At 63.6% G+C, this 50,243-nt stretch carries 49 protein-coding genes; 37 read left to right on the forward strand and 12 right to left on the reverse strand.

Annotated elements, in window-relative coordinates:
• The 5 genes from B3H47_RS15040 to B3H47_RS15060 form a co-directional block, all read right to left on the reverse strand.
• A partial coding sequence (locus B3H47_RS15040; protein WP_286987867.1) for an ABC transporter substrate-binding protein occupies positions 1-1,187 on the reverse strand: 1,187 nt, incomplete at its 3' end.
• Positions 1,188-1,251: 64 nt separating this feature from the next.
• On the reverse strand, positions 1,252-2,316 hold the full coding sequence (locus tag B3H47_RS15045; RefSeq protein ID WP_286987869.1) for a branched-chain amino acid ABC transporter permease: 1,065 nt from the start codon (positions 2,314-2,316) through the stop codon (positions 1,252-1,254).
• Positions 2,317-2,330: 14 nt separating this feature from the next.
• Positions 2,331-3,227, reverse strand: a complete 897-nt coding sequence (locus B3H47_RS15050; RefSeq protein WP_013105139.1) for a branched-chain amino acid ABC transporter permease — start codon at positions 3,225-3,227, stop codon at positions 2,331-2,333.
• Between the two features lie 6 nt (positions 3,228-3,233).
• The gene (locus B3H47_RS15055) at positions 3,234-4,007 is read right to left on the reverse strand and encodes an ABC transporter ATP-binding protein (RefSeq protein WP_286987904.1); all 774 of its coding nucleotides are present in this window, start codon (positions 4,005-4,007) and stop codon (positions 3,234-3,236) included.
• 88 nt (positions 4,008-4,095) lie between these two features.
• Positions 4,096-6,051, reverse strand: coding sequence for an AMP-dependent synthetase/ligase (locus B3H47_RS15060; protein WP_286987870.1), 1,956 nt, complete (start codon positions 6,049-6,051; stop codon positions 4,096-4,098).
• Between the two features lie 473 nt (positions 6,052-6,524).
• On the opposite strand from B3H47_RS15060, the gene B3H47_RS15065 reads away from it, so the two are divergent.
• The 25 genes from B3H47_RS15065 (at position 6,525) to tatC (ending at position 25,688) form a co-directional block, all read left to right on the forward strand.
• Positions 6,525-8,228, forward strand: a complete 1,704-nt coding sequence (locus B3H47_RS15065; protein ID WP_156053002.1) for an IS1634 family transposase — start codon at positions 6,525-6,527, stop codon at positions 8,226-8,228.
• A gap of 63 nt (positions 8,229-8,291) precedes the next feature.
• Positions 8,292-8,840, forward strand: a complete 549-nt coding sequence (locus B3H47_RS15070) for a Crp/Fnr family transcriptional regulator (protein ID WP_286987872.1) — start codon at positions 8,292-8,294, stop codon at positions 8,838-8,840.
• A 98-nt stretch (positions 8,841-8,938) separates the two neighbouring features.
• Positions 8,939-9,772, forward strand: a complete 834-nt coding sequence (locus B3H47_RS15075; RefSeq protein ID WP_013105143.1) for an ABC transporter ATP-binding protein — start codon at positions 8,939-8,941, stop codon at positions 9,770-9,772.
• Positions 9,769-10,554 carry a lipid asymmetry maintenance ABC transporter permease subunit MlaE gene (gene mlaE, locus B3H47_RS15080; RefSeq protein WP_286730924.1) on the forward strand — a complete coding sequence of 262 codons (786 nt, stop codon included), beginning with the start codon at positions 9,769-9,771 and terminating at the stop codon, positions 10,552-10,554. The genes B3H47_RS15075 and mlaE overlap by 4 nt, the downstream gene beginning before the upstream one ends.
• Positions 10,555-10,581: 27 nt before the next feature.
• Positions 10,582-11,058, forward strand: a complete 477-nt coding sequence (mlaD, locus tag B3H47_RS15085) for an outer membrane lipid asymmetry maintenance protein MlaD (protein WP_013105145.1) — start codon at positions 10,582-10,584, stop codon at positions 11,056-11,058.
• Positions 11,055-11,891, forward strand: a complete 837-nt coding sequence (locus B3H47_RS15090) for an MlaA family lipoprotein (protein ID WP_286987876.1) — start codon at positions 11,055-11,057, stop codon at positions 11,889-11,891. The genes mlaD and B3H47_RS15090 overlap by 4 nt, the downstream gene beginning before the upstream one ends.
• 72 nt (positions 11,892-11,963) lie before the next feature.
• On the forward strand, positions 11,964-12,596 hold the full coding sequence (locus B3H47_RS15095) for an MlaC/ttg2D family ABC transporter substrate-binding protein (protein WP_013105147.1): 633 nt from the start codon (positions 11,964-11,966) through the stop codon (positions 12,594-12,596).
• 13 nt (positions 12,597-12,609) lie between these two features.
• Positions 12,610-12,900: an STAS domain-containing protein gene (locus B3H47_RS15100; RefSeq protein WP_276708027.1), complete on the forward strand. Its 291-nt coding sequence runs from the start codon at positions 12,610-12,612 to the stop codon at positions 12,898-12,900.
• A 62-nt stretch (positions 12,901-12,962) separates the two neighbouring features.
• On the forward strand, positions 12,963-13,862 hold the full coding sequence (locus B3H47_RS15105) for an ABC transporter ATP-binding protein (RefSeq protein ID WP_286987879.1): 900 nt from the start codon (positions 12,963-12,965) through the stop codon (positions 13,860-13,862).
• Complete coding sequence (locus B3H47_RS15110) at positions 13,859-14,614, forward strand: ABC transporter permease (protein WP_286730919.1); 756 nt, start codon at positions 13,859-13,861, stop codon at positions 14,612-14,614. Before B3H47_RS15105 ends, B3H47_RS15110 begins: the two co-directional genes overlap by 4 nt.
• Before the next feature lie 5 nt (positions 14,615-14,619).
• Positions 14,620-14,871, forward strand: coding sequence for a BolA family protein (locus B3H47_RS15115; protein ID WP_276727690.1), 252 nt, complete (start codon positions 14,620-14,622; stop codon positions 14,869-14,871).
• A gap of 71 nt (positions 14,872-14,942) precedes the next feature.
• Positions 14,943-16,235, forward strand: a complete 1,293-nt coding sequence (gene murA, locus B3H47_RS15120; protein ID WP_286987881.1) for a UDP-N-acetylglucosamine 1-carboxyvinyltransferase — start codon at positions 14,943-14,945, stop codon at positions 16,233-16,235.
• Between the two features lie 9 nt (positions 16,236-16,244).
• Entirely contained in the window at positions 16,245-16,913 is a 669-nt protein-coding gene (gene hisG / locus B3H47_RS15125; RefSeq protein ID WP_013122583.1) for an ATP phosphoribosyltransferase, read from the forward strand.
• Complete coding sequence (gene hisD / locus B3H47_RS15130; RefSeq protein WP_286987884.1) at positions 16,910-18,247, forward strand: histidinol dehydrogenase; 1,338 nt, start codon at positions 16,910-16,912, stop codon at positions 18,245-18,247. Before hisG ends, hisD begins: the two co-directional genes overlap by 4 nt.
• Positions 18,248-18,259: 12 nt before the next feature.
• Positions 18,260-19,345 (forward strand): histidinol-phosphate transaminase, encoded by a 1,086-nt coding sequence (gene hisC / locus B3H47_RS15135; RefSeq protein ID WP_286987886.1) that lies wholly within the window; start codon positions 18,260-18,262, stop codon positions 19,343-19,345.
• Between the two features lie 58 nt (positions 19,346-19,403).
• A complete protein-coding gene (gene hisB, locus B3H47_RS15140) occupies positions 19,404-19,991 on the forward strand; it encodes an imidazoleglycerol-phosphate dehydratase HisB (RefSeq protein ID WP_013105156.1) in 588 nt (195 codons plus the stop codon).
• 79 nt (positions 19,992-20,070) lie between these two features.
• Positions 20,071-20,730, forward strand: coding sequence for an imidazole glycerol phosphate synthase subunit HisH (hisH, locus tag B3H47_RS15145; RefSeq protein WP_286730915.1), 660 nt, complete (start codon positions 20,071-20,073; stop codon positions 20,728-20,730).
• 90 nt (positions 20,731-20,820) lie between these two features.
• Positions 20,821-21,555, forward strand: coding sequence for a 1-(5-phosphoribosyl)-5-[(5-phosphoribosylamino)methylideneamino]imidazole-4-carboxamide isomerase (gene hisA, locus B3H47_RS15150; protein WP_013105158.1), 735 nt, complete (start codon positions 20,821-20,823; stop codon positions 21,553-21,555).
• Between the two features lie 32 nt (positions 21,556-21,587).
• On the forward strand, positions 21,588-22,361 hold the full coding sequence (gene hisF / locus B3H47_RS15155; RefSeq protein ID WP_286987887.1) for an imidazole glycerol phosphate synthase subunit HisF: 774 nt from the start codon (positions 21,588-21,590) through the stop codon (positions 22,359-22,361).
• A 47-nt stretch (positions 22,362-22,408) separates the two neighbouring features.
• A complete protein-coding gene (gene hisIE, locus B3H47_RS15160) occupies positions 22,409-23,164 on the forward strand; it encodes a bifunctional phosphoribosyl-AMP cyclohydrolase/phosphoribosyl-ATP diphosphatase HisIE (protein WP_286987906.1) in 756 nt (251 codons plus the stop codon).
• A gap of 10 nt (positions 23,165-23,174) precedes the next feature.
• On the forward strand, positions 23,175-23,543 hold the full coding sequence (locus B3H47_RS15165) for a DUF4870 family protein (RefSeq protein WP_156053198.1): 369 nt from the start codon (positions 23,175-23,177) through the stop codon (positions 23,541-23,543).
• A 29-nt stretch (positions 23,544-23,572) separates the two neighbouring features.
• Complete coding sequence (locus B3H47_RS15170; RefSeq protein ID WP_013105161.1) at positions 23,573-23,923, forward strand: histidine triad nucleotide-binding protein; 351 nt, start codon at positions 23,573-23,575, stop codon at positions 23,921-23,923.
• Positions 23,924-23,948: 25 nt separating this feature from the next.
• The gene (gene tatA, locus B3H47_RS15175; RefSeq protein WP_013105162.1) at positions 23,949-24,191 is read left to right on the forward strand and encodes a Sec-independent protein translocase subunit TatA; all 243 of its coding nucleotides are present in this window, start codon (positions 23,949-23,951) and stop codon (positions 24,189-24,191) included.
• A gap of 126 nt (positions 24,192-24,317) precedes the next feature.
• The gene (gene tatB, locus B3H47_RS15180; RefSeq protein WP_013105163.1) at positions 24,318-24,806 is read left to right on the forward strand and encodes a Sec-independent protein translocase protein TatB; all 489 of its coding nucleotides are present in this window, start codon (positions 24,318-24,320) and stop codon (positions 24,804-24,806) included.
• A gap of 78 nt (positions 24,807-24,884) precedes the next feature.
• Positions 24,885-25,688, forward strand: coding sequence for a twin-arginine translocase subunit TatC (gene tatC / locus B3H47_RS15185; protein ID WP_013105164.1), 804 nt, complete (start codon positions 24,885-24,887; stop codon positions 25,686-25,688).
• Positions 25,689-25,713: 25 nt separating this feature from the next.
• Here the strand turns inward: tatC and B3H47_RS15190 are convergent, their stop codons facing one another.
• Positions 25,714-26,895: a S1C family serine protease gene (locus tag B3H47_RS15190; protein WP_286987888.1), complete on the reverse strand. Its 1,182-nt coding sequence runs from the start codon at positions 26,893-26,895 to the stop codon at positions 25,714-25,716.
• 63 nt (positions 26,896-26,958) lie between these two features.
• Between B3H47_RS15190 and B3H47_RS15195 the strand changes: the two genes are divergently transcribed.
• From B3H47_RS15195 to B3H47_RS15215, 5 genes are all read left to right on the forward strand, one after another.
• A complete protein-coding gene (locus B3H47_RS15195; protein ID WP_286987889.1) occupies positions 26,959-27,702 on the forward strand; it encodes a Nif3-like dinuclear metal center hexameric protein in 744 nt (247 codons plus the stop codon).
• Complete coding sequence (gene pdxA / locus B3H47_RS15200; RefSeq protein ID WP_286987890.1) at positions 27,671-28,723, forward strand: 4-hydroxythreonine-4-phosphate dehydrogenase PdxA; 1,053 nt, start codon at positions 27,671-27,673, stop codon at positions 28,721-28,723. The genes B3H47_RS15195 and pdxA overlap by 32 nt, the downstream gene beginning before the upstream one ends.
• Positions 28,724-29,144: 421 nt before the next feature.
• Positions 29,145-30,236 (forward strand): iron-sulfur cluster carrier protein ApbC, encoded by a 1,092-nt coding sequence (gene apbC / locus B3H47_RS15205; RefSeq protein WP_286987891.1) that lies wholly within the window; start codon positions 29,145-29,147, stop codon positions 30,234-30,236.
• A 9-nt stretch (positions 30,237-30,245) separates the two neighbouring features.
• Complete coding sequence (locus tag B3H47_RS15210) at positions 30,246-33,875, forward strand: hydantoinase B/oxoprolinase family protein (protein ID WP_286987892.1); 3,630 nt, start codon at positions 30,246-30,248, stop codon at positions 33,873-33,875.
• Between the two features lie 23 nt (positions 33,876-33,898).
• Positions 33,899-34,852 (forward strand): 1-phosphofructokinase family hexose kinase, encoded by a 954-nt coding sequence (locus B3H47_RS15215; RefSeq protein WP_286987893.1) that lies wholly within the window; start codon positions 33,899-33,901, stop codon positions 34,850-34,852.
• Here the strand turns inward: B3H47_RS15215 and purD are convergent.
• Both purD and B3H47_RS15225 read right to left on the reverse strand, forming a co-directional pair.
• Positions 34,842-36,125 (reverse strand): phosphoribosylamine--glycine ligase, encoded by a 1,284-nt coding sequence (purD, locus tag B3H47_RS15220; protein ID WP_286987894.1) that lies wholly within the window; start codon positions 36,123-36,125, stop codon positions 34,842-34,844. The two genes, B3H47_RS15215 and purD, sit on opposite strands and share 11 nt — an antisense overlap.
• A gap of 15 nt (positions 36,126-36,140) precedes the next feature.
• Positions 36,141-36,863 carry a YebC/PmpR family DNA-binding transcriptional regulator gene (locus tag B3H47_RS15225; protein WP_013105173.1) on the reverse strand — a complete coding sequence of 241 codons (723 nt, stop codon included), beginning with the start codon at positions 36,861-36,863 and terminating at the stop codon, positions 36,141-36,143.
• 135 nt (positions 36,864-36,998) lie between these two features.
• Here B3H47_RS15225 and B3H47_RS15230 point away from each other — a divergent pair, with 135 nt between their 5' ends.
• Complete coding sequence (locus B3H47_RS15230) at positions 36,999-38,525, forward strand: helicase HerA-like C-terminal domain-containing protein (RefSeq protein ID WP_286987895.1); 1,527 nt, start codon at positions 36,999-37,001, stop codon at positions 38,523-38,525.
• An 11-nt stretch (positions 38,526-38,536) separates the two neighbouring features.
• Here B3H47_RS15230 and B3H47_RS15235 read toward each other — a convergent pair whose 3' ends face one another.
• Positions 38,537-38,929: a glutelin gene (locus B3H47_RS15235; protein WP_286987896.1), complete on the reverse strand. Its 393-nt coding sequence runs from the start codon at positions 38,927-38,929 to the stop codon at positions 38,537-38,539.
• Between the two features lie 203 nt (positions 38,930-39,132).
• Between B3H47_RS15235 and B3H47_RS15240 the strand changes: the two genes are divergently transcribed.
• The 3 genes from B3H47_RS15240 (at position 39,133) to B3H47_RS15250 (ending at position 42,464) form a co-directional block, all read left to right on the forward strand.
• Entirely contained in the window at positions 39,133-40,902 is a 1,770-nt protein-coding gene (locus B3H47_RS15240; RefSeq protein ID WP_286987897.1) for a glutamine--tRNA ligase/YqeY domain fusion protein, read from the forward strand.
• A gap of 2 nt (positions 40,903-40,904) precedes the next feature.
• Positions 40,905-41,684, forward strand: a complete 780-nt coding sequence (locus B3H47_RS15245) for a 2OG-Fe dioxygenase family protein (RefSeq protein WP_414718248.1) — start codon at positions 40,905-40,907, stop codon at positions 41,682-41,684.
• A gap of 183 nt (positions 41,685-41,867) precedes the next feature.
• The gene (locus B3H47_RS15250; RefSeq protein ID WP_276709745.1) at positions 41,868-42,464 is read left to right on the forward strand and encodes a Tll0287-like domain-containing protein; all 597 of its coding nucleotides are present in this window, start codon (positions 41,868-41,870) and stop codon (positions 42,462-42,464) included.
• Positions 42,465-42,509: 45 nt separating this feature from the next.
• On the opposite strand, the gene B3H47_RS15255 is transcribed toward B3H47_RS15250, so the two are convergent.
• On the reverse strand, positions 42,510-42,926 hold the full coding sequence (locus B3H47_RS15255) for a hypothetical protein (protein WP_286987900.1): 417 nt from the start codon (positions 42,924-42,926) through the stop codon (positions 42,510-42,512).
• 166 nt (positions 42,927-43,092) lie between these two features.
• Positions 43,093-44,334, reverse strand: coding sequence for an MFS transporter (locus B3H47_RS15260; RefSeq protein WP_414718247.1), 1,242 nt, complete (start codon positions 44,332-44,334; stop codon positions 43,093-43,095).
• A gap of 155 nt (positions 44,335-44,489) precedes the next feature.
• On the opposite strand from B3H47_RS15260, the gene trhA reads away from it, so the two are divergent.
• From trhA to B3H47_RS15275, 3 genes are all read left to right on the forward strand, one after another.
• Positions 44,490-45,176 carry a PAQR family membrane homeostasis protein TrhA gene (gene trhA / locus B3H47_RS15265; protein ID WP_286987901.1) on the forward strand — a complete coding sequence of 229 codons (687 nt, stop codon included), beginning with the start codon at positions 44,490-44,492 and terminating at the stop codon, positions 45,174-45,176.
• A gap of 91 nt (positions 45,177-45,267) precedes the next feature.
• Positions 45,268-46,953, forward strand: a complete 1,686-nt coding sequence (locus B3H47_RS15270; RefSeq protein WP_013105182.1) for an electron transfer flavoprotein-ubiquinone oxidoreductase — start codon at positions 45,268-45,270, stop codon at positions 46,951-46,953.
• Positions 46,954-47,187: 234 nt separating this feature from the next.
• Positions 47,188-49,530: a putative bifunctional diguanylate cyclase/phosphodiesterase gene (locus B3H47_RS15275; RefSeq protein ID WP_286987902.1), complete on the forward strand. Its 2,343-nt coding sequence runs from the start codon at positions 47,188-47,190 to the stop codon at positions 49,528-49,530.
• Positions 49,531-49,551: 21 nt separating this feature from the next.
• On the opposite strand, the gene B3H47_RS15280 is transcribed toward B3H47_RS15275, so the two are convergent.
• A complete protein-coding gene (locus B3H47_RS15280) occupies positions 49,552-50,217 on the reverse strand; it encodes a DapH/DapD/GlmU-related protein (protein ID WP_286987908.1) in 666 nt (221 codons plus the stop codon).
• Positions 50,218-50,243 lie beyond the last annotated feature (26 nt).

Here is a 50,243-nt window from a genome sequence, read left to right on the forward strand (position 1 = left end):
CCACGATGGGCTGAAATACGCACCATGTGGTCATCGCAGGTGGTTCGCAGGGGTCTAAGCTGCCCTTCAATGCCCAGTCTTTTCAGCGCAGCGTCGTTGAGGTTCAGATTCTCCAGGCCCCAGCGCACCTGCTCCCCAGTCATGGGCTTCTTGCCATATTGTTCCTGGGAGCGGCGCACGCCCTCGACTGCGAGCATGGCGGAATACAGACCGCGGTTGTAGAGCACTTGGCCGACCAGATCCCGTGCACCAGTGCCGTTGTTCTTGTCATAGACGTACTTCAAGATGTCTTGCTGCACCTTGCCGACTCCAGCGCCGTACTGCATGGCAAGCGCGTTGTAGCCCTTGGCGGATTCGCCAACATCCTTCACATCCGGCTCAGCGCCAGACCACCACACGCCATACATCCGATCCAGTGGATAGGCCGTGGCGACGGCCTCTTTCAGCGCGGTTGCATTCATCACGCCCCATCCCCACAGCAGCACATAATCGGGACGTTCCCGACGGACCTGCAGCCAAGTCGCCTTCTGCTCGACGCCAGGGTGGGTGACCGGCAACTTGATGAACTTGAAACCGTGCATCTTGGAGCGGGCCTCAAGCATCGCGATGGGTTCTTTCCCATAGGGCGAGTCGTGATAGACGAGTGCGATCGTCTTTCCCTTGAGCTTTCCGGCCCCGCCCTCACGCTTGATGAGCGCCTGCACGATGATGTCCGCAGCGGTCCAATAGGTGCCGAGCATCGGGAAGTTCCACTTGAAGACTGCGCCGTCGGCTGATTCAGACCGTCCGTAGCCTGCGGTGATCAGCGGAATCTTGTCCTTGGGGGCTTTTTCCGTGAGAGCAAACGTCACACCAGTGGATAGTGGTTGCACTACGGTAGCGCCAGTCGGGCCTTTCCCCTTGAGGCGCTCGTAGCATTCAACGCCGCGGTCTGTTGCGTAGGCGGTTTCGCACTCCTCCCAGGTGAGCTTTACGCCATTGACGCCACCATCTCGTACGTTGATCATTTTGAGATAGTCGACGTACCCGTTGGCCCACGGTACGCCGTTCGGGCCGTAGGGGCCGGTACGGTAGACAAGCACTGGGAAGAACTGTTCATTTGCCGCAGCCTGCGCCAGCGGGCCAGCGAGCGAGGCTGCCAGCGCGACCATGACGGTCGCGCCCAATAGGGTTTTTCGCATGTTCATGAGGTTCTCCTTCATCGTTTTGGTGAGGTCAGGCAAGGCGCGGCGATTACGCCGCTTGGAAAACTCAGTGCGGAAAAGGCCATAGCCGCAGTTTGTTCTTGGCCGTGCTCCAGAGCCTTGCCATGCCATGCGGCTCAGCGATCAGGAACAGCACGATCAACACCCCAAAGGTCATCAACTCCAGGTGCGAGACGAAACTAGTGGACGCTTGCAGCCCGAGAATGCTGGGCAGACGGTTGAGAAAGATGGGGAGCAGCACGATGAAGGCCGCACCGAACAGGCTGCCCATCACCGAGCCCAGGCCGCCGATGATGATCATGAACAGCAGCTTGAGCGAGAGATCGATATTGAACGCGGCAGGCTCCCAGGATCCGAGATGAACGAAGGCCCAGAGTGCGCCCGCGATGCCGACAATGAAGCTGCTCACGGCGAACGCGGACAACTTGGCACGCACCGGAGAAATTCCGATCACGCTGGCCGCCACATCCATGTCGCGCGTGGCCATCCATTCGCGACCCTTACGGCCACGCACCAGGTTTTTGACGAGTAGGGCGAGAACGCTCAGTATGGCTAGGCAGAACAGATATTTGCGGATGGGGCTGTCAATCACGAAGCCAAAGACCTGCAACTGAGGGGCAGTAACAGACCCAGATGATGACCCATTGGTCAACCACGGCACATGAGCGAATACCCAGTCGGAAAAGAACTGCGCGGCCAGTGTGGCTACGGCCAGATATAGCCCGCGGATGCGCAAACTCGGTAGACCGAACACCATGCCAGCCAGGGCAGCAATCAGTCCGGCCAGTACCAGCGCGATCAGTAGCGGCATGCCGGGCAGACGCACCATCAAGTTGAAGGCCGCGTAAGCGCCTACTGCCATAAAAGCGCCCGTGCCAAGCGAAATCTGGCCACAGTAGCCGACCAATACATTGAGACCAATTGCGGCCAGCGCCAGTATGAGAAACGGCACCAATAAAGCGCGAAGCAGGTAATCCGAGCCCAGCAAGGGCACGGCGACAAAGGCGATCAACAACACGGCGCCGATGAACAAGCGATCCTGACGGATCGGGAAGATCTGGGCGTCATCGACGTAGCGGGTCTTGAACTGGCCATTTTCACGATAGAGCATCGAGTTGCCTCCTATCAAACGCGGTCGATGATGCGTTCGCCAAAAAGCCCTTGCGGCCGCGCGAGAAGTACCAGTAGGGCAAGCAGGTAGGCAAACCAGCTTTCAATTCCGCCACCGAGCAATGGGCCGAGGTAGACCTCGGCAAGCTTCTCGCCGAGGCCGACGATGAGACCGCCGACGATAGCTCCTGGCACCGAGGTGAGCCCGCCAAGAATGACCACCGGCAGACCCTTGAGGGCAATAAGCGATAGCGAAAATTGCACCCCCAGCTTGGAGCCCCAGATCATTCCGGTCACCAAAGCGACCAAGCCGGCGATGGACCACACAATCACCCACATGCGTGACAGCGGGATGCCGATGGACTGCGCTGCTTGGTGGTCGTCGGCGACGGCCCGCAATGCCCGACCAACGCCCGATTTCTGGAAGAACAGGGTGAGCAGAGCAACCAGGGCCGCTGCCGAACCTGCGGCGATGAGGTCTTCGTTGCTCACCAGGATGCCGCCCGGTATCAATGACTCCAACATGATGGTGGGCTGCTTGGGCATGCCGAGATCAATGGGGTAAATGTCGTCACCCCAGACCATTTGTCCCAGCCCTTCGAGGAAGTAAGCCACGCCAAGGGTCGCCATCAACAAGGTGACGCCTTCCTGATTGATCAAATGGCGTAGCACCAGCCTTTCAATCAACCAGGCAAGCACCACCATGATGGCGAAAGCCAGCAGAAAGGCCAGCGGCCAGGGCATGTGTTCCTGGAGTCGCGCCATGGCCAGCGCGGCGAATAGCACCATTGCACCCTGGGCAAAGTTGAACACCCCGGAGGCTTTGTAGATCAACACGAAGCCCAGCGCGATCAGGGCGTAGAGCACGCCGGACATGAGGCCGGCGATGATGGTTTCGATGAAAAATCCCATGGCTTCTCACCCTTCCTGTGTGGCGCATCCGAGGTAGGCGCGGATCACTTCCGGGTTCGCGCGTACCGCATCAGGGGTGTCATCGGCAATCTGGCGGCCATAGTCCAGCACAACGACTCGGTCTGACAGATCCATCACCACCCCCATGTCGTGTTCGATCAATACGATCGTGGTGCCGAACTCCTCGCGCGCCTCGAGGATGAAGCGGCTCATGTCTTCCTTTTCTTCCAGATTCATGCCGGCCATAGGCTCATCGAGCAGTAGTAGCTTGGGCTCCATCGCCAAGGCGCGGCCCAGATCTACCCGTTTCTGCAGACCGTAGGGCAGACGTCCCACAGGCACTTTGCGCCAAGCCTGGATTTCGAGGAAATCGATGATTCGTTCGACCACCAAGCGGTGCGTGACCTCCTCGCGCACGGCTGGTCTGAGCCGCAAAGCCTGAGAGAGCAGGCCGCAGCGCATGTGCAGATTGCGGCCCGCCATGATGTTGTCGAGCACGCTCATGCCCGAGAACAGCGCCAGATTTTGGAAGGTACGTGCAATGCCTAATTTAGCCGCGAGAACGGGGCGCATCAAACCCAGCGTTTGGCCGGCAAAAGTCAAGCGTCCCTGCTGGGGCTGATAGACGCCATTGATCACATTGAGCAGCGAACTCTTTCCGGCGCCGTTGGGTCCGATGATCGCCCGGATTTCGCCTGGCTGAACATCGAAGCCGATACTCTGCAGCGCCTTGATGCCACCGAATCGCAGGTGGATATCTTCCAGCCGCAACACCGGCATTTGGGGTGCGGCGAGCGCTTGCGCCGACGAAGGTTGTGTGAAGGCTGATGCGGTGTCGAGCAGGGCGGCCATGGTGGGTCTCACGAGATCAGGCAGCCGAGCGCAGTGTCGGGTAAACCTGGGCATTGCGCAGTCTCAAGTCAGACTGAACGGTGCCCGTGCGGCCATCGTCAAAGCGCACCTGCACGCTCAGATGGTGATGGGTCTGAGCGGGGTCATACAACGCAGCGACAAGACTGCCGTATTTTTCTGCCACAAAACGGCGGCGTACCTTTCGAGTCCGTGTGAGTTCGTCGTCGTCCGGATCGAGCTCCTTGTGGAGTACGGCAAAGCGGTGGATCTGCAATACGGCCGTGTGTGGGTCTGCGGCAAGATCGGCGTTGACCTTGGCTACGCATTCAGCCACGAGATCGGCGACTTCTGACTTGCCTGAAAGATCGGCGTAACCGGTGTACGGCAGACCGAACTTTTCGGCCCAACTCCCAACCGCTGGAAAGTCGATATTGATCATTGCGACCACATGGTCGCGTCCTGCCCCAAAGGCCACCGCCTCTTTGATCGCCGGGAAAAACTTCAGTCTGTTTTCAATCAGTTTGGGGGCAAACAACGCTCCGCCCGAGAGTTCCGACACATCCTTGGCGCGATCGATAATGCGCAGCTGACCGTCCGGTTCCAGCCAACCGGCGTCTCCGGTGTGGTACCAACCGTCTGCATCGAGCACTTCGGAAGTGGCCTCCGGGTTCTTGTAGTACTCGCGCAGCAGACCAGCGCTGCGAAGCAGAATTTCTCCGTGCTCAGCGACCCGCAGTTCCACGCCCGGCGCTGGAAGTCCGACGCTGTCGCTGCGCACGCCGTTATCGGGTTGCATGCAGACGAAGACGGCGGTTTCAGTGGAGCCATAGAGCTGTTTGAGGTTGATGCCAATAGACCGATAGAAACGGAATAGTTCCGGCCCGATTGCCTCTCCCGCGGTATAGGCCACGCGGATTCGGCTCATTCCCAGCACGTTGCGCAGCGGCGCCAGCATCAATAGGTCGGCTATGGGCAACAACAAGAGATCAAGCTTGCGGGGCGGTTTGCCGTTGTCTTTCGCCGCGTGCACCCTTTGGGCGATGGCCAGACTGGCGTCGAACAAGCGGCGCTTGGGGGTTGCGGCATCGTCCATGCGCACGCGCACGTCGGTGAGCAGCGCTTCGAATACCCGGGGCGGGGCAAAGTAATAAGTCGGGCCGATTTCGTGCAGGTCAATCGCCACGGTCGAAGGCGATTCCGGGCAGTTCACCGTGTATCCGCAGACCAGATGCTGGGCGTAGGAAAAGATGTTCTGTCCGATCCAAGCCGGTGGCAGGTAGGCGAGTACCTCTTCCTGTGGCCCAAGTCGGTCAAAGGCAGCACCGGCACGAGCGCGGTCGATCAAACTACCGTGCGTGTGCACAACCCCTTTGGGTTTGCCGGTGGTGCCAGAAGTGAAGAAGAGTGCAGCCACGTCGTCTGTCTCGATGGACTGCACGACGGCATCGAAGCCGCCAGAATGCCGAGTCCACCAGTCAGTGCCCTCGGTTTCAATCTGATCAAGACTGAGGAGACAGGCCGCCTCGGCCTTTCTGAGCCCGCGCGGATCGTGATAAAGAATGTGCTGCAGAAATGGAAGCTGATCGCGGATGTCCAGCAGCTTGTCGACCTGCTCCTCGTTCTCCGCCACCGCGAGTTTCACCTCGGCGATTTGCAGTGGGTAGACCAACTCGGCTGCGACGGCGTCTTGGTAAAGCGGTGCGGGGATTGCGCCCAAACATTGAGCGGCCAGCATGGTGGCATAAAGGCGCGGCCGGTTCTCGCCGATGATTGCAATATGGTCGCCTCGGCTGACCCCCAATTTGGCAAGACCACCTGCAAGCTGCTGTACCCAGTCGAGTGCCCGATCCCAGGTGGTTTCCTGCCAGATGCCCAACTCCTTTTCGCGCCACGCGATTCCCTTGGGACGGATTCTGGCCTGCTCGCAAAGAAGCTGGGGGAATGTCCTTCCAGTGGAATGCGCATACTCCATGTCTCCTCCTTTGGCTACCGGGTAGACGGTTACAACCGAATGACAAAAACCCAGGTGAAATTACATTTTGAAACGGAGTGTATGCAGTTGTTTGGTGCACATTTGTCTTCCAGCTGACAATTCATCCAGAAAATGACTAGGGATTACACGGAGAGTGAAAGGTCGTGCGCATGGATGCATGTCCTGACCGAGCACGAGCGAGAGCGGGTGCGTGGCTCCTTGCATCGGCAAAATGTTGATGCGGGTGCGATGATTTGTCACCGTGGCGATGAAGCGCGGTACTGGGTAGGTGTGCTGGACGGGCTGGTCACCGGAGTTCGACAGCTTGAGCCAAAAATTGACTGAAAACGCCTACCCTGGGTTTGACAGAACAAGGGGTTAGCGCTGTTTTTCGCAAAGTGCCTGTGGTGGCACGTTTTTCCACATGGTGAGGCCGCTTGCCATTTGTGAATGGCTTGATATATTGTGGCGGCATGTTCATCAAAGTCACCACCTCCGGCGGCCGCCGCTACATCCAGCTCGTCGAGTCTTATCGGGATGAGAGCGGACGGGTGAAGAAACGCACGGTGGCCACCCTGGGGCGCGCCGACCAAGCCGGCGGCCAGCTTGAGAGCGTGATCCGCGGCCTGCAACGACTTCGGGGCGACACGCCCCCAGACGCCGGGGCGGTGGCGACCGTGGCCGACGTGAGGTTTGAGTCCAGCCGCGCCCTGGGCGATGTGTGGGTGCTGACTGAGCTTTGGGACGAACTGGGGTTCGGTGAACTGCGGCGGGTTTTTGGTCGAACGCGCAGCCGCATCGACGTCGAGGCGCTGGTGCGCCTGATGGTGCTCAACCGCCTGTGCGATCCGACGTCCAAGCTCGGGGTGCTGCGCTGGCTGCAGACGGTGGCGCTGCCGCGCTTTGCGCCCAAGGCCGTGACCCACCAGCAGTTGCTGCGGGCGATGGACGCGCTGGTCGCGCACCAGGACCGCGTGCAAGCGGCGTTGGCCGGGTTGCTGCGCCCGCTGATCGACCAGGACCTGTCCGTGGTGTTCTACGACATGACCACCATCGGCGTGGAGGGCGAGACCGAGTTGGCCGGCGACCTGCGCCAGTTCGGCATGTCCAAGGACGGGGGGATTCGTCGCCAGTTCATGCTCGGGGTGGTGCAGACGGCCGAGGGACTGCCGCTGACGCATCGGGTCTGGGAAGGGAACACGGCCGAGGCACCCACGCTCAGCGCCGTGGTCCAGGAGGTTCTGGCGCTGTACCCGGTCAAGCGCGTGGTGCTGGTGGCCGATCGCGGGCTGCTCAGCCTGGACAATCTGGAGTGGCTGCGCGAGCAACGCGTGGGCGGCACCGAGCAGCCCCTGGAGTTCATCCTGGCCGTGCCGGGGCGGCGTTATGCGGAGTTCGCGGAGATTCTGGAGCCGATCCACGCGCAGCGCTGCGCAACGGCCAACCGCGAGGTCCTCGGCGAGACCCGCTGGCAGGACATGCGCCTGGTCTGGGCCCACGATCCACGCCGCGCCCAGGAACAAACCGCAGCGCGCCGCCAGCATATCGAAGAGCTCACGCAGGAGGCCCAGCGGCGCGCTGGCAAGCTCGATGCGCAAGAAGGCGGCACCGCCTTCAGAGGCCGGCGCTTGAGCGACTCCGGTGCCAAGGCCTGGTTGTTCCGCTCGGTCTCCGAGGCGCACCTGGGTTCGATCATCAAGGTCGATCTGCAATCGGACCTGTTCACCTACGCTATCGACGACAAGGCGCTGGCCCGTGCCGAGCTCAACGACGGCAAGCTGCTGTTGGTGACCAATGTGCCCGAGTTGTCGGCGCTCGAGGTGCTGCGGCGCTACAAGAGCCTGGCCGACATCGAGCGCGGCTTCAAGATCCTCAAATCCGAGATCGAGATCGCCCCGGTGTTCCACCGCCTGCCCGATCGCATCCGTGCCCATGCGCTGATCTGCTTCATCGCCCTGGTGCTGTACCGCGTCATGCGCATGCGCCTCAAGGATGCCGACTCCAAGCTGTCACCCGAACGTGCCCTGGAGCAACTGCGGCGCATCCAGTACCACCAGGTTCACCTCGGCGGCGAGCGCCGCGACGGCACGTCCTCGCTCAGCGACGCCGACCACGCCATCCTTCAAGGACTCAAGCTCCCGAAACCCTCGATCGACGACCAACTCGCACTCCTGTAGGGGCACGTTTCGACGCTCACCCTAACGATATCGCGGACTTACGAGCGTAACTGTCGAACTCCGGTGGTCAAGATTTCCTCGGTCTCGGTCAGCGGGAAATCTCTGACTTACACGGGCGTGGCGCCGGGCGGATGGTTTGGTGAGGGCACTCTGCTAAAAGGCGAGCATTGGCGCTATGACGTCATTGCGTTGCGCAATAGCCATATAGGCCTGTTGCCGGCCGAGTGCTTTTTCTGGCTGTTGGACCGTAGTCTCGAGTTCAATCGGGTCATCGTCAACCAACTCAACGAGCGGCTCGGGCAGTTCATAGGCCAACTCCAAATTGACCGACTTTCAGGCGCAGATGAACGGGTTGCCCGTACGGTTGCCGCTATGTTTCATCCCATCCTTTATCCCGGCGTGGATAGGTGGCTGCGTATCTCTCAGGAAGAGCTTGGATATCTCTGCGGTCTATCGCGTCAACGGGTGAACAAGGCGTTGAGTCATCTCTGCAGTCTGGGATTACTGCAGCTACGCTATGGCGGAATTGAAGTGCCCGATCTCAATGCGCTGCGGGCATACGAATCCGACGGGGCCGAGGGCGAAGCATCGGTTCTGCGAGGTCTAGGGTAAGTCCTTAGAATGCGCCAGTTGCCCTGCGGTGCGGGGCATTTTCCGAAGAGAAGACTGAATTGTCTCGCACGTCTTTCCTGCCCAACCTCCCTCCAAACATGCAAGACACTTTTGCTCGGCCCATTGTCCAGATCGACGCGCTCGATTTTGGGTATGGCGAGCGGCCGATTCTGCGTCACATCGACATGACCATTCAGCGGGGTCAGGTGGTCGCGGTGATGGGCGCATCGGGCGGGGGGAAGACCACGCTGCTGCGGCTGATCGGCGGGCAGGTCAGGCCCCAGCGGGGTTCGGTGCGGTTCGAGGGACAAGACCTGGCCGGTGCGTCGCAGGATCAGATTTTCGCCATGCGGCGGCGCATGGGCATGTTGTTTCAGTTCGGCGCCCTGTTTACCGATATGAGCGTGTTCGACAACGTGGCGTTTCCCTTGCGCGAGCACACGGATTTGCCGGATTCGATGATTCGCGATCTGGTGCTGATGAAGCTCAACGCCGTCGGGCTGCGTGGAGCGCGCGATCTTTATCCCGCAGAGCTTTCGGGCGGGATGGCGCGACGGGTGGCGATGGCGCGGGCCATTGCGCTCGATCCGGCGCTGGTGATGTATGACGAGCCGTTTGCCGGGCTCGACCCCATTTCGCTGGGGATTTCGGCGCGGTTGATCCGCAGCCTCAACGACGCGCTGGGCCTGAGCAGCATTGTGGTGTCGCACGATGTCGAGGTGACTTTCGACATCGCCGATTATGTTTACATCCTGGGCAACGGTAGCTTGATCGCGCACGGCACGCCGCAGCAGATGCGCGAGAGCACCGATCCCCTGGTGCATCAGTTCGTGCGCGGCGAGCCCGACGGCCCGGTGCATTTTCATTACCCGGCTGCGGCGATTGGCGATGATTTTTTGCGGCCTGACAGCGTGCGCAAGGAGCGGGCATGACGCTGGCCGACAGACTGGTTTCCATCGGCGCCGGCACACGGCAACTGCTGTCCAGCCTGGGTTATGCGGCGCGGTTGTTCGCGCGGCTGATTTTGCTGGTCGGCCGGGTGTTCATGCGTCCCAGCCTGCTGATTCAGCAGATGTATTTTCTCGGCAATCTGTCGCTGGTCATCATTGCGGTGTCGGGTCTGTTCGTCGGCTTCGTGCTCGGGCTGCAGGGTTACTACACCTTGTCGCGTTACGGTTCGTCGAGCGCGCTGGGGGTGCTGGTGGCGCTGTCGCTGGTGCGCGAGCTCGGGCCCGTCGTCACGGCCTTGCTGTTCGCCGGTCGCGCGGGCACCTCGCTGACTGCCGAAATCGGTCTGATGAAGGCCGGCGAGCAGATTGCGGCGATGGAGATGATGGCCGTCGATCCGGTGGTGCGCGTGCTTGCTCCGCGGTTCTGGGCCGGTGTGATTGTCATGCCCCTGCTGGCGGCTGTGTTCAGCGCGGTGGGCATCATGGGCGGCTATGTGGTTGGCGTGGTGATGATCGGCGTCGATGCCGGGCAGTTCTGGTCGCAGATGCAAAGTGGCGTCGATGTGTTCAAGGATGTGGGTAATGGGGTGATCAAAAGCGTGGTGTTCGGCCTGGCCGTCACCTTCGTCGCACTGTTGCAAGGCTGGCGCAGTCAGCCGACGCCCGAGGGCGTGTCGCGGGCCACCACGCGCACCGTGGTCATTGCTTCGCTGGCGGTACTGGCACTGGACTTTGTGCTGACCGCCATGATGTTCAGCACCTGAGGGCATGAGGCCCTGGAGTTGTCGCAAATGAATCAACGAAAAATCGATCTGTGGGTGGGCATACTCGTTGTGCTGGGAGCTGCCGCCTTGCTGTTTCTGGCGCTCAAGGCGGGCAATCTGCTGCAGATCAACTGGGGGCCGACCTATACGGTGACGGCCCGGTTTGACAATATCGGCGGCCTCAAGGCAGACGCGCCGGTGAAGAGCGCGGGCGTGGTCGTGGGGCGGGTGACGTCCATCACCTTTGACAATCAGACCTTCCAGGCCGATGTGCACATGGCCATCGATCAGCGTTTCAAATTCCCGGTGGATACCTCGGCCAAGATTCTGACAGCCGGTTTGCTGGGCGATCAATACATTGATTTCAGCCCCGGCGGCAGTGAAAAGAATCTGGCCAACGGCTCAGTGATTCGCAATACCCAGTCGGCCGTGGTGCTCGAAAATCTGATCGGTCAATTCCTCTACAACAAAGCCGCTTCGAGCGGGGCGGGAGACGGCAAATGAAACCGATGGCGCGATTCATTCCGCTGCTGGCGCTGGCTGCCCTGGGCGGCTGTGCCACGCACAACCCGCAAGACCCGCTAGAGCCTTACAACCGGGCGATGTTCACCATCAATGACAAGGTCGACAAGGCCGTGCTCAAGCCAGTTGCCACCGGCTATAAAGCCGTCACGCCCACGCCGATTCGCCACGGTGTGACCAATTTCTTCGGCAATTTTGGCGATGTGTGGTCGATGACCAATGACTTTCTGCAGGGCAATGTGCACGATGGTTTGAGTACCTTCATGCGCGTGGGGGTCAACTCGGTGTTCGGTCTGTTTGGCACCCTCGACATCGCTACCGAGATGGGCATTTACAAACATCCCAACGACTTCGGGCTCACGCTGGCGCGCTGGGGCGTGGGTTCCGGGCCGTATGTGGTGCTGCCGTTCTACGGACCGAGCACGGTGCGCGACGCCGCTGGCACCGGGGTGTTTCTCGCTTATGGCCCAACGGCGCAGATCAGCCCGCCCAGCGCCAGCTACGGCGCGCTGGCGCTCAATCTGGTGAATACCCGCGCCAATCTGTTGAGCGCCTCCAATCTGTTCGACCAGATTGCGCTCGATCCCTACGTCTTTACACGCAGCGCCTACGAACAGCGCCGCAAATCCCAGGTTGAAGAGGTGCGCGACCGGCCCATCATCGATCTGGGCGAGCCTAATCCGCTGGCCAAGTACAGCTACGACGACGCGAACGGGGGCCTAATGAGTTTTGCCTCCCCGACGCCAACTGCCGCGGCCAGTGCGGCGAACTCGGGTGCCAAGACAGACGCCAAGCCAGACGCCCCCTCGCACTGAACCGACTGCCGCTGTCATCCTCAGGGGCGGCCGCGCGTTAATCGACACAACACAAGAACTGGAGAACCTCCCATGCTTCGACGCCACTTCATGGCTTTATCCCTGTCCTCTGCGGTGATGCTGGCCGGGGTTCCGGTGCTCGCTCAGGCCGCAGACACACTCTCGCCGCCGCAATTGATCGAGACCATGTCGAACGAGATCATTCGCGATGTGCAGCAGGATCCAAAACTACGCTCGGGTAATCCCGAGGTGGTCATGCAGTTCGTGGAGCAGAAAATCCTGCCCAATGTGGACTTCCAGAAAATCACCCAGAGCGCCGTGGGGCGCTACTGGCGCGAAGCCACTCCGGCACAGCGCACCGCGCTGGAGCAGCAGTTCAAACAACTGCTGGTCTATACCTACGCCGGCGCCGTCAAGCAGATCAAGGATCAGAAGGTCAAGCTGCTGCCCTACCGTGAACCCGCGAATGCGCAGGATGTGACGGTGCGTACCCGCGTGATCAACAACGGCGAACCGCTGCAACTCGACTACCGCCTGGAGAACACCCCGGCTGGCTGGAAGATCACCGATGTCAACGTCATGGGCATCTGGCTGGTGGATAACTATCGCAGCGTTTTCGCCCAGGAGATCGGGCAAAAAGGCATCGATGGCCTGATCGCCACGCTGAAGGAAAAAAACCAGAACCTCGCCCAGGCCAAGGGCTGATCTGGATTGCACCATGCCGGTTTACGCCCTGCCCGCCGACCTGACCCTCGATACCGCCTCGGCCGTGCGGCGCCAAGCGCTGGCGGCCTTCGGTGAGGCTTCGGGTGCGCAGTCAACGCCTTGGGTGGTCGATGCGGGCGCCTTGCACACCTTCGACTCCGCCGCGCTGGCCCTCTTGCTCGAATTGCGCCGTGTAGCCCCTCAGCAAGCCCTAGAGGTAAAGGCCATTCCTGCCCGATTACGTGATCTGGCGCAGGCTTACGGGCTTGAGTTTCTGTTCGGCCCGGCAGCCGAGCATCCCTGATTTTTCTCGCCCGAGCGGAGCGGCGCGTCGCGCCCGGTCTGCGCGGGCGCTGTTCATCGCCCATGTCCTCAAATCCTCCTGCTGTTTCCTTTGATCGCGTCGTCAAGCAGTACGGCCAGAACCTGGCCGTCGATGACGTCGCGCTCGACATCGCCGACGGCGAGTTCTTCGGTCTGCTCGGCCCCAACGGCGCGGGCAAAACCACGCTCATCAGCATGCTGGCCGGCCTCACGCGCCCGACTTCGGGTCATGTGCGAGTGGCCGGCTTTGATGTGCAGCGCGACGCCGCTGCGGCCCGCCGTCTGCTGGGCGTCGTCCCGCAGGAACTGGTGTTCGACCCTTTTTTCACCGTGCGCCAAGTGCTGCGCATTCAATCGGGCTATTTCGGCTTCAGGCAGAACGATCCGTGGATCGACGAATTGCTGCACAACCTCGGACTCGCCGCGCAGGCCGACAAGAACATGCGAGCTTTGTCCGGCGGCATGAAACGCCGCGTGATGGTGGCGCAGGCGCTGGTGCACCGGCCGCAGGTCATCGTGCTCGACGAGCCCACGGCGGGAGTCGATGTCGAGCTGAGGCAGTCGCTGTGGGAGTTCATCGCCCGGCTCAACGCCGAAGGCCATACCGTGCTGCTCACCACGCACTATCTCGAAGAAGCCGAAGCACTGTGCAAACGCATCGCGGTGATCAAGGGCGGCAAGGTGGTCGCGCTCGATCGCACCGAGGCGCTGCTGCAGCGGTTTGCGTCGTCTGTGCTGTACTTCCGCCTGCTTCAGGGGCGCTTGCCCGAGGGGCTGGGCGCCGAGCAGGGCGGGCGCGTCGCGCTGGCGGTACGGGGCGCGCAGGATGTAGAGGCCAAGCTCGCCGCGCTGCGCCAGGCGGGCTGTGAGATCGATGAACTGGAACTGCGCCGCGCCGACCTCGAAGACGTGTTTCTCGAATTGATCGGAGCCGCGCGATGACCGGGCTGTACACCCTGCTGCAGAAGGAACTGCAGCGCTTTATCAAAGTGGGCTTCCAGACTGTGGCGGCCCCCGTGGTCACGGCGCTGCTCTATCTGTTGATTTTCTCCCACGCCTTCACGGCGCACCTGCAGGTGTTTGGGCATGTGCCGTACACCGCCTTCCTCATCCCCGGTCTGATGATGATGAGCGTGTTGCAGAACGCGTTCGCCAACACCTCGTCTTCGCTCATCCAGTCCAAGATCACTGGCAATCTGGTGTTCGTGCTGCTGTCGCCGCTCAAACCCTGGGAACTGTTCGTGGCCTACGTGGGCGCTTCGGTGCTGCGGGGGCTGATGGTCGGCGCCGGGGTATTGCTGGTGACGATGTGGTTCGTGCCGCTGACCTTTGTGTATCCGCTATGGATTCTTATTTTTGCCATTCTGGGGGCGAGCATGCTGGGCGCGCTCGGCCTGATTGCCGGTATCTGGGCGGAGAAGTTCGATCAGATGGCCGCCTTCCAGAACTTCATCATCACCCCCGCGACGTTTCTCTCGGGCGTGTTCTACTCGGTTCACAGCCTGCCGGGTTTCTGGAAACTGGCCTCGCACCTCAACCCGTTTTTCTATCTGATCGACGGCTTCCGCTATGGTTTTTTCGGCTCGGGCGATGTCTCGCCCTGGGTCAGTCTGCTGGCGGCGCTGCTGGGTAACCTGCTTTGCGGCGGCATCGCCCTGGCCATGCTGATGCGCGGCACCAAACTTCGGAACTGAACCCCATGTCTTTGCCCACCCCCCAAGACCTCCACCGCTACATCGCTGCGGGGCTGGAATGCAGCCATCTGCACGTCGAAGGCGACGGCCAGCATTTTTACGCCACCATCGTCAGCGCGGCTTTCGAGGGGCGCAACCGGGTGCAGCGGCATCAACTGGTCTACGGCGCACTCGGCGAGCGCATGCGCGCGGAAATTCACGCGCTGTCCATGAAAACGCTCACCCCGCAGGAATTCGCGGCATTACCGAACGCCTAAAATCCCGTCTTTTTTCGCACGCGACGACGCGTGCTGCTGGGTAGCGCAAGACTGCCTAGCTGAAGGTCATCATGGACAAACTCAGAATCACCGGGCAGCGCACGCTGCAAGGCGTGGTGCAGGCCAGCGGGGCGAAGAACGCCGCGCTGCCGCTGATCGCCGCCGCGTTGCTCACCGCCGAGACGGTGCAGTTGAGCAACGCGCCGCAACTCATGGATGTGCGCACCCTGGCCAAGCTGCTGCGCAGCCTGGGCGCTCAGGTCGAACAGGACGGCGGGCAGATCCGCCTCAGTGCCGCAGCGGTGAATCACTACGAGGCATCGTATGAACTGGTCAAGACCATGCGCGCCTCGGTGCTGGTGCTCGGCCCCTTGCTGGCGCGATTCGGTCAGGCGCGGGTGAGCCTGCCTGGAGGCTGCGCCATCGGCGCACGCCCGGTCGATCAGCACATCAAGGGCTTGCAGGCGCTGGGGGCGGACATCGCGGTGGAACATGGCTATATCGTGGCCCGCGTGGCGACGCCTTCCGGCCGATTGCGCGGCGCGCGCATCACCACCGACATGGTCACCGTGACGGGCACCGAAAACCTGATGATGGCCGCCACGCTGGCCGAGGGCGAGACCCTGATCGACAACGCGGCGCGCGAGCCCGAGATTGTCGATCTCGCCAACCTGCTTCGTGCCATGGGCGCGCAGATCCGCGGCGACGGCACCTCGCAGATTCGTATTCAGGGCGTGGACGCTTTGCACGGCGCGTCGCACCGCATCATTCCCGACCGCATCGAAGTCGGCACTTTTCTGTGCGCCGCATTGGCCGCGCGCGGCGATGTGACGGTGCAGGCAGCCGAGCCTGCACACCAGGACGCCTTGCTCGACAAGCTTCGCGAAGCCGGAGCCCAGATCGCCACCGGCGCCGATTGGATTCGCCTGCGGGCCGATGCGCTGCCCGGCGGTCGTCCGCGCGCCGTCTCGGTGCGCACGACCGAATACCCCGGTTTTGCCACCGATATGCAGGCGCAGTTCATGGCGGTCAACTGCTTGGCAGAAGGCGCTGCGCGCATGACCGAGACCATTTTCGAGAATCGCTTCATGCATGTGCAGGAGCTCATGCGGCTGGGTGCGCAGATCGATATCGACGGTCACACCTGCGTGGTGCATGGCGTGCCGCAGCTCTCTGGCGCCACCGTCATGGCGACCGACCTTCGCGCCTCGGCCGGCCTGGTGGTGGCGGCGCTAGCGGCTGAAGGCGAAACCGTGATCGACCGCATCTATCACCTCGACCGCGGCTATGACGCCATGGAGGTCAAGCTGCGCGGCCTGGGCGCGCAGATCGAACGTATCAGCGACCGCATCAGCGGCAAGTAAGGAACCGACATGCTGACCCTCGCACTGTCCAAGGGACGAATTTTCGAAGACACCCTGCCCATGCTGGCGCGGGCGGGCATCACGGTGTCGGGCGATCCCGAGTCCACGCGCAAACTCATCCTGCCGACCAATCGGCCCGATGTGCGCGTGGTGCTGGTGCGGGCCAGCGATGTGCCCACCTATGTGCGCTACGGCGGTGCCGACATCGGCGTGGCCGGGCTGGACGTGCTGCGCGAATACTTCGCCGGCAGCGGGGCGGACGGCTTGTATCTGCCGGTCGATCTGGGCATTGCCCGCTGCCGCCTGAGCGTGGCGGTGCGGCATGATTTCGACTATGCAGGTCAGGTCAAACAGGGCGCGCGTCTGCGGGTGGCCACCAAATACCTGCACATGGCGCGCGAGCACTTCGCCACCAAGGGCGTGCACGTCGATCTGGTCAAGCTCTACGGTTCGATGGAACTGGCGCCGCTCACCGGCCTGGCCGACGCCATCGTCGATCTGGTTTCTACCGGGGGCACGCTCAAGGCCAACGGCCTGATCGAGGTGGAACACATCATGGACATTTCCGCACGTCTCATCGTCAACCAGGCCGCGCTCAAAACCCGCACGGCTTTGCTCAAACCTCTGATCGACCAACTGCGCCAAGCCGCGCAAACCACCGAGGAGGCCGCCGCATGAACGCCCCGCTCAATGCTCCGGTCCATGCCCTGCAACTGCGGCGGCTAGACGCCACCGGCCCCGATTTCGAGACGCAATACCGCGCCCTGTTCGCCCGCATGGCCGATGAAAACGCCGAGATCGATGCCCGCGCGGCCGACATCCTGCGCGACGTGCAACAGCGCGGTGATGCCGCCGTGCTCGATTTCACCCGCAAGTTCGACCGCCTCGACGCGCCCGACATGGCCGCGCTCGAAATCAGCCAGGCCGAGTTGCAGGCCGCGCTTGCCGCCATCACCGCGGAGCAGCGCAGCGCGCTGGAGGCGGCCGCCATCCGGGTGCGCCGCTACCACGAGCGCCAGTTGCAGCAAGTCGGCCAGAGCTGGGAGTACCGCGACGAAGACGGCACGCTGCTCGGCCAGAAGGTCACGCCTCTCGACCGCGTGGGCATCTATGTGCCGGGAGGCAAGGCGGCCTATCCCTCTTCGGTGCTGATGAACGCCATTCCGGCGCATGTGGCGGGTGTGCAAGAGATCATCATGGTCGTGCCCACGCCGGGCGGCGAGCGCAATCCGCTGGTGCTGGCCGCAGCGGCCGTGGCCGGCGTGAGCCGCGCCTTCGCCATCGGCGGGGCGCAGGCGGTGGGCGCGCTGGCTTACGGCACGGCCACCGTGCCCGCAGTGGACAAGATCGTCGGCCCTGGCAACGCCTATGTGGCTGCGGCCAAGCGGCGGGTGTTCGGCGTTTGCGGCATTGACATGATCGCCGGGCCGTCCGAGATTCTGGTGCTCGCCGACGGCAGCACGCCGCCCGACTGGGTGGCGATGGATCTGTTCAGCCAGGCCGAGCATGACGAACTGGCGCAGAGCATCCTGCTCTGTCCCGATTCGGCCTATATCGACGCCGTGGCCGAGGCCATCCACCGGCTGCTGCCCGACATGCCGCGCAGAGACATCATCACCGCCTCGCTGAACGGCCGCGGCGCGCTTATCCGCGTGCGCGACATGGCGCAGGCCTGTGAGCTGGCCAACCGCATCGCGCCGGAGCACCTGGAGATTTCCGCGCAGAACCCGCATCAATATGTGCCCGCGCTCAAGCACGCTGGCGCGCTGTTTCTCGGCGCCTACACCTCCGAGTCGCTCGGCGACTACTGCGCCGGGCCCAACCATGTCTTGCCCACTTCGGGCACGGCCCGGTTCTCCTCGCCGCTGGGGGTGTACGACTTCATCAAGCGCTCCAGCATCATCGAGGTCAGCGCCGAGGGCGCGCAGCAACTCGGCCGTATCGCCAGCGTGCTGGCCCACGGCGAACGCCTGACCGCGCACGCCCGCGCCGCCGAAATGCGGCTGCGCTGAAACGGAAATGCCATGAGTCGATTCTGGAGCGAAGTCGTTCACGGTCTGACCCCTTATGTGCCGGGCGAACAGCCGCGCATCGATGGGCTGATCAAACTCAACACCAACGAATGCCCCTATCCGCCCAGCGACAAGGTGCTGCAGGCTATTGCGGCACAGACCACGGGCGATTTGCGTCTGTACCCAGATCCGCAGGCCACCGGGCTCAAGGCCGCGATTGCACACCATCACGGACTGAAGGCCGAGCAGGTCTTCGTCGGCAACGGCTCGGACGAAGTGCTGGCCCATGCCTTCATGGCCTTGCTGCGTCATCCGGCGCCGTTGTTGCATCCCGACATTTCCTACAGCTTCTACCCCGTCTACGCCCGCCTGTATGACATCGAGACTCGCGAGATGGCGCTGCGTGCCGACTTCTCGATTGCGGTCGATGACTATCTGCAGGCCGGGCCGAATGGCGGCATCATCTTTCCCAATCCCAATGCCCCAACCGGTATGGCGCTGCCCCTGGCGGAAGTGGAACGTCTGCTGGTGGGCAATCCCGATTCCGTGGTGGTGGTCGATGAGGCGTATGTCGATTTCGGCGCGCAGACCGCTGCACCCTTGATTGACCGCTATCCGCAATTGCTGGTGATTCGTACCCTGTCCAAGGCCTGGGCGCTGGCCGGCTTGCGCGTGGGCTATGCGCTGGGCCACCCCGATCTGATCGATGCACTCAGTCGGGTGAAAGACAGCTTCAATTCCTATCCCCTCGATCGTCTAGCGCTCGCTGGTGCCACAGCCGCCCTGTCAGATGCCGCCTGGCTGGCGCAGACCAGCGCACGCATTCAAGCCAGCCGTGAGGCGTTGAGCGACGGCCTGCGCGCGCGTGGGTTCGAGGTGCTGCCTTCGCAGGCGAATTTCGTGTTCGCGCGCCACCCCGCACACGAGGGCGCAAGCCTGGCGGCGCAGTTGCGCGAGCAGCGCATTCTGGTGCGGCAATTCGCCCGCCCGCAGCGCATTGCCGACTTTCTGCGCATCACCATCGGCACCCCGCAGCAGTGCGAAGCCTTGCTGAACGCTTACGACGCCGTTGCGCAGCAGACGGCGGCGTCGCGCTGACGTTAGGATTGCGCCTATTGACCGCCGTATTGACCGCCGTTTTTGACGCCACTTTCCCATGCGCACTGCCCAGGTTTCCCGCAACACCGCCGAGACGCAAATCACCGTGTCCCTCAACCTCGACGGCACCGGCGTCTCCAAACTGTCCACCGGTGTGGGCTTCTTTGATCACATGCTCGACCAGATCGCCCGGCACGGGCTGATCGACCTCGACATCCAGGCCAAGGGCGATTTGCATATCGACGCGCATCACACGGTCGAAGATGTGGGCATCACGCTGGGCCAGGCGCTGGCGCGGGCCATCGGCGACAAGAAGGGCATCCGCCGTTATGGCCATGCCTATGTGCCGCTCGATGAAGCCCTGAGCCGCGTGGTCATCGATTTTTCAGGCCGCCCCGGTCTGGAATGGCATGTGCCGTTCACCCGTGCGATGATTGGTGAATTCGACGTCGATCTGGCCCACGAGTTCTTTCAGGGGTTGGTCAACCACGCCGCCATCACCGTGCATGTCGACAATCTGCGCGGCGACAACGCTCATCACCAGTGCGAAACCGTGTTCAAGGCTTTCGGTCGCGCCCTACGGGCGGCCGCCGAGCGCGATCCTCGCATGGGCGAGGTGATTCCCTCGACCAAAGGTTCGCTGTAAATTGGCATTACAGGTCCGCTCTTGTCTTTCTGTCTTTCGCGCTGTTCCCTGAAGTCAAACCGCCTCCTTTCCTGAATCGATGAAACGCGTTGCCGTTGTGGACTATGGCATGGGCAATCTGCGCTCGGTGTCGCAAGCCGTGGCGCATGTTGCCGCAGGTTCCGAGTTCGACGTGGTCGTGACCTCCGACCCCGCCGTGGTGCGCGCAGCCGACCGCGTAGTGCTGCCCGGCCAGGGCGCCATGCCCGACTGTATGCGCGAGCTGCGCGAGTCCGGCCTTCAAGAGGCCGTGTTGCAAGCGGCAGCCAGCAAACCGCTGTTCGGCGTCTGCGTAGGCATGCAGATGCTGCTCGATCACAGCACCGAAGGTCATGTCGATGGTCTCGGCCTGATTCCCGGCCGGGTGCAGCGCTTCGAGCTCGACGGCCAGTTGCAGCCCGATGGCAGCCGCTACAAAGTGCCGCATATGGGCTGGAACGCGGTGTGGCAGGGTCGCGATGCGCGTGGGGCGCTGCATCCGCTATGGGCGCAGGTGCCTGATGGCGCGGCGTTCTACTTCGTGCACAGTTTTTATGCCGCGCCGCAAGACGGCAGCCACAGTGCGGGCGAAACCGAGTATGGCGTGCGGTTTGCCAGCGCGGTGGCGCGCGACAATCTTTTCGCCACCCAGTTTCACCCCGAAAAAAGCGCCGACGCGGGGCTGATGCTGTATCGCAATTTTCTACACTGGTCGCCCTGAGTGCGATCGGTGATGCCGAGTTTCCTGTTTTGTTTCCTGTTCTGACCTTCCAGTTCTGATCTCTGAACTCTTTTCCACTGCCCTGACATCATGCTGCTCATTCCGGCAATCGACCTCAAGGACGGCCAGTGCGTTCGCCTCGAACAAGGTGAAATGCAAGGCGCCACGGTGTTCTCCAAAGATCCTGCCGCCATGGCCCGGCACTGGATCGACCAGGGCGCTGAACGCCTGCATCTGGTCGATCTCAACGGCGCCTTCGCTGGCAAGCCGCGCAATGCCGAGGCCATTGCCGCGATTCTCGACGAGGTGGGCGATGAGATTCCAGTGCAGCTCGGCGGCGGCATCCGCGATCTTGACACCATCGAGGCCTATCTCGACCAAGGCCTGAGCTTTGTCATCATCGGCACGGCCGCGGTGAAAAGCCCCGGCTTCCTGCGTGATGCCTGCAGCGCCTTTGGCGGGCACATCATCGTCGGCCTCGATGCCCGCGACGGCAAAGTCGCCACCGATGGCTGGAGCAAACTCACCGGCCACGAAGTCGCCGATCTGGCACGCAAGTTCCAAGACTATGGCATCGAAGGCGTGATCTACACCGACATCGGCCGCGACGGCATGCTCACCGGCATCAATATCGAGGCCACCGTGCGACTGGCCGAAGTGCTCGACGTGCCGGTCATCGCCTCCGGCGGCCTCTCAGGCATGGACGACATCGAAAAGCTCTGCGCGGTGGAAAGCAGCGGCGTCGAAGGCGTAATCTGCGGCCGCTCCATCTACACCGGCACGCTCGATTTCGCCGCCGCCCAACGCTACGTCACCAGCCGCTGACGCGGCCTGACGCGACTCTAGGCGTACCCATCATGCTGTTCAAACGCATCATCCCCTGTCTCGACGTGAACGGCGGCCGCGTGGTCAAAGGCGTCAACTTCGTCGGACTGCGCGATGCCGGCGATCCGGTGGAAATCGCCGCCCGCTACAACGCCCAGGGCGCGGACGAACTCACCTTTCTCGACATCACCGCCACCAGCGACGCCCGCGATCTGCTGCTGCACCAGATCGAGGCGGTCGCGTCGCAGGTCTTCATTCCGCTCACCGTGGGCGGCGGCGTGCGCACCGTAGACGACGTGCGCCGCCTGCTCAACGCCGGGGCCGACAAGGTCAGCTTCAACTCCGCCGCAGTGGCCAACCCGCAAGTCATCGCCGATGCCTCGGCCAAATATGGCGCGCAATGCATCGTCGTGGCCATCGACGCCAAGCGCCGCGCCGACGGCGAGGGCTGGGAGGTCTACACCCACGGCGGCCGCAAGGCGACCGGGCTCGACGCCGTGCAGTGGGCGGTGGACATGGTGCGCGCCGGGGCCGGCGAAATCCTGCTCACCAGCATGGACCGCGACGGCACCAAGATCGGCTTCGATCTGGCGCTCACCCGCGCCGTGTCAGACGCGGTGAGCGTGCCCGTCATCGCCTCGGGCGGCGTGGGCAATCTCGACCATCTGGCCGCGGGGTTTCTCGAAGGCCACGCCGACGCCGTGCTCGCCGCCAGCATCTTCCACTATGGCGAATACACGGTGGGACAGGCCAAGCAACATCTGGCAGGGCGCGGCATCGCCATGCGGCCCGATCTGGCGCTGTGAGCGTCCTGCGCAAACTGCTGGGCCAGGGCGGGGGTGGAACGCCTAAAATCCATTCCATGAACTGGCTTGATCAAGTCAAATGGGATGCCCGCGGGCTCGTGCCCGCCATCGCGCAAGACGCGCACACCGGCCGCGTGCTCATGTTCGCCTGGATGAACCGCGAGGCGCTGCAACTGACGCACCAACGCGGTGAAGCGGTGTATTGGTCGCGCTCGCGCCACAAGCTGTGGCACAAGGGCGAAGAGTCCGGCCATGTGCAGACCGTGCGCGATATCCGCCTCGATTGCGACGGCGACGTGGTGCTGCTGCAAGTGGAGCAGGCGGGCGGCATTGCCTGCCACACCGGGCGCGAGTCCTGTTTTTTCAACAGCCTCGATCACGGCCATTGGAAGGTGGCTGATCCGGTACTGAAAGACCCGGCACAGATCTATGACGGCGCGTCCGCGCATGGCCAGGTTGACGCGGCCGGGGCCGCCGATTCCAGCGCGGCGCTCGCGCGCGTTTACGCCACTATCGTCAGCCGCAAAGGGGCCGACCCGAGCGCGTCTTATGTGGCGCGGCTGTTTCACAAGGGTGAAGACGCCATTCTGAAAAAAATCGGCGAAGAAGCTACCGAGCTCGTCATGGCGGCCAAGGATGGCGAGGCGGAGAAAATTCTGTACGAGACCGCCGACCTGTGGTTCCACAGCCTGATCGCCCTGGCCCAGCATGGCCTCACGCCGCAGCAAGTGCTTGCCGAACTGGAGCGCCGGGAAGGTAGGTCGGGTCTGGTCGAGTTCGCCGCGCGCGCGGTCAACCCCTGAGCTCGGCGCCATGAACGATCCAAGAACCCTCATCGATCAACCCGGCCCTCAAGACGTCGAGGGTCTCAAAACGATTGCGCTGGTCGTCTATGTGTTGCAGGCGCTAAGTTTTTTCTGGGGTATCACGGCGGTCATCGGCGTAATCATCGACTATGTGAAGCTCGATGACGCCCGCGGCACCTGGGTGGAGAATCATCTGCGCTGGCAGATTCGCACCTTCTGGTGGGCACTGTTCTGGTCGGTGATCGGCTTTGCCCTGATCTGGGTTTTCGGCCTGGGGTTTCTGGTGCTTGCCGTGGTGTATTTCTGGACCATTTACCGTGTGGTCAAAGGCTGGCTCAAACTCACCGAGCGCAAGCAGGTGCGTCCTTCTCTCTGAATCTTTTCCCTCGCTGTTGCCGTCGCGCCATGACTGATTCCCAATGCATTTTCTGCAAAATTGCCGCGGGTGAACTTCCCGCCAAAGTGTTGTACCAGGACGAGGATGTGGTCGCATTTCACGACATTCACCCGGCGGCGCCCGTCCATTTCCTGATCATTCCCCGACTGCATCTATCGTCTTTGTTCGATGTGGGTACGGAGCATCAGGCTTTACTCGGTAAAATGTTGCAGCTTGTACCCCGACTGGCGCGTGAGCAGGGTTGTGATGACGGGTTTCGTACCGTCATCAACACCGGCCAGAATGGAGGGCAGGAAGTGTTTCACCTGCACTTGCACGTTATGGGCGGTCCCCGTCCGTGGAAAAAACAGGCCCCTTAATTTTTTTGCGGCGAAGGAGTAAATCATGGGCTCATTTAGCATTTGGCACTGGCTGATCGTGCTGGTGATTGTGATGATGGTGTTCGGCACCAAGAAGCTGAAGAACATGGGTTCCGACCTCGGTTCTGCGGTGAAAGGCTTCAAGGACGGCATGCGCGATGCCAGCGCAGATGACAAACCCGCCGAGGCCGACAAGCAGCTTGCCGCCGAAGCCAGCGCCAAGAAGGAAGCCATTGACGTGCAGGCCAAAGAGAAGTCGTCTTCCTGAAATTGGCCCTCACCGCGAGCCGGCAGCGATGCCGGTTTTTTGTCTTGCCCCGATTTTTTTGTATCTCTTTTGTATCTCTTTTCCTGCTCGGCTTGCCTGCTGAGCCATTGCTCCCACTGACCGCCCATGTTTGACATCGGAATGTCCGAAATCGGCCTGATCGGCGTGGTGGCCCTAGTTGTACTCGGGCCGGAGAAGCTGCCGCGCGTGGCTCGCACTGCGGGCAATTTGCTGGGCCGCGCGCAGCGCTACTTGGCTGAAGTGAAAGCCGAGGTCAATCGCCAAATCGATCTTGAAGAGCTGCGCAACGTGAAATCGTCCCTTGAGACCGCAGCGCAGGATATGAAAAAGTCGGTGAGCGACAACGTGGCCGAGGTTCAGGGCAGCTTTGACGATGCCTGGAAGGAAGCCACGGCGGGTCTGAGCGGCGAGGCCGAGCCTTCCATGGCCGATGGTTTTTCGTCCCCCAGTCTGCCCAGCCCGGACTATCCGACCAAGAAACGCAAAAAACTCTCGGGCAATACGGTTCCGCAGTGGTACCGGCGGCAGGCGCGCGTGCGCACCCAGGCCTTGTCGGGTGCGGCGCGCATGGCGCGTTACCGCGTCAAACGCTGATCTCCGTGGTGATCAGTGTGCCGATGCGGCGCCCCTTCAGCCTGTTCCATCCTCTCTTTGCAAACGAGTGCATCGCCTGTGTCTGACCCCAAGAAAACAGTGACACCGGACAGCCCTGAGGCCGAGCAGCCGTTCATCTCGCATCTGATCGAGCTGCGCAATCGACTCATCCGCGCCATTGCGGCCATCGGCGTGGTGTTCCTTGTGCTGTCGATCTACCCCGGCCCCTCGGGTCTGTTCGACCTGCTGTCCCAACCGCTCATCGCGCATCTGCCCAAGGGCTCGACGATGATCGCCATTGGCGTGATCTCGCCTTTTGTAGTGCCCATCAAGGTCACGCTGCTGGTGGCGTTCATGATCGCCTTGCCTGCAGTGCTCTATCAGGTCTGGGCCTTTGTTGCGCCCGGTCTCTACACCCATGAAAAGCGGTTGGTCATGCCGCTGATCATCAGCAGCACGCTGTTGTTTTATATGGGGGTGGCGTTTTGCTACTTCTTCGTGTTCGGGCGCTTGTTCACCTTCATTCAGGGGTTTGCCCCGAAAGTGATCACCGCCGCCCCGGACATCGAGGCGTACTTGAGTTTCATGCTGACCATGTTCATGGCGTTCGGCACCGCGTTCGAGGTGCCGGTGGTACTCATGGTGCTGGTGCGCTTCGGGCTGGTGACGGTTGAGCAGCTCAAATCCTGGCGCAGCTATTTCATCGTGGTGGCGTTCATCGTGGCGGCTATCGTCACGCCGCCGGATGTAGTGTCGCAGACTTCATTGGCGCTGTCGATGATTCTGCTGTTCGAGGTCGGCATTCTCGCGGCGAAGTATCTGGTCAAGTACTCGGCGCCACCTTCCGACGAAGAGAAAGACGCGCAGTCGCCAGCAGCCTGAGCACTGCGCAGATCTCTTTTTTCTCTCAGGGCAGCACGCCTTCTCCGTCTTCAGCGGGCGGCGTCTGGCCGATGTTCTGCGGTCGGGTGCCGATGCGGACCTGCAGCGTGGTGGCCTTGCCGCCGCGCAGCACCTTAATCGCGGCTTCGCTTCCGGGTTTGAGCGCGGCCACGGCATTGAGCAGTTGGCCCGTATTGACCACCGGCTTGCCCGCCACATCGAGCACCACATCGCCGGGGCGCACGCCCGCCTCGTCAGCCGGGCCTTTGCGCAGCACGCCGATGATCACCACGCCTTCCGGATGCGGCAGATTCAGGGTGCGCGCGAGCTGATCGGTCACATCCTGAGGTTCGACGCCGATCCAGCCGCGAACCACCTGTCCGGTGCTGATGAGTTGCTGCATGACATTGCGCGCCGTTGAGACCGGTACGGCGAAGCCGATGCCCAGCGAGCCGCCGCTGCGCGAGAAGATGGCGGTGTTGATGCCGATGAGGTTGCCGTTGGCGTCCACCAGCGCTCCGCCGGAGTTCCCGGGGTTGATGGCGGCGTCGGTCTGGATGAAATTCTCGAAGGTGTTGATGCCCAGCTGGGTGCGGCCCAGCGCGCTGATGATGCCCTGCGTGACCGTCTGGCCCACGCCGAACGGATAGCCGATGGCCAGCACCACATCGCCCACATGCGCGTTGGCATCGCTGCCGAATGTGATGACCGGTAGCTTGTTCAGCCCGATGCGCAGCACCGCGAGATCGGTATCGGGATCGCGCCCGACCAGGGTGGCCCGGGCTTCGCGTCCATCGGACAGCTTGACTTCGATCTGGTCCGCGCCTTCGATGACGTGGTTGTTGGTGAGGATGTAGCCGTCCGGGCTGACGATCACGCCCGAGCCGAGGCCGACAGTCGGCTGGCGGCTGCCCTGAAACTGGCGCAGCCAAGGGTCACGGCCCGGCAGACGGCGCGGAGCCTTCGAGGTGGTGATGGAGACGACGGCCGGCATGGCCTTGAGCGCCGCGGCGCTATAGCTTCCCGCGGCGGGCGCAGCGGTAGGCGCGGCCGGGGCGTCCTGAATGGTGACGACAGCTGGCGCGCTCGCCAGCATGGAAACCGGGGCGCCGAAACGCACCCATTCCGGCTTGAGAGTGGAGACGACGAACAGCGCGGCGAGCGCAATCGTCACAGTCTGGGAAAATAGCAGCCAGAGGCGTCGCATACAGAGACCGAGTGAGGAGATGTCTCCCCACATGGCGGCGCGTCATCACGCTTCAAGGCCACCATGCGCAGAGACCATTTGCAGGGCGAAATCGACACTTATCTCGATTGCGCGCGTTTTACCGATTATTGCCCAAACGGCCTGCAGGTCGAGGGTCGGGAAGAGATTGCGCGCATTGTCACCGGCGTCACGGCAAGCCTGGCGCTGATCGAGCGCGCCATCGCGCTGCGGGCCGATGCGCTGCTGGTGCATCATGGCCATTTCTGGCGCGGAGAAGATCCACGCATCATCCGCCAGAAGCGCAAACGCCTGGGGCTGCTGCTCGCTGCCGATCTCAACCTGTTCGCCTATCACCTGCCGCTCGACGCGCATGGCGAAGTCGGCAACAACGTCATGCTGGCGCGGCGACTGGGCTGGTCGGTACAGGGCCGCTTCGGCAAACAGCAACTGGGCTGTCTGGGCAGCGCGCCGCAAGCGACCATCGGCCAACTCGCGCAGGCCGTTGCGCGCGATCTGGGGCGCACGCCCCTGGTGGTGGGCGAGGCCGATGCGCCTGTCGGGACATTGGCCTGGTGCACCGGCGGCGCGCAGGACTGGATCGAAGACGCCTGGGCCGCGGGGGCACGCACCTTTGTCAGTGGCGAAATTTCCGAACCCACGGCGCATTTCGCGCGTGAAATGGGCATCACTTATCTGGCCTGCGGCCACCATGCCACCGAGCGCGACGGCATTCGTGCGCTCGGCGACCATCTGGCCGCTCACTACGGACTCGACCATGTCTTCATCGACCTCGACAACCCCGCCTGAATCCACGCCCAGCCGCCCGATCGCCCTGACTATGGGCGACCCCTGCGGCATCGGCCCCGAAACCCTCGTGCGGGCTTTTGCGCAAGGCGAGGCGAATGAGTGCGTGGTTTACGGCGACGCGGCTTGGCTGGCCCGTGCGGCGCGCACCCTGCGGTTTTCACCCGACAGCAGCCGTCCGGCCATCGTGGAACTCGACGAGCTGGCCGAGTGGAAGGAGGTTCCGCACGGGGTCATTCCCGTGCTGCCCATCGTCGCGCTGCCTGCCGATCTCGTCATCGGGCAGGTGGACGCCCGCGCGGGTGCGGCTGCCTACGCGTGCATCGAAGCCGCGGCCCAAGACGCCCTTGCGGGTCGGGTAGCCGCCGTGGTGACGGCGCCCATCCACAAAGCGGCGCTGCATGCCGCGGGCGTGAACTTTCCCGGGCATACCGAAATCCTGCAGCACATGGCGGGCGGCGTACCCGTGCGCATGATGCTGGCCAACGAGCAACTCAAGACCGTGCTGGTGACTGTGCACATGGCCTTGCGGCAAGCCATCGATGCGGTGACGACCGAAGCCGTTTTGCAGACCTTGCGCATCGCCCATCAGGCTGCCCGTGGCTGGGGGCTGGCGCAGCCGCGCATCGCCGTTGCCGGACTGAATCCGCACGCGGGCGAGTCCGGGCTGTTCGGCGACGAGGAAGAGCGGATCATCGCCCCGGCGATCGCTCAGGCGCGCAGCGAGGGCATTGCCGCCAGCGGGCCTTACCCGCCTGATACCGTGTTCATGCGCGCGCGTCACGCACCGCCCGAGCACCCGGGCGCCTTCGACATCGTGGTGGCGATGTATCACGATCAGGGCCTGATTCCGGTGAAGTATCTCGGCGTGGAGCAGGGCGTAAACGTCACGCTGGGGCTGCCCTTTGTACGGACCAGCCCCGATCACGGTACGGCGTTCGACATCGCCGGACGCGACCAAGCCGACCCCTCCAGCCTGATTGCGGCCATTCGCATGGCCCGCGATCTTGCCGTACTGCACTGAGAGCGCCCCCAGACCTGCCGCGTTCGCGTCTGGCTCCCGAGAGGGGGATGAGGCCCGCGGCTTCAAGCTGCCCTGCGGCAGCTTGAAAGGAGCCTGTTGGGCCGAGCGAAAAATTGACCCGGGTGTTCCACCTACCCTGCTGCTTTTTTAGGCGCGGGGGCAGGAGTGATCACCATGGACATGATTGGCAAGGTCCGGCGGTTGCATTTCCGCCAGCACAACGCTCTGTGCCGCGCCCGACGCAGCTTGCCTCAAGGATCCAAGCCCGCCCACCAAAAGCCAACTCTAAGCAAAAACCGTAGACTTATTGCCATCCGGCTGCCCAGCAGTCGCCCTCAGACCCCGGGTCAAAATTGAATCGGCACGGTGGGTCAAAATTCCATCGGCACGAACAACTCGGCACCCCTCCATCAGTTTGACCATGTCCCAAGCTCTCGATTCTGCGGTTCAGGCCGCGCTGCAAACCCTTCAAGACCCGCAAACCGGCGCTTCGCTGGTCGCGGAAAAAGCCATCAAAAACTTGCGCGTGGACGGCGGCGACGTGTCGCTCGAAGTTGAACTCGGCTACCCCGCGCGCAGCCTGCATGCCGATTTGCAAAAGCAAGTCATCGCCGCGCTGCGCGCCGTGCCGGGGGTGCAGAACGTCTCGGTGGCGGTGCGCAGCCGGGTGGTGTCGCACGCGGTGCAGCGCGGGCTCAAACCCCTGCCGGAAGTGAAGAACATCATCGCGGTGGCCTCGGGCAAAGGCGGGGTGGGTAAGAGCACCACCGCGGCCAACCTTGCGCTAGCGCTAGCGGCGGAGGGCGCCCGTGTCGGCCTGCTTGACGCCGACATCTACGGCCCTTCGCAGCCCATGATGATGGGCGTTTCCGGCCAGCCGCAAAGCCGCGACGGCCAGAACATGGAGCCGCTGGAAAACTACGGCGTGCAGATCATGTCCATCGGCTTTCTGATTGAGGCCGACAACCCCATGATCTGGCGCGGCCCCATGGCCACGCAGGCTCTCGAACAACTGCTGCGCCAGACCGCGTGGCAAGACCTCGACTACCTCATCGTGGACATGCCTCCGGGCACCGGCGACATTCAACTGACCCTGAGCCAGCGTGTGCCGCTGACCGGCGCCATCATCGTTACCACTCCGCAAGACATCGCTCTGCTCGATGCGCGCAAAGGCCTGAAGATGTTCGAGAAAGTGGGCGTGCCCATTCTCGGCATCGTCGAAAACATGGCGATGCATGTGTGCTCCAACTGCGGTCATGTCGAGCACATCTTCGGCGCGGGCGGCGGCGAAAAGATGAGCCTTGATTTCAAGGTGGATTATCTCGGCGGCCTGCCGCTGGACATCCGCATCCGCGAACAGGCCGACAGCGGCCGTCCCACCGTGGTGGCCGACCCGGAGGGCGCCATCGCCCAGAGCTACAAATCCATCGCCCGCGCCGTGGCAGTGAAAGTCGCGCGGCAAGGCCGCGACTACACCGCCAAGTTCCCGACCATCAGCGTGCAGAACAGCTGAACCTCTGCCATGCTTGCCCCGTCCGATCGCTGGCAATTCTGGATCGACCGTGGCGGCACGTTCACCGACATCGTTGCGCGTCGGCCCGACGGGGCGTTGGTGGCGCACAAGCTGCTGTCGGAAAACCCGGAGCAGTACCGCGATGCGGCGGTGGCGGGCATACGCCAACTGCTGGGGTTGCAGCAGGGGGCTTTGATCACGCCGGGGCAGGTGGAGAGCGTGCGCATGGGCACGACGGTGGCGACCAATGCGCTGCTGGAGCGCAAGGGCGAGCCGCTGGTACTGGTGAGCACGCGCGGCTTTCGCAACGCGCTGCGCATTGCGTACCAAAACCGTCCCAGACTATTTGACCGCCGCATCGTGTTGCCCGAGCTGCTTTACAGCCGGGTGATCGAGGCGCAGGAGCGCGTGGGCGCAGATGGCGCGTTGTTGCAGCCGCTCGATGCCGAGGCCTTGCGACGCGATCTGCAAGATGCCTTTGACGCCGGGCTGCGCGCGGCGGCGATTGTGTTCATGCACGGCTGGCGTGAGGCGACGCATGAGCGTGCGGCGGCGCGCATCGCTCGCGAGGTCGGCTTCACGCAGGTGAGTACCTCGCATGAAACCAGCCCGCTGATGAAGTTTGTCTCGCGGGGCGACACCACGGTGGTCGACGCCTATCTCTCGCCCATTCTGCGGCGCTATGTCGATCAGGTGGCCGCCGAGATGCCGGGGGTGCGGCTGCTGTTCATGCAGTCCAGCGGCGGGCTGACCGAGGCGCACGCTTTTCATGGGAAGGACGCGATTCTGTCTGGCCCGGCAGGCGGCATCGTCGGCATGGCGCGCACGGCGCAGCAGGCGGGTCATGCCAAGGTCATCGGCTTCGACATGGGGGGCACCTCGACCGACGTGTCGCATTACGCGGGCGAGTTCGAGCGGGTGTTCGATACCCAGGTGGCCGGGGTGCGGGTGCGCGCGCCGATGTTGCATATTCATACCGTGGCGGCCGGGGGCAGTTCCATTCTGCATTTCGATGGCGCGCGTCTGCGCGTGGGGCCCGACTCGGCTGGCGCCAACCCTGGCCCGGCCAGCTATCGTCGCGGTGGGCCGCTGACCATCACCGATGCGAATGTGATGCTCGGCCGCATTCGCCCCGAGCACTTTCCATCTGTGTTCGGACCGCAGGCCGACGCCCTGCTGGACGCCGACGGGGTGCGCGAGCGCTTTACCGAACTGGCCGCGCGCATCGCCCGCGACACCGGCCAGCAACAAACCCCGGAGGATGTGGCCGAGGGCTATCTGGCCGTTGCGGTGCAGGCCATGGCCGGGGCGATCAAGCGTATTTCGCTGGCGCGCGGCTATGACGTGGCGCCCTACACCCTGCAATGTTTTGGCGGCGCCGGGGCGCAGCACGCCTGCAGCGTGGCCGATGCGCTGGGCATGGAGCGGGTGTTCATCCATCGCTTCGCCGGAGTGCTCTCCGCCTACGGCATGGGGCTGGCCGAGCAGACCGCCATGCAGCAGCGCAGTGTGGAAGCGCCGCTGCACGACGACCTGCTGCCGCGCCTGCACGCTTTGCGCGACACGCTGGCGGCGCAGGCGCGGCAAGAGCTGCAAGCGCAGGGCGTGGACGCGGGCAGCATCCGTCTGCGGGTCAGCGTGCTGTTGCGCTATGCGGGCAGCGATAGCGCGCTGCCGGTGGCGCTGGCCGATGCGGGGGCGATGCGGGCCGAATTCGAGCGCATCTATCTGCAGCGCTATGCCCACCACATGCCCGAACGCGGCCTGGTGGTCGAGGCGTTGTCGGTGGAGGCCGCTGGAGGCGGCGCACCACTGCACCACGAGGCGCTGCAGACGGAAGTGACGGGCGTCATGCCGCCGCACGCCCGGCTACCCGTGTTCATTGGCGGCCGCTGGCAAGACACCGTGCTGGTGCGGCGCCCCGAGTGCCAGCCGGGCCAGCATGTCGATGGCCCCGCGTTGCTCGCAGATGCCCATACCACGGTGTTCGTTGCCCCCGCCTGGCGCGCCCGCATCACCGCGGCCGGTCATGTGGAATTGCACCGGCAGGCCACCCAGACCCGCGCGCGCGATGACGACACTGCGGTCAACCCGGTGCGGCTGGAGCTGTTCAACAACCAGTTCATGCACATCGCCGAGCAGATGGGGGTGCAACTGCAAAACACCGCCGTGTCGGTCAACATCAAGGAGCGGCTCGACTTCTCTTGCGCGCTGTTCGACGCGCAGGGCCAGCTCATCGCCAATGCGCCGCATGTGCCGGTGCATCTCGGGTCGATGGGCGAGAGCATCCAGACGGTCATTCGCGAAAACCGCGCCGCCATGCGGCCCGGCGATGTGTTCATGCTCAACGATCCCTATCACGGCGGCACGCATCTGCCTGATGTCACCGTGGTCACGCCGGTGTTCGACGCCGCAGGGCGCGAGGTGCTGTTCTTTGTGGGTTCGCGCGGCCACCATGCCGACATCGGCGGCATCACGCCGGGCTCCATGCCGCCGTTCTCGTGCAGCATTCTGGAAGAAGGCGTGGTGATCGACAACTTCAAGCTGGTGGACGCAGGCCGCCTGCGCGAAGCCGAGGTGCTGGAGCTGCTGTCTGGCGGACGCTGGCCAGCGCGCAACCCGCAGCAGAACCTGGCCGACCTCAAGGCGCAGATCGCGGCCAACCAGACCGGCGCGCACGAATTGCGCAAACTCGTGGCCGACTATGGTCTGAACGTGGTGCGCGCCTATATGCAGCATGTGCAGGACAACGCCGAGGCCGCGGTGCGCCGGGTGATCGGCGCGCTGCACGACGGCGCGTTCAGCCTGGAGCTCGATAGCGGCGCACGCATCTGCGTGAGCATCCGCGTCAACCGCGAGCGGCGCGAAGCCGAGATCGACTTCACCGGCACCTCGCCGCAACAGCCCGACAACTTCAACGCGCCCAAGGCCGTTACCGTGGCGGCGGTGCTGTACGTGTTTCGCTGCCTGGTGGACGACGACATTCCGCTCAACGCCGGTTGCCTCAAGCCCCTGCATCTCATCGTGCCCGAGGGCTCGATGCTGGCGCCGCGCGCGCCCGCCGCTGTGGTGGCGGGCAATGTGGAGGTCAGCATGTGCGTGACCAACGCGCTGTTCGGCGCACTGGGCGTGCAGGCCGCGAGCCAGTGCACCATGAACAACTTCACCTTCGGCAACGCGCAGCATCAGTATTACGAGACCCTCGCGGGCGGCTCCGGCGCGGGAGGCGTGTTCGATGCCCAGGGCCAGCAGACCGGCGGCTTCGACGGGGCTTCCGTGGTGCAGACCCATATGACCAACTCCCGCCTGACCGATCCCGAAGTGCTGGAATGGCGCTATCCCGTCCGGCTGGAGAGCTTCGCCATCCGCTCCGGTTCGGGCGGCGCCGGGCGCTGGCGCGGCGGCGACGGCGGGGTGCGGCGCATCCGCTTTTTAGAGCCGATGACCGCGGGCATTCTCTCCAATGGCCGCCGCGTGCCCGCCTTCGGCATGGCGGGCGGCGCCCCTGGCGCCGTGGGCGTCAACCAGATCGAGCGTGCGGACGGCCGCATCGAGCCGCTGCCCGCTTGCGCCAGCGCAGAAATGCAGCCGGGAGATGTGTTCGTCATCCAAACGCCCGGCGGCGGCGGTTATGGTTGAGGGCATCGCAAAGAGGAAACCGCATGACCCCCGTTCAAGCCGACATGCCGCCCATCGTTACTCTCACGCTCAACCCCTGCGTGGACGTGAGCTACGACATCCCGCAACTGATCGAAGACCAGAAAGTCCACGCCACCGCCACGCGGCTTGATCCCGGCGGCAACGGTATCAACGTGGCGCGCGCGCTCAAGCGGCTGCGCATTCCGGCATGGGCTTGCGCCACCGTGGCGGGCGAAATCGGCATGCTGTTCGAGCGACTGACCTCCGGGCAGATCGACCATCCTCATCTGGTGCGCATCGACGGCGAAACCCGTATCAACACCACCTTGCAGCAGCGCCAGCCGCGTGCCCAGTTCGAGGTCAGCGCCACCGGACCGGTGATCGACGCCGCGACACTGGACCGCATCAGCGCCGAAGTGCTCGAACTCGCCCGCAATGGCTACGCTGTGCTCACCGGCTCGCGTTCTCCTGGCGTTCCGCCCGGCTACTACGCCGAGTTGTGCGCCGCCCTGCGCGCCCAAGGCGCAAAGCCCGTGGTAGACGCGCAGGGCGAGGCGCTGGCGCAGGCCGTGGCCGCCCGGCCCTTTCTCATCAAGCCCAATCGCTTCGAACTCGAACAGCTCGTCGGCCGACCGCTGCCCACGCGGGATGAGGTCATCCGCGAGGCCCGCGTGCTGCACGCGCATGGCGTGGAGTGGGTCTGTGTCTCTCTGGGCGGCGAAGGCGCGGTGCTGGTGGGCGCCGAGACCTATATCGGCCTCGCGCCCGAGGTGGCGGTGGTGTCCACCGTCGGCGCGGGCGATTCGATGGTCGGCGGTTTGGTCGCCGCCCTCTCACGCCATGCAACCCCCGCCGATGCCCTGCGTCTCGCCTTGGCCTGCGGCAGCGGCACTTCTCAGCAGCCGGGCACCGAATTGTTCGATCCGGCCGCTTTGCCCGGCTTGCAGGCGCAGGTCAAAGTTCAGCTTATCGCTTGATGGCCCGCCAGCCGATGTCGCGGCGGCATTGCATGCCGTCGAAGTGAATCGTGTGGATGGCCTCGTACGCCCGTTGCTGCGCGATGCGCGGTGAATCGCCCAGCGCGGTGACGGCCAGCACCCGGCCGCCTGAGGTGCGCAGCACGCCCTGCGCGTCGAGCGTGGTACCGGCATGGAAGGTGATGCAGTCGGCGGTCTCGGGCGGAATGCCGGTGATGGCGTCGCCCTTGCGCGGGTTTTCAGGGTAGCCATGTGCGGCGAGCACCACGCCCAGGGCGGTGCGGCGGTCCCACTCCAGTTCCACCTGATCGAGCTGCCCGGCGATGGCCTTCTCGAACACCACCGAAAGATCGCTTTTGAGGCGGGCCATGATGGGCTGGGTTTCCGGGTCGCCCATGCGGCAGTTGAATTCCAGCGTCTTTGCGCGGCCCTGGGCGTCGATCATCAGCCCGGCATAGAGAAAGCCGGTGAACGGAATGCCGTCGGCCGCCATGCCCTTGACGGTGGGCAGGATGATTTCGCGCATCACCCGGGCGTGCACTTCGGGCGTGACCACGGGCGCTGGTGAATAAGCGCCCATGCCGCCGGTGTTGGGGCCGTTGTCGCCATCGAGCAGGCGTTTGTGATCCTGGCTGGAGGCCAGCGCGAGCACATGCAGGCCGTCGACCATGACGATGAAACTGGCTTCCTCGCCCTGCAAAAACTCTTCGATGACCACGCGTGCGCGGCCCGCGTTGTGCTGCACGCCGTAGCGGTTGGCCTGCAGCATGTCGTCGATGGCGGCATGGGCTTCGTCGGCCGTCTGCGCCACCACCACGCCCTTGCCCGCGGCCAGGCCATCGGCCTTGACGACGATGGGCGCGCCGTGCTCGTCCACATAGGCATGGGCTGCCGCAGCATCTTCAAAAGTGGCATAGGCGGCGGTAGGAATGTGGTGCCGCGCCATGAAGTCCTTGGAGAAGGCTTTGGAGCTTTCGAGCTGGGCGGCGGCGCGGGTCGGACCGAAAATTTTCAGGCCGCGGGCACGAAAGCCATCGACGATGCCAGCGGCCAGCGGCGCTTCGGGCCCGACCACGGTGTAGGCGATTTTTTCGCGCACGCAGATCGCGGCCAGCTCTTCGGCGTTGGCCACCTGCAGGTTCTCCAGCCGGGAGTCGAGCGCGGTGCCGCCGTTGCCGGGAGAGACATAGACCTTCTGTACCCGCGGCGCCTGCGCCAGCTTCCAGGCGATGGCGTGTTCACGTCCGCCGGAGCCGATGACGAGGAGTTTCATGGTGAATGCGGTGGTTTAGGCGAAGGCGGCGTTGTGATAGACCTCTTGCACATCGTCGAGGTCTTCCAGGGCGTCGATGAGTTTTTGCATCTTTTCGGCGTCGTCGCCCGCCAGCTCGACCGTGTTGTCGGCGCGCATGGTGATGACGGCGAGTTCCGGCTGCAACGCGGCGGCTTCGAGCGCGGCGCGCACCGCCTCGAACTGGGCCGGCGGAGTGAGCACTTCGATCGCGCCGTCGTCATCCGTGATCACGTCGTCCGCTCCAGCCTCCAGCGCCACTTCCATCACCTTGTCTTCCGAAGTGCCCGGCGCGAACACGAGCTGGCCGCAATGCCTGAACTGGAAGGCCACCGAGCCCTCGGTGCCCAGATTGCCGCCGTTCTTGGACAGCGCATGGCGCACTTCGGCCACGGTGCGCACGCGGTTGTCGGTCAGGCAGTCGATGATGATCGCCGCGCCGCCCACGCCATAGCCTTCGTAGCGAATTTCTTCGTAATGCACGCCTTCGAGCGCGCCGGTGGCCTTGTCGATGTTTTTCTTCACCGTATCGGCGGGCATATTCGCCGCCTTGGCCTTGTCAACCGCCAGGCGCAGGCGGGGATTGGCGTTGGGGTCGCCGCCGCCCAGACGGGCCGCGGCCGAGATTTCACGAATGATCTTGGTCCAGACCTTGCCGCGTTTTTCGTCCTGACGGCCTTTGCGGTGCTGGATATTGGCCCATTTGGAATGTCCGGCCATGGTGGTGCGATGCTCCTGATGGAAGCCCTGCGGCAGGGTGACAGCATGCAGCGAGGGCGTTGATAGACTGCGAATTCTACTTTCGCGCCGTGCGCCCGATTCCCGCCCGACCCCCTTCACACCCAGGCTACCGCCATGTCCGACCCCATCCTCGTCGCCCAGCACGGCAAGGTGCAATGCCACTTGTTGCCGCGCCTGTCCAATCGCCACGGCCTCATCACCGGCGCTACCGGCACCGGAAAGACCGTGAGTCTTCAAGTGCTGGCCGAGGCGTTCTCGCGCATCGGCACGCCGGTGTTCATGGCCGATGTGAAGGGCGACCTGACCGGAATTTCACAAGCGGGCAGTCTGAGCCCCAAACTGGCTGAGCGGCTCAAGACCCTCGGCCTGCCCGAGCCGACTTTCGGCGCCAGCCCGGTGACGCTGTGGGACGTGTTCGGCGAACAGGGCCATCCCATCCGCGCCACCATTTCCGACATGGGGCCGCTGTTGCTGGCGCGGCTGCTGCAGCTCAACGAGACGCAGACCGGCGTGCTCAACCTCGTGTTCAAAATCGCCGACGACAACGGCCTGCTGCTGCTCGACATGAAGGATCTGCGCGCCATGCTGCAGGAGGTGGGCGACAACGCGGCGAGCTTCACCACCGAGTACGGCAACATCAGCGCGGCCAGCGTGGGGGCCATTCAGCGCGGGTTGCTACAGCTTGAAACCCAGGGCGCCGATAAGTTCTTCGGCGAACCCATGCTCAACATCGACGACCTGATGCAGACCGACGGCAATGGGCGCGGCATGGTCAACATCCTCGCCGCCGACAAGCTCTATCAGGCACCGCGTCTGTATGCGACTTTTCTGCTGTGGCTGTTGTCCGAGCTGTTCGAGCGCCTGCCCGAAATTGGCGACCCCGATCAGCCCAAGCTGGTGTTCTTTTTCGACGAGGCGCATCTGCTGTTCAACGATGCGCCCAAGCCGCTGCTGGAAAAAATCGAGCAGGTCGTGCGGCTCATTCGCTCCAAGGGCGTGGGCGTGTTCTTCGTCTCGCAGAATCCGCTGGACATTCCCGACACCGTGCTCGGCCAGCTGGGCAACCGCATCCAGCACGCGCTGCGCGCGTTTACCCCGCGTGACCAGAAGGCGGTGAAAACCGCGGCCGACACCATGCGTCCCAACCCGGGTCTGGACGTGGCCCAGGCCATCACCGAACTCGCGGTGGGCGAGGCGCTGGTGTCGCGGCTCGATGAAAAGGGTCGCCCCACACCGACCGAGCGGGTGTGGATGCTGGCGCCCGGCAGCCGCATCGGGCCGATCAGCCCCGAGGAACGCAAGGCGCTGATGCAGGGCTCGCTGGTGGCGGGGGTGTATGAAAAAACGGTAGACCGCGAATCGGCCTACGAACTGCTCAAAGGTCGTGTGGAAACCGCGCCAGAAGCCGCCGCGCCCGCGCCAACTGCCGGAGCGCCAAACGGAGCGCCAACCGGTTCAGGCGGCGGTCTGCTCGATTCGCTGGGGCAGGGCCTGGGCGGTCTGGCGAGAGGTTCGGGCCGCAAGGATTCCATGCTCGAAACCCTGGCCAAGTCGGCTGCGCGCAGCATCGGCAGTACCGTGGGCCGAGAAATCATCCGCGGCGTGCTGGGCAGCCTGCTGGGGAGCAGCAAGCGCCGCTGATTACTCTACGCTCAGCGGCGATCCCAATCGCCGCGGTCGTGGTCGCGATGGCCCCAGCCGTGTCCGCGGTCATGCCGCCAATGATCGCGGTCCCAGCGGCGCACCGGAGCGCCGTAGTCGTAGTAGTAGGGCGGCGCGACTGCCACTGGGGTGTAAACCTGACCATAGCCGTAGTACACCGGGCGCGGCGGGGGCGGAGGTGGGGCGAAATAGACCGGCGGCATGGGCGGCGGCGGTGCATACACCACCGGCGGCGCCTGATACACCGGGTAAGCATTCGAAAAATTGGTCACCACCCCGGGAACGCCGACGTTGACCGACCAAAACACCCGGTCAGCATGCGCCGCCGGTGCGGCAATGAGTGCGGCGCTGCCCGCAAGGGCCAGAACGATGTGACGGAACATGATGGAAACCTCCTGAACATCTTGTGGTTGGTGCTTGAGTAACGAGAGCCATTCCGGCTTGCCGACAGCGCGTGTGAAGTTTTTTCCCGCGCATCAATCGGGGCAGATTTTTGGCTTTCAGCCCGGCGCAGGACAGGGCAGCCTGTTTGCACTGCAACACAGCCGCGTCCTGCCTTTTCCAGACCTGTTCAAATAGCGGGGCTATGGAAACTGTTGACAAACCTTCGAACTTCCTGCGTCAGATTATCGAGCGCGATCTGGCGCAAGGCACTTATGCAAACCGGCGCTTTGCCGGTCATCCGGCCGACGCTGCCGGACATGCTGCGGGCCCGCTCGATCCGGCGCGCATCCGCACCCGCTTTCCGCCCGAGCCCAACGGCTATCTGCACATCGGCCACGCCAAGAGCATCTGCCTGAACTTCGGTCTGGCGCAGGATTTCGGCGGGGTCTGCCATTTGCGTTTCGACGACACCAATCCCGAAAAAGAAGACCAGGAATACGTCGATGCCATTCTCGATGCGGTGCATTGGCTGGGCTTCGACTGGAATGCGGGCGGTGTCTCGCATCTGTTCTATGCCAGCGACGACTTCGACTTCATGTACCGTTGCGCCTGCGCGCTGATCGAACACGGTCTGGCTTACGTGGATGAGCAGAACGCCGACGACATGCGCCGCAACCGTGGCACGCTCACCGAGCCGGGTGTGGACAGCCCCTGGCGCAACCGTACGCCCGAGGAAAACCTGCGGCGTTTCGAGGAAATGCGCGCGGGCCAGCACCCGGAAGGCAGCATGGTGTTGCGCGCAAAGATCGACATGGCCGCGCCCAATATCAATCTGCGCGATCCGGCGATTTACCGCATCCGCTTCGCGCACCATCACCGCACGGGCGACACCTGGTGCATTTACCCGATGTACACCTTCGCGCATCCGATCGAAGACGCGATGGAATGCATCAGCCACAGCCTGTGCACCCTGGAGTTCGAGGATCAACGGCCGTTCTACGACTGGCTGCTCGATCATCTCGTGCGGCTGGGCCTGGTCGCCAGCCCACGGCCGCACCAGTACGAGTTCGCTCGGCTCAACCTCACCTATGTGGTGACGAGCAAGCGCAAGCTCGCGCAACTCGTGGCCGAGCGCCACGTGGACGGTTGGGACGACCCGCGCATGCCCACGCTGGTGGGCTTGCGCCGACGCGGCTACACGCCTGAGAGCCTGCGCCTGTTCACCGATCGCATCGGCGTGAGCAAGGCCGATTCCTGGATCGACTACAGCGTGCTCGAACAGGCTTTGCGCGACGATCTCGATGCGCGCGCCCCGCGTGCGATGGCTGTGCTCGATCCCCTCAAGCTCGAACTCACCAACTGGGCCGAGGTGTTCGGCAACGCGGCGCACGCCGAGCCCTGCAGCGCGCCTATCCATCCCGGCCACCCCGAGATGGGACGGCGGCAGTTCGACCTCACCGCGCAGGTCTGGATCGAGCGTGAAGACTTCATGGAGGTTCCGCCCAAGGGCTATCACCGCCTCACGCCCGGTGGCCTCGCGCGGCTGAAATACGGCTACGTGATTCGTTGCGCCGGCTGTGAAAAAGATGCCGATGGGCGGGTCACCAAGGTGCTGGCCGAACTGTTGCCCGACACCAAAAGCGGCACGCCGGGGGCGGACGCGGTGAAGGTCAAAGGCGTGATTACCTGGGTGAGCGCCAGTCTGGGCGTGGCCGCGCAGGTGCGGCTGTTCGACCGCCTGTTCACCGAGGCGCATCCCGACGCGGGGGGCCGCGATTTTCTCGCTGTGCTCAATCCGCAAAGCAAGCAAACAGTGCAGGCCTATATCGAGCCCGCGCTGGCCATAGCTCCTGCCGGGGCTTCGTTCCAGTTCGAGCGGCACGGCTATTTTGTCGCCGACCGGGTCGATCATTCCGCGGCGCAGCCGGTGTTCAACCGCACGACGACGCTCAGAGACAGCTGGGGCATGTGATGATGCAGGCGCCCGATGACACCCTGAGTTTTGGCGCGCCCATGCCCGCGGGCAGCAGCGCGCTGGCGCGCTTGCAGCAGCAAGGTTTTTGTGTGCTGGGCGCCGCCGATCTGGCCGCCATGGCAGGTTATGACCTGGCGAGCTGTGCGCCGGCCCTCGGCTTGTGGAACGACCTGCCGCCCGACGATTACCTCAAAGACGGCGGGCACTATCGCTTCCGGCGTCATGGCAGCTTCATTCAGACCCGGCAGCCGGCCGCAGGGCAGGCGGAGCTTCAGACCGCGCCGCACCGGGCGCATTGGCAGCCGACCTCTTACAACGCGCTGCATGGCGGCATGTTGCGCTGGTTCGCACCCTTGACCGACGAGCTGCAGCGGGCCGTGTTCTGGCAGCCCTTGCTGCTCGGTCTGGGGCGGCTGTTCGCACAGGTGCGCCCGGCGCCGCAATGGTTCATCGAAGCGCACCAGTTCCGCATCGATACCCGCGAAGGTGTGGGCCGCCCGACGCCGGAAGGGGCGCACCGCGACGGCGTGGATTTTGTGGCCGTGGTGCTGATCTCGCGGCACGACATTCGCGGTGGCGAAACCCGGGTGTTCGAACTCGCCGGGCAACGCGGCGTGCGCTTCACCCTGGCCGAGCCCTGCAGCGTGCTGCTGATGGACGACACTCGCGTGATTCACGAGAGCACCCCCGTCCTGCCCGCAGGCGAAACCAGAGGTGGCTGGCGCGATACCCTGGTGCTGACTTATCGCGCGGGGGGCTTCCTCGATCCGCAGACCTGAGTTTGGGACTGCAAAAAAGTGCGACATGTCGCCGCTATCAGACGGTCGTCTGTCGCGAGTTTGATTTCAATCAATATGAAGCTCAAGCTCGCGAACTAGAGCAGACTTGAAACACAATTAGTTACATAATCTGTCCATTGTGTCCGGCAAGTCGTCAGGACGCGATTTTCTGGAGAGATGCTCATGCGTCATTTGACCCGTCACTTGCCACCCTTGATGGCTGCGCTGGCCGTTGCAGCCGCGCCGGTTTCCGCTCTTGCGCAACAGGCCGCAAGCCCCGAACAGATGCAGGCCACTCGCGCCGTCACCGGCGAGCTGCTCAAAACCCTGAGCGGCAAGCTGCAGGCCAGCATGAAGGAAAACGGCCCGGCGGGTTCGATCACGGTTTGCAAAACCATCGCCCCCGAAATTGCCATGGGTCTGGCCGACAAGACCGGTTGGAAGATCACCCGCGTGGGCACCCGAGTGCGCAATATCGACATGGGCACACCCAACGTCTGGCAGCACAAGGCGCTGGGCCACCTGAACGCCGATCTGAAATCGGGCGCCAAGCCCGAAACCCTGGAATGGAGCGAAGTGGTGACTGAGAACGGCAAGCCCACCCTGCATTACGCCAAGGCCATCGTGCTGCAGACGCAATGCCTGGCTTGCCACGGCACCACCGCGCAACTCGCACCCGGCGTGGCCGACAAACTCAAGACCGACTACCCGCACGATGCGGCCACTGGCTACGCGCCGGGGCAGCTGCGCGGCGCCGTAGTCATCAGCCGCCCGCTGTAATCAACCGCAGAAGCAGGGCACAACGGCACAACGCCTGCCCGCGCCTCACCAGCGCAGGTAGGCGTTTTTGTTTCCGGTCTGCATCTCGATTTTGCGTTCCTGCTGTTTGTGCAGCCCGACGATGGTGTACCGACCCGCAGGCGCTTTGAGATAGCACAAAGGGCCGCCAGCGGTGAACTGGGCCACGGTCTTGCCGTGCTGCATGACGTGGATCGGCACATCAGCCAGATAGGCCCCTTGCGGCCCTTCCACCATCCAGAAGCCGAGATTGAATTCGGGCGCTCGCGCCTGCAGCGCTTTCAGGCTGCCTTGGCCCACGCCGCCGCAGAGGTAAGAGATATCTCCGGCGTGGTGAACCTCCGCAGCCTGGCTCAGAGTGGGGCTGAGCAAGCCAGCCGCCGACACGCCCATTAAAGCGCCGATCAGTGCGCCCCGGCGCAGGGCTTGATACGCGATGGACATGATGATGATCCTTTCAAGACTTGCGTGAACACGCCCTGAAATAGACCTTGCCCGGCGGGCCGGGTTCGCCCGTGGGCGGCAGCCCTTCAGCCTCGTTTCATTTTTCTGCGGCCATGAAAAAACCCCGCCGGGGCGGGGTTTGGCCCGGGGTTTGACCGAAACGCCGTCAGGCGGCTGCGGGTTTGGTCGGCACTGCCTTGGGTTGATGCAGATTGGGTAGAAACACGGCCAAGAGTCCGATAAGCGGCAGGAAGGAGCAGATTTTGTACACCGCGTCGATGCCCCACATATCGGCCAACTGACCCAGCACGGCTGCACCGATACCGCCCAGGCCAAACGCCAAGCCGAAGAACAGCCCGGCCACGGTGCCGACCTTGCCGGGAATGAGCTCCTGCGCATAGACCACCATCGACGGAAATGCCGAGGCCAGCATGAAGCCGATGATGGCGCTGAGCACGGCCGACATTTCCAGACTGGCGTAGGGCAGCATCAGGGTGAAGGGCGCTACGCCGAGGATGGACACCCAGATCACCGCCTTGCGGCCGACCCGGTCGCCGATCGGGCCGCCCATCAGCGTTCCCGCCGCGACCGAGGCGAGGAAGACAAACAGGTGGTACTGCCCAATTTCCGTGCTGACGTGGAATTTGTGCATCAGATAAAAAATGAGATAACTGTTGATGCTGGCCAAATAGAAGAACTTGGAGAAGATTAGCGCCAGCAGCACCGCCAGCGTGCGGCGTACCAGATACGGCGGAACCGGTGAATGCTTGATGGCGGTGGCCTTCTTCGGCAGGCGGTGCTGGTGGCTGTACCAGCGACCCACGCCGATGAGCACGACGATGGCCAGCAGGGCGGCCAGCGAAAACCAGGCCACGCTCTTTTGCCCATGCGGCAGCACGATCCACGCGGCCAGCAGCGGCCCGGTGGCGGTGCCCGCATTGCCCCCCACCTGGAAGATGGACTGCGCCAGACCGTGGCGTCCGCCCGAGGCCATGCGGGCCACGCGCGACGACTCCGGGTGGAAGATCGAGGAGCCGGTGCCCACCATGGCCGCGGCCAGCAGCAGGATGGGGAAGGTCGGCGCCACCGACAGCGTGAGCAGCCCGGCCAGGGTGCAGCCCATGCCCACCGCCAGCGAGTAGGGCTTGGGATATTTGTCGGTGTAGTAGCCCACCAGCGGCTGCAGCAGCGAGGCGGTGAATTGATAGGTGAGGGTGATCAGACCGATCTGGGCGAAATTCAGATGGAAATCGGTTTTGAACAACGGATAGATCGCCAGAATCAACGACTGGATCATGTCGTTGAGGAAATGCGAAAAGCTGATCGCGCCGAGGATGCGAAAGCGGGTCTGCTCCGCCGGGGCGTTGTCAGCCGGGGCGAGTGCAGCGGTGGTGGGGGTGGAACTCACGGTCTGGATCTTTGTGGGAGTGCGGGAAAACGCAAAAATAGCCTTAATTTGCGTGAGAGCAAGGATAGTGCGGCAGGGAGATATTTGCACAGGCAGGGAATTTTCCAGGAGCCTGTCGGGTGCGCGAATTCAGGGAGCGGCTTAATATTTGCTGCATGGCACAAATCGCAACTGAACGCGCAACCGAGGGCGCAACCGACATCGCCGCTCTGCGACCGCAGAGTCTGGGCGAAGAGATCGCCAACAGCATCAGCCACGGGCTCGGGCTGTTGCTGTCCATTGCTGCGCTGCCCGTGCTCATTGTTCATGCGGTTGAGCACCAGCCGGTGGCCAGCGTGGTGGGGGCGACGATTTTCGGCGCCAGCGCCATCCTGCTCTATCTCGCCTCCACCCTATATCACGCTCTGCCGCAGCCGCGGCTCAAGGCGGTGTTTCAGCGTCTCGACCATGCCGCCATTTACCTGCTGATCGCCGGCACCTACACCCCGTTCACCCTGGGCGTGTTGCGCGGAGGATGGGGGTGGACCTTGTTCGGCGTGGTCTGGGGGCTGGCGGCGATGGGGCTGCTGCTCAAGGCGTTTGCCGGGGTGCGCTTTCCGCACCTGTCCACTGCACTCTATCTGGGCATGGGTTGGGTGGTGCTGATCGCCATCGTGCCGCTAGCCGAGCGCATCGCGCCGATGGGGCTGTTCTGGCTGGTGGCGGGCGGCGTGTCTTACACCCTGGGGGTGGTGTTTTTTGTGTTCGACGAGCGCTGGCGCTACGCGCACTTCGTCTGGCACCTGTTCGTGCTCGCCGGGACCGTTTGTCATTTTTTCGCGGTGCTCTATTACGCTGTCTGAAATGCCGTCGTCATAAAATAGAACGACCGTTCTTTTTTTGTGGCGCCGTGCCTAAAATGCTGCTCAAAACAGCCTGACCGTGGAGACCGCGATGACCCCGCATCAACTCTTGGAAAAATTCGGCCCGCGCGAGGCCATGGATTACGACGTCGTCGTCGTCGGGGCGGGCCCTGGCGGACTGGCTACGGCCATCCATCTCAAACAGTTGGCGCAGCAGGCCGGGCGCGAGATCTCGGTCTGCGTGCTGGAAAAAGGTTCCGAGCCGGGGGCGCACATTTTGTCCGGGGCCATCATGGATCCCGGCGCGCTGACCGAACTGTTCCCCGACTGGAAGGCGATGGGCGCGCCGCTGAATCAGCCAGTCACGGCGGATCAGTTTTTGTTCCTGAGCGACGCCAACGCCAAGCCCGCGCCCGCGGCTTTTCTGCCCGACTGTTTCAAGAACCACGGCAACTACGTCATCAGCCTGGGCAATCTGGTGCGCTGGATGGCGCAGCAGGCTGAAGCGTTGGGCGTGGAGATTTTCCCCGGCTTCGCTGCGGCCGAGGTGCTCTATGACGAGCAGGGCCGTGTTTGCGGCGTGGCCACAGGCAACCAGGGGCTGGGCAGGGACGGCGAGCCGACCGATCATTTCGCGCTGGGCATGGAACTGCGCGCCAAGTACACGGTGTTCGCCGAAGGCTCGCGCGGTCAGCTGGGCCGCGAGTTGATCGCGCATTTCAAGCTCGACGCCGGGCGCGATCCGCAAAGCTACGGCATTGGCATCAAGGAGCTCTGGGAAGTGGCTGCCGACAAACACCAGCCTGGGCTGGTGCTGCACACCGCGGGCTGGCCGCTCGATCCCAAGACTTACGGCGGCGGGTTTCTCTACCACCTCGAAGACCGCAAGGTGGCGATCGGCTTCGTGGTCGGGCTGGATTACACCAATCCGTGGATGAGTCCGTTCGAGGAATTTCAGCAGCTCAAGACCCATCCGGCAATTCGCGGTTTGTTCGACGGCGCCAAGCGTCTGGGCTACGGCGCGCGTGCCATCACGGCCGGCGGGCTGCTGAGCTTGCCCAAGCTGGTGTTTCCCGGCGGCTGTCTGGTGGGGTGCGAAGCGGGGTTTCTCAACGCATCGCGCATCAAGGGCAGTCATGCGGCGATCAAGACCGGCATGCTTGCGGCGCAGGCCATCGCCGATGCGCTGGCTGCAGGGCGCGCGCAAGACGAACTCAGCGCCTATCCCGCGGCGTTCGAGCAGTCGTGGCTGCACGCCGAACTCAAGACCGCGCGCAACTTCAAGCAGTGGTTCAAGAAGGGCCGACTGGTGGGCACGCTGATGACCGGCATCGAGCGCTGGTTTCTGCCGCGCATCGGCATCAAGTCGCCGCCGTGGACGGTGCATCACCATGTGCCCGACCACGCCATGCTCAAACCGGCCGCCGACTGCCCGCGCATCGACTATCCGAAGCCCGACGGCGTGCTCACTTTCGACAGGCTGAGTTCGGTCTATTTGAGCAACACCAATCACGAGGAGAATCAGCCGCCCCATCTGACTCTCAAGGACGTGTCGGTGCCGGTGCAAGTCAACCTCAAGACCTATGCTGGGCCGGAGACCCGCTACTGTCCGGCCGGGGTGTACGAATTCGTCAAGGGCCCGGACGGCTGCGACAAATTGCAGATCAACGCGCAGAACTGCGTGCACTGCAAGACCTGCGACATCAAAGACCCGACGCAGAACATCGTCTGGGTTGCGCCCGAAGGCGGGGGCGGGCCGAACTACGTGGGCATGTAGGGCCTGTCAACGCTGCAGATCGCTACAGGTGCACCCGGGCTCGATCTGCCGACGCAGGGCGCAGCGGCCAGAGGGATCACGCGCGGGATCACGCGCGTTCGCGGGGGTGGCCGCCAAAGTGTGAAGTAATCGACGGGCTCTTCAGACAAGGCGCATTTACACTGCGCCCAACTTAAAAAACCGGCGCAGATCGCACAGTATCGTGCGGGATGCCGGTACGAGATTTTTTGCTGCATGCCTGGTTCCACCCCGCTGTTTTCCCCCGCCCAGACGCTTGCGCCGCAAGGCGCCGCGGCCATGCCGCGCCGACTGCGTCGCGGCTATTGGGGTCTGGTCGGGCTCACCTTGGTTTTCGCGGCCTGGCTGGCCTGGATCAACTGGCAGCGGCAGGACGACACGCTGCGCAGCACTCTACGGGTGGAAACGGCGTTTCTCGCGGACGCCACCTCGGCCTATCTCGATCGCTATGAATCGGTCATGTCCGCGCTGGGCAACGATCTGCTGACGCGTCCTGAATTGCTGGCCGCACCTGATCAGCTCCAGACGTTGTTGCAGCGCTATCGCGCCCTGCTCGGGCCGGATCAGGCCTTGTCGATCAATCTGTCCATGGCCGATGGCCAGATGTTTGCCACGACCCTGCCCGGACAGAGGCACTTGCCCAATTTCCGCAACATGCCCGACATCTGGCCGGGCATCGAGCAGGCAGGGCGCACAGGGGGCCTGGAGGTGGGCAAGGCGGTGTATGGCCCCATGCTGCATCGCTGGGTGATTCCTCTGCGCCTGATCGTGAAAAACGCCGCGGGGCAGCCGCAGTTGCTGATTGCGGTGCCCGTGGAGCTCAATGACTTTCTCGAACGCTGGCGGCGTTCCGTGGCGGCTGCGGAATATGCCATGCCGGGCATGTCGATCGCGCTGATGCGCGCAGATGGCTACCTGCTCGCGCGCTGGCCCGCGCCCAAGACGGACGATTTGCCGCGCTTTTACAGCGCCAAGCGGCAGGGAGAACTGGCCCGTGCCGCGCGGCATGCGCCGGATGGCGCCACCTCCGGCGTGTTCAGCGGCCGGGTGGACTCGGACGACATTCCCCGCCTGGGCGCCTGGGTGCGCCTGCCGCACTACGACGTGCTGGTGAACATGACCGTGCCGCGCGCTTTGATCTGGCGTGATTTCTGGCGCGCCTACTGGCCTGCGCTGACCATTCTGGCGCTGTGGTTGGCGGGGCTCACGCTGGCCTATCGGCTGGTGCGCAAACAGGCCGAGCGCGACAGCGCGCAACTGCGCGATCGGTCCGAAATCATGTACCGCCTGGCCAATCAGGACAGCCTCACCGGGCTGCTCAACCGCCGCGGCATGGGTGAATACCTGCAGCGCGCCCATGATCGCGCTAGAGACCATGGCATCGGCTACGCGCTGGTGCTGTTCGACCTCGATCACTTCAAGCTGATCAACGACGGCTTCGGCCACGCCGCGGGCGACGCCGTGCTGCAGCAGGTCGCGCACCTGCTGCAAACCAGGGTGCGCAAGGAAGACCAGGTGGCGCGCTGGGGCGGCGAGGAATTTCTGGTGCTGCTGCCCGATTCGTCGCTCGAGACCGCGCACGCCACGGCGGAGAAGCTGCGCGAGCTGATCTCGCATACCCGCATGTCCGTGGGCGGCGCGGAATTGCGGCTGACGGCGAGTTTCGGCGTATCCGCTTGGGAGCCCGGCGGCCCGCTCACCTCCGCCGAACTGCTGGGGCAGTGCGACTCCGCGCTCTACAACGCCAAGGCCGGCGGGCGCAACCGGGTCAAGCAGTTCGAGGGCAAGTCGGCGCAGGACTATCTGCAGGGCTTCACCCTCAAGCGCGCCATCGAGGACGACCGCATCCGCGTGGCCTATCAGCCGCTGGTATCCCTGGCCGACGGGCAGATCATGGGGTTTGAAGCCCTCGCGCGGCTGGTTGCGGAAAACGGCGATGTGATTGCGGCCGGGCAGTTCATCGACGTAGCCAACCGTCTGCGCCTGGAGCACCGCATCGATTCGCGTGTGTCCAAGCAGGTCATGGCGCGCTGCAGCCAGCGCATGGAGCAGACCGGCACGCCGATGAAGTACATGATCAACTGCTCTGCCGACTTCCTCAGTCGACCGGAAGATGTGCAACAACTGCTCGACCGGGCGCAGCATTTCTGCAGCACTTGCGCGGTGGATATGACCGGCAAGGCCAAGCCCATGGTCATCGAGATCACCGAACGCCAACTCATCGGAGATGCCGAAGCGGTGCGCCAACTGGTGCAGCCGCTGATCGATTTTGGTTTCCAGCTCGCGGTGGACGATTTCGGCAGCGGCTACTCGTCGTATCTCTATGTGCTCAAGCTGCCGGTGAGCTACCTCAAGATCGAGGCCGAGTTGGTGCGCGAAGCCGCGCACAGCGCGCGGGCGCAGGCCATGGTGCGCTCGATCAACAGCATGGCGCACGAGCTGGGCATCCTGACCATCGCCGAAGGCATCGAAGACGAGGCCACCGCCGAAGTCATGCGCCGCATCGGTGTGGACTGGGGACAGGGCTACTACTGGGGACGGCCGGAGATCGAGGCGTAGTCCAGCACGCCGACCGCGCAGTCAGTCGGCAGGGGCGTACTTCGCCGCGAAAGCAGCCAGATCGAGGGAGCGGAAATCGGGCAGGGCGGCATTGAGCTGCGCGTGGCCCCAGTCCCACCACGCGATGCGGCGCAGGGTCTGAGCAATCTCCGGGTCGCAGCGGGTACGCAACACGCGGGCAGGCACACCGACCACAATCGCATAGGGCGGCACATCGTGGGTAACGACTGCGCCGCTGCCGATGGCTGCCCCATCGCCAATGGTGACGCCGGGCATCACGGTGGCGTTGTGACCGATCCAGACATCCGCCCCGATATGCACCGCATGCTGCTTGCGCCATTCAAAAAACGCGACATCGTCTGCGGCATCGAATCCATGCGAGGCGCTGCGATAAGTGAAGTGGTGCTGTGCCGCGCGCCAGGTGGGGTGGTTGCCCGGATTGATGCGCACGCCCGTGGCAATGTTGCAGAACTTGCCGATGTGCGCATGGGAAATCTGGTTGTCTCCCATGGCATAACTGAAATCGCCCAGCGTGCTGTCGATCACGCTGCAGCGCGGGCCAAGATAGGTGTAGTCGCCAAAATCGGAGCCTCGCACCCAGGAGGCGGGATCGATTTCCGGCGAGCGGCTGAGGGGTCTTCCTGAAGACCAGGGATCGGTGTGTGTGCCGCAGTTGATGCGTTGCATGGATGCGTATTTCAGCCCATCGTGGA

The organism is Thiomonas sp. UBA7699, assembly GCF_002482605.1.
Lineage (GTDB): Bacteria > Pseudomonadota > Gammaproteobacteria > Burkholderiales > Burkholderiaceae_C > Thiomonas > Thiomonas arsenitoxydans.

Excerpts from the sequence above, each read along its gene's own strand:
- hisD (WP_286987884.1), top strand. The coding sequence starts at position 16,910 with ATGAACGCCCCGCTCAATGCTCCGGTCCATGCCCTGCAACTGCGGCGG.
- B3H47_RS15055 (WP_286987904.1), bottom strand. The coding sequence starts at position 4,007 with ATGCCGGTGTTGCGGCTGGAAGATATCCACCTGCGATTCGGTGGCATC.
- pdxA (WP_286987890.1), top strand. The coding sequence starts at position 27,671 with ATGTCTTCATCGACCTCGACAACCCCGCCTGAATCCACGCCCAGCCGC.
- B3H47_RS15275 (WP_286987902.1), top strand. The coding sequence starts at position 47,188 with ATGCCTGGTTCCACCCCGCTGTTTTCCCCCGCCCAGACGCTTGCGCCG.
- B3H47_RS15230 (WP_286987895.1), top strand. The coding sequence starts at position 36,999 with ATGTCCGACCCCATCCTCGTCGCCCAGCACGGCAAGGTGCAATGCCAC.
- B3H47_RS15110 (WP_286730919.1), top strand. The coding sequence starts at position 13,859 with ATGACCGGGCTGTACACCCTGCTGCAGAAGGAACTGCAGCGCTTTATC.
- hisG (WP_013122583.1), top strand. The coding sequence starts at position 16,245 with ATGCTGACCCTCGCACTGTCCAAGGGACGAATTTTCGAAGACACCCTG.
- B3H47_RS15075 (WP_013105143.1), top strand. The coding sequence starts at position 8,939 with ATGCAAGACACTTTTGCTCGGCCCATTGTCCAGATCGACGCGCTCGAT.
- B3H47_RS15210 (WP_286987892.1), top strand. The coding sequence starts at position 30,246 with ATGCTTGCCCCGTCCGATCGCTGGCAATTCTGGATCGACCGTGGCGGC.
- B3H47_RS15240 (WP_286987897.1), top strand. The coding sequence starts at position 39,133 with ATGGAAACTGTTGACAAACCTTCGAACTTCCTGCGTCAGATTATCGAG.
- B3H47_RS15280 (WP_286987908.1), bottom strand. The coding sequence starts at position 50,217 with ATGCAACGCATCAACTGCGGCACACACACCGATCCCTGGTCTTCAGGA.
- mlaD (WP_013105145.1), top strand. The coding sequence starts at position 10,582 with ATGAATCAACGAAAAATCGATCTGTGGGTGGGCATACTCGTTGTGCTG.
- B3H47_RS15050 (WP_013105139.1), bottom strand. The coding sequence starts at position 3,227 with ATGGGATTTTTCATCGAAACCATCATCGCCGGCCTCATGTCCGGCGTG.
- B3H47_RS15060 (WP_286987870.1), bottom strand. The coding sequence starts at position 6,051 with ATGGAGTATGCGCATTCCACTGGAAGGACATTCCCCCAGCTTCTTTGC.
- B3H47_RS15115 (WP_276727690.1), top strand. The coding sequence starts at position 14,620 with ATGTCTTTGCCCACCCCCCAAGACCTCCACCGCTACATCGCTGCGGGG.
- hisB (WP_013105156.1), top strand. The coding sequence starts at position 19,404 with ATGCGCACTGCCCAGGTTTCCCGCAACACCGCCGAGACGCAAATCACC.
- B3H47_RS15190 (WP_286987888.1), bottom strand. The coding sequence starts at position 26,895 with ATGCGACGCCTCTGGCTGCTATTTTCCCAGACTGTGACGATTGCGCTC.
- B3H47_RS15195 (WP_286987889.1), top strand. The coding sequence starts at position 26,959 with ATGCGCAGAGACCATTTGCAGGGCGAAATCGACACTTATCTCGATTGC.
- B3H47_RS15065 (WP_156053002.1), top strand. The coding sequence starts at position 6,525 with ATGTTCATCAAAGTCACCACCTCCGGCGGCCGCCGCTACATCCAGCTC.
- mlaE (WP_286730924.1), top strand. The coding sequence starts at position 9,769 with ATGACGCTGGCCGACAGACTGGTTTCCATCGGCGCCGGCACACGGCAA.
- murA (WP_286987881.1), top strand. The coding sequence starts at position 14,943 with ATGGACAAACTCAGAATCACCGGGCAGCGCACGCTGCAAGGCGTGGTG.
- tatB (WP_013105163.1), top strand. The coding sequence starts at position 24,318 with ATGTTTGACATCGGAATGTCCGAAATCGGCCTGATCGGCGTGGTGGCC.
- apbC (WP_286987891.1), top strand. The coding sequence starts at position 29,145 with ATGTCCCAAGCTCTCGATTCTGCGGTTCAGGCCGCGCTGCAAACCCTT.
- B3H47_RS15235 (WP_286987896.1), bottom strand. The coding sequence starts at position 38,929 with ATGTTCCGTCACATCGTTCTGGCCCTTGCGGGCAGCGCCGCACTCATT.
- hisF (WP_286987887.1), top strand. The coding sequence starts at position 21,588 with ATGCTGTTCAAACGCATCATCCCCTGTCTCGACGTGAACGGCGGCCGC.
- B3H47_RS15100 (WP_276708027.1), top strand. The coding sequence starts at position 12,610 with ATGCCGGTTTACGCCCTGCCCGCCGACCTGACCCTCGATACCGCCTCG.
- hisH (WP_286730915.1), top strand. The coding sequence starts at position 20,071 with ATGAAACGCGTTGCCGTTGTGGACTATGGCATGGGCAATCTGCGCTCG.
- B3H47_RS15250 (WP_276709745.1), top strand. The coding sequence starts at position 41,868 with ATGCGTCATTTGACCCGTCACTTGCCACCCTTGATGGCTGCGCTGGCC.
- B3H47_RS15270 (WP_013105182.1), top strand. The coding sequence starts at position 45,268 with ATGACCCCGCATCAACTCTTGGAAAAATTCGGCCCGCGCGAGGCCATG.
- tatA (WP_013105162.1), top strand. The coding sequence starts at position 23,949 with ATGGGCTCATTTAGCATTTGGCACTGGCTGATCGTGCTGGTGATTGTG.
- B3H47_RS15105 (WP_286987879.1), top strand. The coding sequence starts at position 12,963 with ATGTCCTCAAATCCTCCTGCTGTTTCCTTTGATCGCGTCGTCAAGCAG.
- B3H47_RS15090 (WP_286987876.1), top strand. The coding sequence starts at position 11,055 with ATGAAACCGATGGCGCGATTCATTCCGCTGCTGGCGCTGGCTGCCCTG.
- B3H47_RS15225 (WP_013105173.1), bottom strand. The coding sequence starts at position 36,863 with ATGGCCGGACATTCCAAATGGGCCAATATCCAGCACCGCAAAGGCCGT.
- hisA (WP_013105158.1), top strand. The coding sequence starts at position 20,821 with ATGCTGCTCATTCCGGCAATCGACCTCAAGGACGGCCAGTGCGTTCGC.
- B3H47_RS15255 (WP_286987900.1), bottom strand. The coding sequence starts at position 42,926 with ATGTCCATCGCGTATCAAGCCCTGCGCCGGGGCGCACTGATCGGCGCT.
- trhA (WP_286987901.1), top strand. The coding sequence starts at position 44,490 with ATGGCACAAATCGCAACTGAACGCGCAACCGAGGGCGCAACCGACATC.
- B3H47_RS15165 (WP_156053198.1), top strand. The coding sequence starts at position 23,175 with ATGAACGATCCAAGAACCCTCATCGATCAACCCGGCCCTCAAGACGTC.
- B3H47_RS15215 (WP_286987893.1), top strand. The coding sequence starts at position 33,899 with ATGACCCCCGTTCAAGCCGACATGCCGCCCATCGTTACTCTCACGCTC.
- purD (WP_286987894.1), bottom strand. The coding sequence starts at position 36,125 with ATGAAACTCCTCGTCATCGGCTCCGGCGGACGTGAACACGCCATCGCC.
- B3H47_RS15045 (WP_286987869.1), bottom strand. The coding sequence starts at position 2,316 with ATGCTCTATCGTGAAAATGGCCAGTTCAAGACCCGCTACGTCGATGAC.
- B3H47_RS15095 (WP_013105147.1), top strand. The coding sequence starts at position 11,964 with ATGCTTCGACGCCACTTCATGGCTTTATCCCTGTCCTCTGCGGTGATG.
- B3H47_RS15170 (WP_013105161.1), top strand. The coding sequence starts at position 23,573 with ATGACTGATTCCCAATGCATTTTCTGCAAAATTGCCGCGGGTGAACTT.
- hisC (WP_286987886.1), top strand. The coding sequence starts at position 18,260 with ATGAGTCGATTCTGGAGCGAAGTCGTTCACGGTCTGACCCCTTATGTG.
- B3H47_RS15245 (WP_414718248.1), top strand. The coding sequence starts at position 40,905 with ATGCAGGCGCCCGATGACACCCTGAGTTTTGGCGCGCCCATGCCCGCG.